General features: G+C 75.5%; 38 protein-coding genes (1 of these 38 running past the window's edge). 21 read left to right on the forward strand and 17 right to left on the reverse strand.

From position 1 onward, the window contains the following. The 5 genes in view from PHY01_RS02375 to PHY01_RS02395 are tightly spaced (at most 2 nt apart) and all read right to left on the reverse strand, a layout consistent with a single transcriptional unit that may run on beyond the window. Positions 1–957: the 5' portion of a 2Fe-2S iron-sulfur cluster-binding protein gene (locus PHY01_RS02375; RefSeq protein ID WP_141276517.1), read on the reverse strand. It extends 297 nt beyond the left edge of the window; the window shows 957 of its 1,254 coding nt (coding positions 1–957); the start codon lies at positions 955–957; the stop codon falls past the left edge of the window. Continuing rightward, positions 954–1,799: an FAD binding domain-containing protein gene (locus tag PHY01_RS02380; RefSeq protein WP_141276518.1), complete on the reverse strand. Its 846-nt coding sequence runs from the start codon at positions 1,797–1,799 to the stop codon at positions 954–956. The genes PHY01_RS02375 and PHY01_RS02380 overlap by 4 nt, the downstream gene beginning before the upstream one ends. After that, complete coding sequence (locus PHY01_RS02385; RefSeq protein WP_141276519.1) at positions 1,796–2,569, reverse strand: enoyl-CoA hydratase/isomerase family protein; 774 nt, start codon at positions 2,567–2,569, stop codon at positions 1,796–1,798. The genes PHY01_RS02380 and PHY01_RS02385 overlap by 4 nt, the downstream gene beginning before the upstream one ends. A 2-nt stretch (positions 2,570–2,571) precedes the next feature. Then, the gene (locus tag PHY01_RS02390; RefSeq protein ID WP_141276520.1) at positions 2,572–4,983 is read right to left on the reverse strand and encodes a xanthine dehydrogenase family protein molybdopterin-binding subunit; all 2,412 of its coding nucleotides are present in this window, start codon (positions 4,981–4,983) and stop codon (positions 2,572–2,574) included. Further along, positions 4,976–6,460, reverse strand: coding sequence for a class I adenylate-forming enzyme family protein (locus tag PHY01_RS02395; RefSeq protein WP_141276521.1), 1,485 nt, complete (start codon positions 6,458–6,460; stop codon positions 4,976–4,978). Before PHY01_RS02395 ends, PHY01_RS02390 begins: the two co-directional genes overlap by 8 nt. Positions 6,461–6,552: 92 nt before the next feature. Between PHY01_RS02395 and PHY01_RS02400 the strand changes: the two genes are divergently transcribed. Genes PHY01_RS02400 through PHY01_RS02410 form a run of 3 tightly spaced genes read left to right on the forward strand, consistent with a single transcriptional unit; the run spans position 6,553 to position 8,498 of the window. Next, entirely contained in the window at positions 6,553–7,140 is a 588-nt protein-coding gene (locus PHY01_RS02400) for a PadR family transcriptional regulator (RefSeq protein WP_246085639.1), read from the forward strand. 42 nt (positions 7,141–7,182) lie between these two features. Then, positions 7,183–7,791 carry a sulfite oxidase-like oxidoreductase gene (locus PHY01_RS02405; RefSeq protein ID WP_141276523.1) on the forward strand — a complete coding sequence of 203 codons (609 nt, stop codon included), beginning with the start codon at positions 7,183–7,185 and terminating at the stop codon, positions 7,789–7,791. After that, positions 7,791–8,498: a ferredoxin reductase gene (locus PHY01_RS02410; protein ID WP_141276524.1), complete on the forward strand. Its 708-nt coding sequence runs from the start codon at positions 7,791–7,793 to the stop codon at positions 8,496–8,498. Before PHY01_RS02405 ends, PHY01_RS02410 begins: the two co-directional genes overlap by 1 nt. Positions 8,499–8,618: 120 nt before the next feature. Here PHY01_RS02410 and PHY01_RS02415 read toward each other — a convergent pair whose 3' ends face one another. Next, a complete protein-coding gene (locus tag PHY01_RS02415; RefSeq protein ID WP_246085640.1) occupies positions 8,619–9,029 on the reverse strand; it encodes a MarR family winged helix-turn-helix transcriptional regulator in 411 nt (136 codons plus the stop codon). Positions 9,030–9,107: 78 nt separating this feature from the next. On the opposite strand from PHY01_RS02415, the gene PHY01_RS02420 reads away from it, so the two are divergent. The 3 genes from PHY01_RS02420 to PHY01_RS26140 all read left to right on the forward strand — a co-directional run bounded on the left by PHY01_RS02420 (position 9,108) and on the right by PHY01_RS26140 (position 11,985). Further along, positions 9,108–10,943, forward strand: a complete 1,836-nt coding sequence (locus PHY01_RS02420; protein ID WP_281283581.1) for an ABC transporter ATP-binding protein — start codon at positions 9,108–9,110, stop codon at positions 10,941–10,943. Continuing rightward, positions 10,940–11,725, forward strand: a complete 786-nt coding sequence (locus PHY01_RS02425) for an SDR family oxidoreductase (protein WP_141276525.1) — start codon at positions 10,940–10,942, stop codon at positions 11,723–11,725. Before PHY01_RS02420 ends, PHY01_RS02425 begins: the two co-directional genes overlap by 4 nt. Positions 11,726–11,820: 95 nt before the next feature. Then, positions 11,821–11,985 (forward strand): hypothetical protein, encoded by a 165-nt coding sequence (locus PHY01_RS26140; RefSeq protein WP_170183603.1) that lies wholly within the window; start codon positions 11,821–11,823, stop codon positions 11,983–11,985. Positions 11,986–11,988: 3 nt separating this feature from the next. On the opposite strand, the gene PHY01_RS02430 is transcribed toward PHY01_RS26140, so the two are convergent. From PHY01_RS02430 to PHY01_RS02450, 5 genes are all read right to left on the reverse strand, one after another. Continuing rightward, the gene (locus PHY01_RS02430; protein ID WP_141276526.1) at positions 11,989–12,792 is read right to left on the reverse strand and encodes a DUF1932 domain-containing protein; all 804 of its coding nucleotides are present in this window, start codon (positions 12,790–12,792) and stop codon (positions 11,989–11,991) included. Then, a complete protein-coding gene (locus PHY01_RS02435; RefSeq protein WP_141276528.1) occupies positions 12,789–13,607 on the reverse strand; it encodes a metal-dependent hydrolase in 819 nt (272 codons plus the stop codon). Before PHY01_RS02435 ends, PHY01_RS02430 begins: the two co-directional genes overlap by 4 nt. A gap of 65 nt (positions 13,608–13,672) precedes the next feature. Further along, the gene (meaB, locus tag PHY01_RS02440; protein WP_141276530.1) at positions 13,673–14,668 is read right to left on the reverse strand and encodes a methylmalonyl Co-A mutase-associated GTPase MeaB; all 996 of its coding nucleotides are present in this window, start codon (positions 14,666–14,668) and stop codon (positions 13,673–13,675) included. Positions 14,669–14,695: 27 nt separating this feature from the next. Then, positions 14,696–16,837: a methylmalonyl-CoA mutase gene (gene scpA / locus PHY01_RS02445; protein WP_141276531.1), complete on the reverse strand. Its 2,142-nt coding sequence runs from the start codon at positions 16,835–16,837 to the stop codon at positions 14,696–14,698. Then, complete coding sequence (locus PHY01_RS02450) at positions 16,834–18,690, reverse strand: methylmalonyl-CoA mutase family protein (RefSeq protein ID WP_141276533.1); 1,857 nt, start codon at positions 18,688–18,690, stop codon at positions 16,834–16,836. The genes scpA and PHY01_RS02450 overlap by 4 nt, the downstream gene beginning before the upstream one ends. A 379-nt stretch (positions 18,691–19,069) precedes the next feature. Between PHY01_RS02450 and PHY01_RS02455 the strand changes: the two genes are divergently transcribed. Next, on the forward strand, positions 19,070–19,591 hold the full coding sequence (locus PHY01_RS02455; protein ID WP_246085641.1) for a sigma-70 family RNA polymerase sigma factor: 522 nt from the start codon (positions 19,070–19,072) through the stop codon (positions 19,589–19,591). Continuing rightward, a complete protein-coding gene (locus PHY01_RS02460; protein WP_141276535.1) occupies positions 19,588–20,247 on the forward strand; it encodes an anti-sigma factor family protein in 660 nt (219 codons plus the stop codon). The genes PHY01_RS02455 and PHY01_RS02460 overlap by 4 nt, the downstream gene beginning before the upstream one ends. On the opposite strand, the gene PHY01_RS02465 is transcribed toward PHY01_RS02460, so the two are convergent. Continuing rightward, positions 20,231–21,220 (reverse strand): LLM class flavin-dependent oxidoreductase, encoded by a 990-nt coding sequence (locus PHY01_RS02465; RefSeq protein ID WP_141276536.1) that lies wholly within the window; start codon positions 21,218–21,220, stop codon positions 20,231–20,233. The genes PHY01_RS02460 and PHY01_RS02465 overlap by 17 nt on opposite strands. Positions 21,221–21,305: 85 nt before the next feature. Here PHY01_RS02465 and PHY01_RS02470 point away from each other — a divergent pair, with 85 nt between their 5' ends. Genes PHY01_RS02470 through cydC form a run of 4 tightly spaced genes read left to right on the forward strand, consistent with a single transcriptional unit; the run spans position 21,306 to position 26,969 of the window. After that, entirely contained in the window at positions 21,306–22,700 is a 1,395-nt protein-coding gene (locus tag PHY01_RS02470; RefSeq protein WP_141276538.1) for a cytochrome ubiquinol oxidase subunit I, read from the forward strand. Between the two features lie 9 nt (positions 22,701–22,709). Further along, complete coding sequence (cydB, locus tag PHY01_RS02475; RefSeq protein ID WP_141276540.1) at positions 22,710–23,687, forward strand: cytochrome d ubiquinol oxidase subunit II; 978 nt, start codon at positions 22,710–22,712, stop codon at positions 23,685–23,687. After that, positions 23,674–25,293 (forward strand): thiol reductant ABC exporter subunit CydD, encoded by a 1,620-nt coding sequence (gene cydD / locus PHY01_RS02480; protein ID WP_141276541.1) that lies wholly within the window; start codon positions 23,674–23,676, stop codon positions 25,291–25,293. The genes cydB and cydD overlap by 14 nt, the downstream gene beginning before the upstream one ends. After that, on the forward strand, positions 25,290–26,969 hold the full coding sequence (cydC, locus tag PHY01_RS02485) for a thiol reductant ABC exporter subunit CydC (RefSeq protein ID WP_246085642.1): 1,680 nt from the start codon (positions 25,290–25,292) through the stop codon (positions 26,967–26,969). The genes cydD and cydC overlap by 4 nt, the downstream gene beginning before the upstream one ends. On the opposite strand, the gene PHY01_RS02490 is transcribed toward cydC, so the two are convergent. Both PHY01_RS02490 and fabG read right to left on the reverse strand, forming a co-directional pair. Continuing rightward, positions 26,935–28,164 (reverse strand): DUF4032 domain-containing protein, encoded by a 1,230-nt coding sequence (locus PHY01_RS02490; RefSeq protein WP_141276543.1) that lies wholly within the window; start codon positions 28,162–28,164, stop codon positions 26,935–26,937. The two genes, cydC and PHY01_RS02490, sit on opposite strands and share 35 nt — an antisense overlap. Before the next feature lie 5 nt (positions 28,165–28,169). Continuing rightward, positions 28,170–28,928 (reverse strand): 3-oxoacyl-ACP reductase FabG, encoded by a 759-nt coding sequence (fabG, locus tag PHY01_RS02495; RefSeq protein ID WP_141276545.1) that lies wholly within the window; start codon positions 28,926–28,928, stop codon positions 28,170–28,172. Positions 28,929–29,177: 249 nt separating this feature from the next. Here fabG and arfA point away from each other — a divergent pair, with 249 nt between their 5' ends. The 5 genes from arfA to PHY01_RS02510 are packed head-to-tail and all read left to right on the forward strand — an operon-like array spanning position 29,178 to position 36,566. Next, entirely contained in the window at positions 29,178–30,314 is a 1,137-nt protein-coding gene (arfA, locus tag PHY01_RS02500) for a channel-forming protein ArfA/OmpATb (protein ID WP_141276547.1), read from the forward strand. 58 nt (positions 30,315–30,372) lie between these two features. After that, positions 30,373–30,534, forward strand: coding sequence for a hypothetical protein (locus tag PHY01_RS26145; RefSeq protein WP_170183604.1), 162 nt, complete (start codon positions 30,373–30,375; stop codon positions 30,532–30,534). A gap of 36 nt (positions 30,535–30,570) precedes the next feature. Then, positions 30,571–32,067: a sunset domain-containing protein gene (locus PHY01_RS26150; RefSeq protein ID WP_170183605.1), complete on the forward strand. Its 1,497-nt coding sequence runs from the start codon at positions 30,571–30,573 to the stop codon at positions 32,065–32,067. A gap of 32 nt (positions 32,068–32,099) precedes the next feature. Continuing rightward, the gene (locus PHY01_RS28345) at positions 32,100–32,282 is read left to right on the forward strand and encodes a sunset domain-containing protein (protein WP_502266621.1); all 183 of its coding nucleotides are present in this window, start codon (positions 32,100–32,102) and stop codon (positions 32,280–32,282) included. 39 nt (positions 32,283–32,321) lie between these two features. Further along, a complete protein-coding gene (locus PHY01_RS02510) occupies positions 32,322–36,566 on the forward strand; it encodes a PAS domain-containing protein (RefSeq protein WP_141276550.1) in 4,245 nt (1,414 codons plus the stop codon). Here the strand turns inward: PHY01_RS02510 and PHY01_RS02515 are convergent. Beyond that, positions 36,535–37,359, reverse strand: coding sequence for a class II aldolase/adducin family protein (locus tag PHY01_RS02515; protein ID WP_141276552.1), 825 nt, complete (start codon positions 37,357–37,359; stop codon positions 36,535–36,537). The genes PHY01_RS02510 and PHY01_RS02515 overlap by 32 nt on opposite strands. A gap of 47 nt (positions 37,360–37,406) precedes the next feature. Between PHY01_RS02515 and PHY01_RS02520 the strand changes: the two genes are divergently transcribed. The 4 genes from PHY01_RS02520 to PHY01_RS02535 all read left to right on the forward strand — a co-directional run bounded on the left by PHY01_RS02520 (position 37,407) and on the right by PHY01_RS02535 (position 39,805). Then, entirely contained in the window at positions 37,407–38,462 is a 1,056-nt protein-coding gene (locus PHY01_RS02520; RefSeq protein ID WP_141276554.1) for an AbrB family transcriptional regulator, read from the forward strand. A gap of 58 nt (positions 38,463–38,520) precedes the next feature. Next, positions 38,521–38,694: a CsbD family protein gene (locus tag PHY01_RS02525; RefSeq protein ID WP_141276556.1), complete on the forward strand. Its 174-nt coding sequence runs from the start codon at positions 38,521–38,523 to the stop codon at positions 38,692–38,694. Between the two features lie 89 nt (positions 38,695–38,783). After that, on the forward strand, positions 38,784–39,179 hold the full coding sequence (locus PHY01_RS02530) for a VOC family protein (RefSeq protein WP_141276557.1): 396 nt from the start codon (positions 38,784–38,786) through the stop codon (positions 39,177–39,179). Continuing rightward, positions 39,176–39,805, forward strand: coding sequence for an MSMEG_1061 family FMN-dependent PPOX-type flavoprotein (locus PHY01_RS02535; protein WP_141276559.1), 630 nt, complete (start codon positions 39,176–39,178; stop codon positions 39,803–39,805). The genes PHY01_RS02530 and PHY01_RS02535 overlap by 4 nt, the downstream gene beginning before the upstream one ends. Before the next feature lie 48 nt (positions 39,806–39,853). Here PHY01_RS02535 and PHY01_RS02540 read toward each other — a convergent pair whose 3' ends face one another. Continuing rightward, positions 39,854–40,387 carry a response regulator gene (locus PHY01_RS02540; protein ID WP_141276561.1) on the reverse strand — a complete coding sequence of 178 codons (534 nt, stop codon included), beginning with the start codon at positions 40,385–40,387 and terminating at the stop codon, positions 39,854–39,856. Positions 40,388–40,459: 72 nt separating this feature from the next. Continuing rightward, on the reverse strand, positions 40,460–42,241 hold a 1,782-nt coding region (locus PHY01_RS02545; protein WP_141276563.1), incomplete at its 5' end, for an ATP-binding protein.

The raw sequence follows: 42,241 nt of genomic DNA on the forward strand, positions 1-42,241 counted from the left end.
GTCGCGGCCCTGGCCCACCAGGCGCAGACCGCGGCCCTGCGGGTCCCGCTCGACGACACGCGCGAGCCCCTCGAACGACAGCTTCACCGGCCCCAGCGCGGCGCCCGCACGGCCGCGGTAGCGGTCGCCGGGCAGCGTCTCGGTGAGCTCGGCGCCGGGCAGGCAGGCCACCAGGCGCTCGACGTCGGAGACGACGGCGGCGACGGCGTCGACCGGTGCCGCCAGCGCGCTGGCCAGCGTCACGGTGACCGTCGGTGCGCCCGTCGGGATCGTGACGTCCTCGGCGACCGGTGCTGCGGTGGAGTCGGGTTGGGCGGTCGGCGGCCCGGCCGGAGCGGACCCGCTGCCCCGGCCCACCAGGGTGCGCGCGGCGCAGTTGCGCGGTCCGGGGACCCCGTCGGGATGGGTCGCGTGGACGTCGGACACCGCGGCCAGGATGCCGCGGTAGCCGGTGCAGCGGCACAGCACGCCCGACATCTGCTCGGGCAGCTCGTCGTCGCCGGCCCGGTCGGGTGAGTTGGCGAGCAGGTCGTAGCTGCTCATCAGCATCCCGGGGGTGCAGAACCCGCACTGCAGCCCGTGGTGGTGGGAGAACGCCTCCTGCAGCGGGTGCTGCTCCTCGGCCGAGCCCAGCCCTTCCACGGTGACGACCTCGGCACCCTCGCACTGCACGGCGAGCAGCAGGCACGCCCGTGCGGCCTCGCCGTCGACGAGGACCGTGCACATCCCGCAGACGCCGTGCTCGCAGCCCAGGTGGGTGCCGGTGAGGCCCGACTGCTCGCGCAGGGCGTCGGCGAGGTGCATCCGCGGCGGCACCCGGAAGGTGACCGCCGAGCCGTTGACGGTCATCTCCACCTCGACGACGTCGTGCGCACCGACCCGCCCCCTCGCCGGGGCGCAGGTCGGCGCCGCGGCGCCCTCGGCGGGTGCCGGCTCCGCGGTGCGGTGGGTGGTCATGTGCGCTCCTTCCGCGCGGCGCGCAGTGCGCGCGCCAGCTCTCGGGCGGCCAGCACCCGGAACAGGCGGCGGCGGTACCCGGTGGAACCGTGCGAGTCACCGCCGGTGTCGACGACCTCGCGCGCCAGGTCGGCCAGCGCGTCACCGTCGTCGACGATGGACGTGACGTCGCGGGTCACGGGCGTGTCGGAGACGCCGAACCCGGTGAGGCGGGCGTCGAGCACCGCGCCGTCGTCGCCGACCCGGACCCGGGTGACGACGCCGGCGAGCGCGAAGTCGCCGTGCCGGCGGGCGATCTCGCCGAAGCCGTGGCCCTCCCCCGGCCGCGCGACCGGGAACTCGACGGCGGTGACGACCTCCTGTGCCGACGCCCCGGTCGTCATCGCGCCGACGAAGAACGCCCCGGCGGGCACGCGGCGGCGACCGTCGGGACCGGCGACCTCGATCGTCGCCTCCAGGCAGGCCGCCACGGCCGGCAGCTCCGCGGCCGGGTCGGCGTGGGCGAGGCTGCCGCAGACGGTGCCGCGGCTGCGCAGCTCCCGGTGCCCGACGAAGGGCATCGCCATCCCGATCAGCGGGACGGCGGCGGCCTCGGCGGAGCGTTCCAGGCGGCGCTGACGGACGGTGGCGCCGACTCGCAGCACCTCGTCGGTCACCGCCAGGTCACCGAGGGACGCGACCGACCCGATGTCGACGAGCGTCGCGGGCCGGCCCAGCCGCATGGCCAGCACCGGGACCAGCGACTGGCCGCCGGCGAGCACCTTCCCGTCGCCCCCGGCGAGCTCGGCGAGGACGTCGTCCAGCGAACCGGGCCGGACGTAGGCGAACGGGGCGGCCTTCATCGGCCCGTGAACTCCGGCTTCCGCTTCTCGCCGAACGCCGCGACGCCCTCGGCGAAGTCGTGGGTGGAGCGCAGCATGGCGTAGGCCTTCCGCTCCAGGTCGATGCCGGTGTAGAGCGGACCGTCGATCCCCTTGTCCAGCACCTCCTTGGCGGTGCGCTGGGCGATCGGCGAGAAGGCGGCCATCTTCTCGGCGAGGGCGTCGGCCGCGGCGTTCAGGGCGTCGCGGTCGTCGTGCAGCTCGGCGAGGATGCCCCAGTCCAGCGCCTGCCGGGCCTGGATGCGGGTGGCGGTCATGATGTGGAACTTCGCCCGCGAGAGCCCGATCAGCCGGGCCAGGCGCTGGGTGCCGCCGGAGCCGGGGATCATGCCGAGGTTCATCTCCGGCAGCGCGAACTGCGTGCGCGGGGTGCCGAGCCGGATGTCGCAGGCCAGCGCCATCTCACAGCCGACGCCGAAGCAGTAGCCGTCGATCGCGGCGATCACCGGCTTGGCGCTGCGGGCCGGGGCGGTGACGTTGTGGCCGAGGTCGGTGAAGTCCATGGGGTCGACCTCCATGAACCCGGCGATGTCGCCACCGCTGGTGAAGTGCTCCCCGTCGGACCGCACGACGACCACGCGGATGCCCGGGTCGGCGTCGATCTCGGCGAACCGGTCGGCCACGAGCTGGCGCATCTCCCAGGTCACCACGGTGTACTTCCCGTGCGAGAGCGTGAGGTACGCGACCGGGCCCTTCTTCTCCAGCAGGACGTCGCCACCGGTGAGTGCCATTGCTAGTTCTCCTCCATCAACTGGTGCAGCACCTCGCCGTGCAGCGGGAGCTTGGTGATCGCGATGCCGGGCAGCGCGTCCGCCACGGCGTTGGCGAAGGCCACGGGGAAGCTCATCGACGAGCCCTCCCCGCAGCCCTTGGCCCCGAGCGGGGTGAGCGGCGACGGCGTGACGACGTGGTCGCTGCGCAGCTCGAAGCCGGTCTCGGCGCTGGTGGGGCACAGGTAGTCCAGGAACGTGGCCGACGTCGGCTGCCCGGAGGCGGCGTGGGTGAACTCCTCGTACATCGCGCCGCCGAGGGCGTGGGCGAGCGCGCCGTGCACCTGGCCGTCGAGGAGCCGCTGGTCGAGCACGGTGCCGGCGTCGTGCACCGAGGACACCCGGTCGATCGTGATCTGCAGGGTCTCCGGGTCGATGCGCACCGCGACGATCTCGGCGACGAACCCGTAGCAGAGCGAGGAGTTGATCCGGTCGTCGCGGGTGGCGGCGCCGGTCTCGCGCGGGCTGAACTCGGCCTCGGCGTAGAGCCGGGCGGGCACGTCCGCGGGCAGCGACGTGGGGTCCCAGTGCACGACCCCGGCGGCGTGCCGGAACAGCATCGACACCCCGGACGGGTGCACGACCGCCCCGTCCCGCAGCGTGAGCTCGTCGGCGGGGACCTCCAGCGCGACGGCCGCGGCGGCCCGGACGGTGGCCGCGATCGTGTCGGCGGCCGCCACCACCGCGCTCGTGCCCAGCGGGGCGAAGCGCGAGGAGTAGCTGCCGGAGGTGACCGTCCACGGCGTGGTCGAGGTGTCCATGTCGACGACGACGCGCACCTGCTCCACCGGCAGGCCGAGGCGGTCCGCCGCGACCTTGCGGGCGACGGTGGCGTGCCCCTGCCCCTGCGGCACCGTCCCGAGCAGGACCGTGACGACGCCCTGCACGTCGACCGAGATCCGCACGTGCTCGGTGGACCCGGACTTGTCGCGGCCCGGTTTGCGCTGCTCGGACGGGGTGGCCAGGCCGACGTAGCCGATGTTGGTGCCCGACGGGTCGACCACCAGCGCGACGCCGATGCCGTAGTGGGCACCCTCCGCGCGGGCGGCGGCCTGACGCGCGCGCAGCTCGTCGAGGTCGGCGTTCTTCACCGCCAGCGCGACGGCGGCGGCGTAGTCCCCCGAGTCGTAGACGCCGCCGGTGGGCGTCTCGTACGGGAAGGCGTCGACGAGGTTGCGCCTGCGGACCTCGATCGGGTCGAGCCCGGTGGCCGCGGCGACGGCGTCCATCAGCCGCTCCAGCCCGAAGTAGAGCTGCTGGCCGCCGAAGCCCCGGTTGAGCCCGGTGGGCATGGAGTTGGTGACGACGGCGCGCGCCCGGATCTCGACCGCGCCGATCCGGTACGGGCCGGTGATGTTGCCGAAGCAGCGGTAGAGCGTGGACGGCTCGGGCGGGCGCAGGTAGGCGCCGACGTTGTCGACCAGGTCGGTGCGCAGCGCGGTGATCTCGCCCGCGGCGCTCACCGCGGCGGCGAACCGCATCACCCGGTCGGCCCCCGAGGAGGACGCCAGCAGGTGCTCGACGCGGTCCTCGGTCCAGCGCACCGGCGTGCCGGAGTGCTTGCTGGCCAGGGCCATCAACACCACGTAGGGGTAGATGCCGGCCTTGATGCCGAAGCTGCCGCCGATGTCGGCGGGCACGTGCAGCCGCACCGCCGAGGTGGGCAGGCCCAGCGCGCCCGCCATCACCGGCACCATGGTGAACGGGCCGTGGAAGTTGGCCCAGGCTTCGACACCGGGCCCGCCGGCCCCGGAGGCATCGACACTGCCCTCGCGGTAATCGGCGATGACCGAGTAGCACTCCATCGGCACCGAGGAGTAGCGCGGGAAGTCGTACTCGCCCTCGACGACGTGGTCGGCCTCGGCGAAGGCCTGCTCGACGGGCCCGAAGGAGAACGAGCGGTCGGTGGCGACGTTCGTGCCGGCCGCCTCGTGCAGCAGCGGCGCGTCCTCGGCCAGCGCCGCCCGGGCCCCGACCACCACGCCGCGCGGCTCGTAGTCGACCTCGACGAGCTCGGCGGCGTCCTCGGCGACGTAGCGGTCCGAGGCCACGACCACGGCGATCGGCTCGCCGACGAACCGCACCACGTCGACGGCCGTCGGGTAGTAGTGCATCGGCGCACCGGTGGACAGCGGGAAGGGCTTGAGCCCGGCGCGCACCTCGTCGGGGCCGATCACCGCGGCGACGCCGGGGTGCGCGCGGGCACGGGACAGGTCGACCGACCGGATCCGGGCGTGCGGCTGCGTCGAGCGCACGACGGCCGCGTGCAGGGTGCCCGGCAGCGGGTCCTGGTCGTCGAGGAACCGCCCCTGCCCCGTGACGAGCGCGAGGTCCTCGATGCGGCTGGGGGTCCACCTCTGCTGTGTCTCAGACACGCGCCTGCTCCTCGAAGTCGCCGGCCACCAGGGTGCGACGCAGCGTCTTGCCGACGCCGCTGCGCGGGATCGCGGCCACCGCGATCACCCGCTTCGGGCGCTTGAGCGAGGGCAGCACGTCCCGGGCGTAGGCCATCGCCCGCTCGGCGGCCTCCTGCGGGGCGGTGCCCGGCCGGGGCACGACGAACGCCGTGACGGCCTGGCCCCACCGCTCGTCGGGCAGGCCGACCACGCACACGTCGTCGATCTCCGGGCAGCGGATGAGCGCGGCCTCGATCTCGTCGGGGTAGAGGTTCTCCCCACCGGAGTTGATCATGTCGTCGACCCGGCCGGAGACCCACAGGTCACCGTCGGGGTCGGCCGTGGCGAGGTCGCCGGTGCGGTACCAGCCGTCGCCGATCGACCGCTCGTCGGCGTCCGGGCGGTTCCAGTAGCCCGCGAAGGCCTCGGGGCTGTCCATCGAGACCAGCACCTGGCCCTGCTCCCCCGGCGCCACGACCGCGTCGACCGGCGCACCGACCTCGGGCGCCACCAGCCGCACCCGGGAGAACATCCCGGCCCGGCCCGCCGAACCCGGCTTCGCCGCCACGTCGGGCCCGATGGTGAACGTGTAGATCTCGGTGCTCCCGAAGTGGTTGACGAACGACACCGGCGCGAGCGCGTCCACGAGCTCCTCGGCCAGCGCGGGCGTCATCGCCGCACCGGCGTAGGCCAGCCGGTCCGGGCCGTGGGACAGCCCCTCCCGCAGCAGCGACCAGTAGATCGTCGGCACGAGGTAGAGCGAGCTGACGCCCTCCCGCGCGATCAGGTCCAGGGACTCCGCGGCGTCGAAGGCGGGCTGGCCGACCCACGTCCCGCCGACGACGATGCTGGTCAGCAGCGTGCGCAGGCCCATCGTGTGGAACATCGGCATCACGCCGAGCACCACCTCGCCGTTGCGCTGCTGGGTCTGGACCGCGTGGGCGACCGCGGCGGCGTGCTCGGCGCGGTGGGTGCGCGGCACGCCCTTGGGCCGACCGGTGGTGCCGGAGGTGTAGAGCAGGACGCTCAGCGCGTCCTCGCCGGGGGCCCGGGGCAGCGGGGAGTCGGACTCGGCCTCCGCCCGGGCGTCGAGGTCGGCCACGGGGAGCGGCGTGCCGGCGAACCGGCCCGCGTTGGCCTCGTCGGCCACGACCAGCGCCGCGCCGGCGTCCTCGACGCAGTAGCGCAGCTCGTCGGGCGAGAACCGGGTGGACAGCGGCACGGAGACGGCCCCGAGCTTCTGCGCGGCGAGGTGCAGGCTGGCCAGCGGCTCGCCGCCGGTCAGGCCCAGGGCGACGCGGTCACCCGGCCGCACCCCGGCACCGGCCAGCGCACGGGCGAGGCGGGTCGTGCGGGCGTCCCACTCGGCGAACGTGAGCTGCCGTCCGGACCCGCCGACCGCCCGCCGGTGCGGGTAGCGCTCGGCGGCCCAACGCAGCGTCGTCGCCAGATCCATCGCCACCTCCATAGTCTGGACCGGACGGTACTGGGCGGATGAACAGATACGCAACCCCGGACCGTCCCACCCGGACGGTTACGATCGTCACCGTGTCCGACGTCCGGCTGTCCACCACCTCCTACGTGGTGCTGGGCATGATCGCGCTGCGCGGGCCGTCCACGCCGTACGACCTCAAGCGCGCCGTCGGGCACTCCGTCGGCTACTTCTGGCACTTCCCGCACGCGCAGCTCTACTCCGAACCCGACCGGCTCGCCGAGCTCGGCCTGCTCGCGCTGTCGGTGGAGGACTCGGGGCGGCGCCGCAAGACCTACTCGCTCACCGGGCCGGGCCACGACGCCCTGCGGGACTGGCTCGCCGCCCCCACCCACGAGCACTTCCAGATGCGCGACGTCGCCGAGCTCAAGCTGTTCTTCAACGAGGTCGGCGAGCCGGGCAACGTCACCGCGCTGGCCGCCGAGCAGTGCGCCCAGCACGAGAAGCGGATCGCGGTGTACGAGGACATGGTCGCCCGCTTCGGGGCCGAACCCACGGCGCGGCCCCGCATGATCACCCTCGAGCTGGGCCTGGAGATGGAGCACGCCGCCCTGCGCTTCTGGCGCGCGCTCGCCGCGGGCGACCTCGACGCGCTGCGCCGCGAGCGGCAGGATCGGGCGGGCGGCCGCACCCGGCCGGCATGAGACCGACGCGGACCTGGGCCCGCTGCAGGATGGGGGAGCGACATGGCCGGTGCGACGCGGGGCTTCTTCGGACGGCGGCGCGAGCGCGATCCGCGGCTGCCGCCGGGACAGTACGACGCGCGTGACGAGTGGCCGGTGCTCAACGCCGAGGCCACGCCGCGCCTGGACACCGCCCGCTGGACCTTCACCGTCGAGGGCCTCGTCGAGCGCGAGACGACCTGGACCTGGGACGAGATCCACGCCCTGCCCCCGGCGCGGTACGAGGGCGACATCCACTGCGTGACGACCTGGTCGAAGTTCGGCATGCGCTTCGACGGCGTCTCGGTCGACACGCTGCTCGACGCCGCCGGGGTGCTCCCGACCGCCACCCACGTGATCGGCGTCGCGCACACCGGCTACACCACCAACCTGCCGCTCGCCGACGTCACCGGCGGGAAGGCGTGGGTGGTGTGGGACGTCGACGGCCGGCCGCTGACCCGCGAGCACGGCGGCCCCGCCCGGCTGCTCGTGCCGCACCTGTACTTCTGGAAGAGCGCGAAGTGGGTCTCCGGGCTGCGCCTGCTCGACCACGACGAGCCGGGCTTCTGGGAGCGCAACGGCTACCACGACCGCGGCGACCCGTGGACCGAGCAGCGCTACCAGGGCGACTGATGACGCCGACCCCCGGCGGCACCACCCACCGCCGCACCCTGCGCTGGCAGCCCGCCCGCGTGCTCGCCCTGCGCGACGAGACGCCGCGCGCCCGGACGCTGCGCCTGGCCCTGCCCGAGCCGCGCCGGCACCTCGCCGGACAGCACTACGTCGTGCGGCTCACCGCCCCCGACGGCTACACCGCGCAGCGCTCCTACTCGGTGGCCTCCGCCCCGGACGACACCGGGGAGATCGAGCTGACCGTCGAGGAGCTCGAGGACGGCGAGGTGTCGGGCTACCTGCACGGCGTCGTCGAGCCGGGCGACGAGCTGGAGGTGCGCGGCCCGATCGGCGGGTACTTCGTGTGGCCCGGCGACACCCCGGCGCTGCTGGTGGGCGGGGGGTCGGGGGTGGTGCCGCTGATGTCGATGCTGCGCCAGGCCCGGTCGACGGGCACCGCCGACCTGCTGCGCGTCGTCGTCTCCGCCCGCACCGCCGCGGACCTGTACTACGCCGACGAGCTGCCCGGCCCGCAGACGACCGTCGTCCTGACCAGGACCGGGCGCGGCCGGCTCACCGTCGACGACCTCACCCCCCTGGTCCGCGGCGGGGAGGACGTCTTCGTGTGCGGCTCCCCCGGCTTCTGCGACGCGGCCACCGACCTGCTGGTCGAGGCCGGCGTCCCGGTGGGGTCGATCCGCACGGAACGCTTCGGCCCCAGCGGCTGACCCGCCCCCGGCGCCCTCCCAGCCCCGCCCCCGCCCCGCCGTTGCAGTGGGGTGGCTTCACTCCGACCTGGTTGCAGTGAAGCCACCCCACTGCAACGGGGGCGGGGGCGGGTGGGGCGGTCAGGGTGGCGCCAGGGTGCGCAGGATCCGGGCCAGGTGGGCGCGGTCGGTCTCGGACAGGTCGCGGAACATGCCCTCGGCCTCCGCCGCCCGGGCGGCGCGGATCGCCGTGCCCACCTCCGCACCGCGTGGCGTCGGCGCGACGAGCGTGGCGCGGCGGTCGGCCGGGTCCGGGGCGCGCTCCACGAGGCCGCGGCCCTCCAGCGCGTCGACGACCTCGGTGGCCGACCGGGGGGCGATCCGCAGGGCCTCGGCCAGATCGCCCAGGCGCAGCGGCCCGGCCCGCAGCAGGGTGCCCAGCGCCCGGGCCTGCGCGGGCGTGACGTCCCAGGGGGCCAGCGCCTGGCGGGCCGCCTCGCGCATCCGGCGCGCCACGGCCCGGAAGCCGTCGGCGAGGGAGTAGTCGTCCACGGGGAACAGACTAGACAGCCGGTGCGTTGCAGCCTCACAGTGAGGTTACCTCAGTAATCCGAGGAGAGGGGCACCTGCGTGGAAGCCGACATCGAGAAGGTCTCCCGTCGCGCCGGGCGCGACACCGTCACCGCCACCGACCGCGCCCAGGCCCGTGAGGTCTCGCTGCGCCGCATCGGCCGCCTGTTCGCGCCGCACCGCCGGGCGCTCACGATCGTCACCCTGATCATCGTAGCGTCGTCGGTGGTCGCCCTGGCCTCGCCGTTCCTGCTCCGCGCGGTCATCGACACCGCCCTCCCGCAGCGCGACATCCCGCTGCTGGCCTGGCTCGCGGGCGGGATGGTCGCCGTCGCCGCGGTCACCGCCGCGCTGGGCGTCGTCCAGACCTGGATCGCCACCTCGGTCGGCCAGCAGGTCATGCACCGGCTGCGCACCGACGTGTTCGCGCACCTGCAGCGCCAGTCGATCGCGTTCTTCACCCGGACCCGCACCGGCGAGGTGCAGTCGCGCATCACCCACGACATCGGCGGCATGCAGACCGTCGTCACCTCCACGGCCACCTCCGTCGCCTCCAACCTGACCACCGCGGTCGCCACGGCCGTCGCGATGGCCGTGCTGTCCTGGCAGCTGTCGCTGGTCTCGCTGGTCGTGCTGCCGCCCGCGGTCTACCTGACCCGCCGGGTCGCGCAGATGCGCCGCGCGATCACCGCGCGCCAGCAGCGCGAGCTCGCCGACCTCAACGTCACCGTCGAGGAGGGCCTGTCGATCAGCGGCATCCAGCTCTCGCGGACGATGGGCGCGGGCCCGGCGCTGGTCGGGCGCTTCACCGCCTCCTCGGAGCGCCTGGTCGACCTCGAGCTGCGCAGCCAGCTCGCCGGGCGCTGGCGGATGGCGTCCACCGGCGTCGTGTTCGCCGCCGTGCCGGCCCTGATCTACCTCGGCGCCGGGTTCACGAACAGCCTGACGATCGGCACGCTCGTCGCGTTCACCGCCCTGCAGGCGGGGCTGTTCCGGCCGCTGCTGGGCCTGATGAGCGTCGGGGTCTCGCTGGTCAGCTCGCTCGCCCTGTTCGCCCGGATCTTCGAGTACCTGGACCTGCCCGTCGAGGTCGACGACCCGGCCGACCCGGTGGCGGTCGACCCGGCGCGGGTCCGCGGGCACGTCCGCCTCGAGGACGTCACGTTCGCCTACCCCGGCGCCGACACCGCCGCCGTCGCCGGCGTCACCCTCGACGTCCCGGCCGGTTCCACGCTGGCACTGGTCGGCGCCACCGGCTCGGGCAAGTCCACCCTGGCCGCGCTCGTCGCCCGCCTCTACGACCCCGACGCCGGCCGCGTCACCATCGACGGGATCGACGTGCGCGACCTGCGGCTCACCGACCTCGCCGCCGTAGTCGGCGTGGTGAGCCAGGAGACCTACCTGCTGCACACCACCGTCCGGGAGAACCTGCGCTACGCCCGGCCCGACGCCACCGACGCCGAGATCGAGGCCGCGGCCCGCGCCGCGCAGGTGCACGACCTGATCGCCGCCCTGCCCGAGGGCTACGACACGGTGGTCGGCTCCCGCGGCCACCGGTTCTCCGGCGGGGAGAAGCAGCGCCTGGCCATCGCCCGCACCCTGCTGCGCGACCCGCGCGTGCTGGTGCTCGACGAGGCCACCTCCGCGCTCGACACGACCACGGAGCGGGCGGTGCAGGACGCGTTCGACGCGCTGTCGCACGGGCGCACCGTGATCACCATCGCGCACCGGCTGTCGACGGTGCGCGACGCCGACCGGATCGCCGTGGTCGACCACGGGCGGGTCGTCGAGTCCGGCACCCACGACGAGCTCCTCGCGCGCGGCGGGCGGTACGCCGTGCTGGCGGGCGAAGTCGCTCGCGGTCGCGGGGCCGACTCCGATAGAACGGCGGCATGACCCAGCGCACGGTCCTCGTGACGGGCGTGAGCCGCCGTCGCGGCATCGGCTTCGCCATCGCCCGGCGGCTGCTCGCCGACGGGCACCGCGTGTTCGCGCAGTCCTGGAGCGCCTACGACGCGAGCGAGCCGTGGGGCGCCGACCCGGGCGGCGACGAGGGCGTGCTGGACGCGCTCGGCGGCGAGGGCGACCGGCTGGCCCACCTCGCGGCCGACTTCACCGACCCGGCGGCACCCGCGGCGCTCGTCGACGCGGCGGTGGCCCGGTTCGGCCCGCTCGACGCGCTGGTCGTCAACCACGCCCGTTCCCAGGACGCCACGCTCGACGAGCTCGACGCGACCATGCTGGACGCGGTGTGGGCGGTGAACGTGCGGGCGTCGCTGCTGCTCGTGCAGGCGTTCGCCGCGCAGTTCCGGGGCACGCCCGGACACCCCGGAGACGGCCGTGTCGTGCTGTTCACCTCCGGCGCGCACCGCGGCCCGATGTCGCGCGAGATCCCCTACGCCGCCACCAAGGCCACGCTGGCCGCGGTCACCGAGACGCTGTCCGACGCGCTGGTCGCCCGCGGGATCACCGTCAACTGCGTGAACCCCGGCCCCACCGACACCGGCTGGGCCACCCCCGAGCTCACCGAGCAGGTCCGCCACCACCTGCCCCGCGGGCGCTGGAACCGGCCCGACGAGGCCGCGGCCGTCGTCGCGCTGCTGCTCTCCCCGGACGCGGGGTCGATCACCGGGCAGGTCGTCGACGCCGAGGGCGGGTTCCGTCGCTTCACCGCGTGACCGCCGTCCCGACCGGGTGACGCCGACATCACACCTTCGGGGGTGATCCTCGCCCCCTACCTGACGCCGGGCCGCACCCTGAGGAAGCTGGGGCCATGCCGCTCACCCGATACGTCCTGGCCGGTGCCCTCGCCGCGGTCCTCGCCGTCGGCGGTGCGCTCGGGGGTGCCGCGGTCGCCCTCGCCGACGACGCACCGGCCAACCGCGGGTGGACGGCCCCGGTCGGCGCGGCCGACGAGTACGCCGACCGCTCCGAGTAGGCCCTACCGCGGCCCGCCCGCCGCCCGGTACACCTGCGCGGCGGCGCGGCTGAACCCGTCGGGCAGCCCGACCGCGGCGATGGCGTCGCCCGCCTGCTCCATCTCCCCCGCCCAGCGCCAGGCCTTCGCGGCCGAGCGGGCGGTCGCCTCACCGAGCCGTGCGCCGTAGTCGATCCCGTCGCGGGCCAGCTCGTCGCGCAGCGCGTCCTCGACGCCGTGCGCCCGCGCCGCCTGCGCCATGGTGAGCCACAGCGCGGGGATCACCTTGCTCTGCAGCCCGAAACAGGCCTTGAGCGCGCTCGCCGCACCCAGGTCGGCGCCGAGCACGCGGGCGTCGAACGGGGAGTGCGCGAACAGGCCGGCCACCTCCGCCGCGCGCTCCCCGGCCAGCCACAGCACGGTGCTCCCCCGCTCCCACGCCGGCGGCCCGATGATCGCCCCGTCGACGACGTGCTCCGCGCCGAGGCGGCCCGCGATCTGCGCGACTGTGCCCGGCGACACCGCGTTCGCATCGACGTAGAGCGGGCGGTCGGCGCGGTCGTCGAGGGCGTCGGCGACCTGGCCCGCGACGTCGAGCGCGGCGTGCGGCGGGCAGATCGAGACGATGACGTGCGAGCGGCGGGCCAGCTCGGCGACGTCGGGGACACCGACCAGGTCGGCGGTCTCCGCGCGTTTCGACGTCGGGACGCTCCGCCCGGCCGCGGCCCAGATCACGGCCCCGGCCACGGGCTTGAGCGCCGAGCCGAGGGCGGCACCCATCACGCCGGGGTGCAGGATCCCGATCACCGGGCGGGGCGGCAGCGTCATGGCCCCATCATCGCCGCACCCGCGACGAGCTGCTCCACCCGGTCGCGCAGCTCCAGCAGCACCGGCGCCACCCCGGGCACGACGAGCGCGGCCAGCACGAACACCGCGACCGTCAGCCCGGGCGCCACCAGCCAGGCCTCCACCCTCCCGCCGGTGCGGAAGCGCAGCGGGCGGGGGCTGCCGACGGGGTACCAGCGCCGGTGCCGGATCCGCAGCGGCCACAGCAGCGGCGCCCCGGACTCGGTCACCGCGTCGCCGACGGAGTGCACGACCATCCCCAGCGTCACCGCGGTGCCCAGCCATCCGGCCGTGCCCGCGGTCCCGCCGGGCACGTACTGCTCCACCGCGAACGTCAGCGCCGCCGCGACGACCAGCGACGGCGGCCCGGGCACGATCGCGTCGAGCCCCTTGATGGCCAGCGCGAGGCAGACGAACAGCGTCCCCAGCAGCACCGGGGTGCCCCACGTGGCCGAGGCGAGGTTGATCCCCAGGCCGAGCAGGACGGCCCCGGCGACGGTGTGGGTGAGCCCGCGGTGCGTGCCCTTCCCGGTGTCGCGCCGCGCGCGGGTGAGGCGGTACACCAGCCCCGACAGCGGCCGCACGACCCGCGAGGCGAGGAAGGACGCCGCCGTGAAGTGCCGGGTGGCCGTGGACGACGGGTGGTCGAGGTCGGGCAGCAGCGCCGCCCCCGCGCAGACCGCGGCGAAGGTGAGGATGCTGCCCGCCGACGGCTCCACACCCACCAGCAGCGGGCCGTACCCGGCGACCGCCAGTCCCAGGACGGCACCGGACGTGGCATGACTGACCCCGAGCACGCGACGACGCTACGCACCGGACGGGGCCGCCCCGCGCAGGCGCGCCGCGCACCGGCGAGCGGGGGTCAGGGGTTCGGGGGCAGGCCCAGGGTGTCCAGGAGGCGGGCGGCGGCCAGGGTCGGGGTCAGGTCGCCACCGCGGACGTCGGACTCCAGCTCGCCGATCGTGTCCTTCGCGGCGGCCTGGAGCCGGTCCATGAGCTGGTCGCGGACCATCGCCCACATCCACTCGACCTGCTGGTCGGCGCGGCGACGCCCGAGCGCGCCGTCGGCGTCGAGGGTCGCGCGGTGCTCCTGGACCGCCGCCCACACCTCGTCCATGCCGGCGCCGGTCCGCCCGCTGCAGGCCAGCACGGGCGGCCGCCAGGTCTCGTGGGTGGGCGTCATCATCCGCAGCGCCCCCGCCAGCTCGCGGGCGGCCACCTTCGCGTCGCGCTCGTGGGAGCCGTCGGCCTTGTTCACCGCGACGACGTCGGCGAGCTCGAGGATGCCCTTCTTGATGCCCTGCAGCTGGTCGCCGGTGCGCGCGATGGTGAGCAGCAGGAACGTGTCGACCATCCCCGCGACGGTGACCTCGGACTGGCCCACCCCGACGGTCTCGACGAGCACCGCGTCGTAGCCCGCGGCCTCCATCAGCACGATGGTCTCCCGCGTGGCCCGGGCGACGCCGCCGAGCGTGCCCGCGCTCGGCGAGGGCCGGACGAAGGCGTTCTCGTCGACGGCGAGCTTCGCCATCCGCGTCTTGTCGCCCAGGATCGAGCCCCGCGTGCGCGTGGACGACGGGTCGACGGCGAGCACGGCGACCCGGTGCCCGGCCCCGGTGAGCCGGGTGCCGAGGGACTCGATGAACGTCGACTTGCCCACGCCGGGGACGCCGCTGATCCCGACCCGGGCCGCTCCCCCGCTGTGCGGCAGCAGCGCCAGCAGCAGCTCCTGGGCGGCGGCGCGGTGGTCGGGCCGGTTCGACTCGACCAGCGTGATGGCCCGGGCGAGCAGGGACCGGGAGCCCTCGCGCACCCCGGTCGCGAGCGCGTCGACGTCGACCGGCGGCCGCTCAGCCACGGGGCCCCCGCACCCCGTCCGGGCGGATCAGCGTCCCGCCAGCTTCGTCAGCAGGTCGACGGCCGCCTCGGCGATCACCGTGCCCGGCCCGAACACCGCCGCGGCGCCCATCTCCAGCAGCGTGGGCACGTCGGCGGGCGGAATGACCCCGCCGACGACGACCATGATGTCGGCCCGGTCGAGCTTCGCCAGCTCCTCGCGCAGCTCCGGCACCAGCGTGAGGTGCCCGGCGGCGAGGGAGTTGACGCCCACGACGTGCACGTCGGCCTCGACGGCCTGCCGCGCCACCTCGCCGGGGGTCTGGAACAGCGGGCCCACGTCGACGTCGAAGCCGAGGTCGGCGAACGCGGTGGCGATCACCTTCTGGCCGCGGTCGTGGCCGTCCTGGCCCATCTTCGCGACCAGGATGCGCGGCTGGCGCCCCTCGTCGGCGGCGAAGGCGTCCACCAGCTCACGGGCGTGGTCCATCGTCGCGTTCGATCCCGCTTCCTCGGAGTACACCCCGGAGATGATCCGGATCTGGCCGGCGTGGCGCGAGTAGACCTTCTCCAGCGCGTCGGAGATCTCGCCGACGGTGGCTTTCGCCCGCGCCGCGACGACCGCGAGGTGCAGCAGGTTCTCGTCCTCGGTGCGGGTGGTCCGGCCCGCGGCGTTCGTCAGGGCCTCCAGCGCGGCGTCGACCTCGCGGGAGTCGCGCTCCTCGCGCAGGCGCCGCAGCTTGTCGAGCTGTTCGGCGCGGACGCCGGCGTTGTCGACCTTGCGGACGTCGAGCTGCTCGTCCTGCGCGACGACGTACTTGTTGATCCCGATGACGGGCTGGCGGCCGGAGTCGATGCGGGCCTGGGTGCGGGCCGCGGCCTCCTCGACACGCAGCTTCGGGATGCCGGCGTCGATCGCCTGCGCCATGCCGCCCGCCTTCTCGACCTCCTCGATGTGCCCCCAGGCGCGGCGGGCGAGGTCGTGGGTCAGCTTCTCGACGTAGTACGAGCCGCCCCACGGGTCGATGACGTCGGTGGTGCCCGACTCCTGCTGCAGCAGCAGCTGGGTGTTGCGCGCGATGCGGGCGGAGAAGTCGGTGGGCAGCGCGAGCGCCTCGTCGAGGGCGTTGGTGTGCAGGCTCTGCGTGTGGCCCTGGGTGGCGGCCATCGCCTCGATGCAGGTGCGGATGACGTTGTTGTAGACGTCCTGCGCGGTGAGCGACCAGCCCGAGGTCTGCGAGTGCGTGCGCAGCGACAGCGACTTGGGGTTCTTCGGCTCGAACTGGTCGACCAGCTTCGACCAGAGCAGCCGCGCCGCCCGGAGCTTCGCGACCTCCATGAAGAAGTTCATGCCGATCGCCCAGAAGAAGCTCAGCCGCGGCGCGAACCGGTCGATGTCGAGCCCGGCGTCGATCCCGGCCCGCAGGTACTCCACGCCGTCGGCGAGGGTGTAGGCCAGCTCGAGGTCGTTGGTCGCCCCGGCCTCCTGGATGTGGTAGCCCGAGATCGAGATCGAGTTGAACTTCGGCATCTCCCGCGAGGTGTAGGAGAAGATGTCGGAGATGATCTGCATCGACGGCGCGGGCGGGTAGATGTAGGTGTTGCGGACCATGAACTCCTTGAGGATGTCGTTCTGGATGGTCCCGGTGAGCGCGTCGTGGCTCACCCCCTGCTCCTCCGCGGCCACGATGTAGAGCGCCAGCACCGGCAGGACGGCGCCGTTCATCGTCATCGACACCGACATCTCGTCGAGCGGGATGCCGTCGAAGAGCTGGCGCATGTCGTAGATCGAGTCGATCGCGACGCCCGCCATGCCCACGTCCCCGCCGACGCGCGGGTGGTCGGAGTCGTACCCGCGGTGGGTGGCCAGGTCGAAGGCGATCGACAGGCCCTTCTGCCCGGCGGCGAGGTTGCGCCGGTAGAACGCGTTGGACTCCGTCGCGGTGGAGAAGCCCGCGTACTGGCGGATCGTCCACGGCTGCGTCGTGTACATCGCCGGGTACGGGCCGCGCAGGTAGGGCGCGATGCCGGGGTAGGTGTGCAGGAAGTCCAGACCGTCCAGGTCGGCCGCGGTGTAGAGCGGGTCGACCGCGATGCCCTCGGGGGCCTCCCACGGGCTCCCGGCCCCCGCCCACCGGCTCGCGGGCGCCGCGTCGGAGCGCAGCGGGACCTGGGTGAAGTCGGGGATCATCGGCCGGCCTCCTGGTGGCTGGTGCTCTGGTACACGGCGTCGATCACGGCGAGGGCGTCGCAGCCCGCGTGCAGCGTGCCGTCGAGCCCGTCGAGGTCGGACCTCCCGGCGAGCAGGACGTGGGTGGCGCCCGCCTCGCGCAGCGCGGCGACGGTCTCCGCGGCCCGTTCGGCGTAGAGCGTGTCGGTGGAGCACAGCACCGCGACGGTCGTGCCGGCGTCGGCGTAGGCCGCGGTCACGTCGGAGACGGTCTCGGTCGGGCCCGCCTCCACCGGCTCGATCCCGCCGGCCTGCAGCAGGTTGCGGGCGAACCCGGCACGGGCGGTGTAGGCCGCGAGCGGGCCGAGGGTGGCGAGGAACGCGCGGGGGCGGGAGCCGGTGTCGGCGAGCCGGGCGTCGGAGCGGTCGCGGAACGCCTCGTAGGCGTCGGCGGGGCGGTAGACCGGGAGTCCCCCGCCCGGTGTGTCGGGCAGCGGGCGCCGGTCGACGGGCTTCTCGTCGAGGTCGGGGAACTCGCTGACGCCGGTGAGCGGGCGCCTGCGCGTGGCGACGTCGCGCTCGCGGCGGGCCCGGACCTCCCCGGTGCGTTCGGCGAGCCATCCCGAGTCGAGCACGGCGACCGCGCCGCCCGCGGCCTCGATCTCCTGGAAGAACGCCCAGGAGGCCTGCGCGAGCGCGTCGGTGAGGGACTCGACGTAGTACGAGCCGCCCGCCGGGTCGATCACCCGGGCCAGGTGCGACTCCTCGACCAGGAGCGCCTGGGTGTTGCGGGCGATGCGCCGCGAGAACGGCTCCGAGGCGCCGAGCGCGGCGTCGAACGGGGCGACGGTGACGGCGTCGGCCCCCCCGACGCCCGCGGCGAAGCCGGCGAGCGTGCCACGCAGCAGGTTCACGTACGGGTCGCGGCGGGTGTACATCGTGGGCGAGGACACGGCGTGTTGGGCCATCGGCTGCGCCTCGCCGCACGCCTCGGTCACCCGGGACCACAGTCGGCGGGCGGCCCGCAGCTTCGCGATCGTGGGGAACTGCTCGGCGGTGGCCGCGAGCCGGAACTCCAGCAGGCGCGCCGCCCCGGGGACGCCGTCGAGCGCCCGCAGGTAGGCCACGCCCGCGGCCATGGCGAAACCGAGCTCCTGGGCGTCGGAGCCGCCCGCGGTGTGCACCGGCAGCGCGTCGACGACGACGGCACGGACCAGCGGGTGGTCCGCCGCGACGCGGGTGGCCACGGCGACGACCGAGTCGACCGGGGGGCCGTCGCCGGTGCGGGCGCGCTGCCCGATCGGGTCGAGCCCGAGCGTGCCCCGCAGCGCCTCCCCCGTGCCGCGCTCGGCGGCCAGTGCCAGGAACGCCTCCGCGAGCGCGGGCGGGTCGTCCCCGTCGAGCACGACGGGGGCGAGGTCGAGCAGGACGTCGCCGAGGACGTGCGGGAGGTCGGCGGGCGCGGTGGCGGCGAGCCAGATCGAGGTGACGCCGTTCTCCAGGTCGGCCAGCACGGCGGCGCGGGCGGTGTCGGCGTCGGGTTCGGCGTGGCGCTGGCGCACGTCCCAGCCGTCGGGGACCGGGCCGTCGACGGTGCCGCCGCGGACGAACGGCGCCGCGCCGGGCACGCCGACCGGGGCGTCGGGGGCCGCGGTGAACAGCGGGGGCACCGCGATCCCCTCGGGGCTGCGGCGCACCAGCTTCTCCACGCCCGCACCGGCCGGCGCGTCGTCGCCGATCCGGCGGGCCTTGCGCAGCACCCCGTCGACCAGCGCGGTCCACTCGTCCTGCGTGGCGGCCGGGAACCCGGCCGCCAGCGAGAGCGTGGACGGCGCGGACGACGGGGCCGGCTCGGACGACTCTGCCTCGGGCATCCCCGGATCGTAGTGAGTGGGCGGGGACGGGGCCGGACCCGGCGCGGGTGGTCCCGCTCACGTCACGCCACCGGATCGTGACAGGGGGTGGCACGGCACCCCCTGGCGGGAACGACGGACCGCAGCAGAGCCCGCCGGGGCCCCGCCGACGTTGCAGTGGGGTGGCTCCACTCCGGTCTCGTTGCAGTGAAGCCACCCCACTGCAACGCGGGGGTGGGGGTGGGGGTGGGGGGGGGGTGGGAGGGGGCCGCGGTCTCCCGGCTCGGTGAGCCGTCACGGCGGTCACCCGGTCGGGCGACGACCGCGGTCCGGTTGAACCGCGCGTGGCCGGGGTCCGTGTGGGGATCAGGCGGATGGACCGTGAGTAGGGTCCCCGCCCGTGGACCACACGGACAGTGACCGCCGTGCCGGGGCGGACGAGGCGTTGGTCCACGCCGTCTACTCCGAACACGGACGGGCGATGCTGGTGTACGCGACACGACTGCTCGACGACCGCGCCGCGGCCGAGGACGTGGTGCAGGAGGCCCTGATCCGGGCGTGGCGTCATCCCGAGGTGCTCACCAACGGGCGCGGCTCGGTGCGCGGGTGGCTGCTGACGGTGGTGCGCCACATCGTGATCGACCGGGTCCGGGCCCGCGACGCCCGCCCGCGCGAGGTGGCCGAGGAGCCGGGGCGCCCGCCGGTGGCGCGCGACCACGCCGACGCCGTGAGCGCCTCGGTCACCGTGCACGCGGCGCTCGGCGCCCTGTCGCCCGAGCACCGCGCCGTGCTGGAGCAGGTGTACCTGCACGGCCGCAACCTCGAGGAGGCCGCCGCCGCGCTGGGGGTGCCGAAGGGCACGGTCAAGTCGCGCTCGTTCTACGCCCTGCGCGCGCTGCGCACCGCGATGGAGGCCCGATGATGCTGCACGACCGCGGCGACCTCGGTGCCCACGCGCTCGGCCTGCTCGACGCCGACGAGGCCCGGGCCCTGGACGCGCACCTGCGGACGTGCTCGGACTGCCGCCACGAGTGGGAGTCGTTGCGCCGCACCGCCGACGCGCTGCGCGCGCTGCCCCCGGAGGTGTTCCTCGACGGCCCGCCCGACTCCGAGCTGCTGCTGCGCCGCACCGTGCGCGCCGTCCGCGCCGAAGGCGGCGGCGCGCGGCGGCGCACCCGCCTGGCCCTGGCCGCGGCCGCGGCGGCGGTCGCGGTGGCGCTCGTCGGCGGGGGCGCGGTGCTGGGGCGGGCCCTGGACCCGTCGACGACGGTGTCGGCGGGCTCCCGCACCGTCGAGGGCACGGCCGGGCCGATCGTCATGTCCGCCACGGTCACCCCGGCCGCGGGCTGGGTGCGGGTCGCGACGACGGTGCGCGGCATCGCGGCCGGCAAGCGCTGCACGATCGTCGTGGTCGGGCGCGACGGGACCGAGAACGTGGCCGGGAGCTGGCTGGTCTCCCCCGCCTGGGAGGTCGACGGCGGCACGGTGCAGGGCTCGACGATCATCGACCCCGACGACGTGGTGGCGGTGGCGATCCGTGACGAGTCCGGGACGGACCTGATCACGCTGCCCGTGTAGCCCGGAGCCGGGGCAGCACCTCCGCCCCGAGCCGCCGGACGTTGTCCAGCACGCGGGCGCGGTCGCCGCTGCCCTCCACCATCAGCAGGACGTGGTCGACGCCGGTGCGTGCGGCCCCCTCGGCGAGCCGGGCGACGGCGTCGTCGGGGGTGCCGACGGCGTGCAGGCGGCACAGCAGGTCGGTGTACTCGACGGGGTCGCGGGGGCGGCGCGGCACGTCGTCGACGCGGCGGTAGCCGGCGAGGCCGGGGCCGAGCCAGCGTGGCAGCGACGCGCGTAGCAGCGCCTGCGCGCCCGCCCGGGTGTCCTCGACGTGCGCCACGGCCACCGACACGTGCCCCGCACCGCCGTGCGCGCGCACGAACTCGGCCTTCTCCGCGTCGCCGGCGTGCATGCCCAGCAGCATCGGCAGGCCGCGGGCGGCGGCCAGCGCCCGGCCCTGCGGCGAGGTCACCGCCAGCACCACGGGCGGGTGCGGCGCGGTGCGCGGCACCGGCCCGACGTCGACCTCCCGGAAGGCGAACCGCTCCCCCGACGCCGCGACCGGGCCGCCGCGCAGGGCCCGCAGCAGCAGGTCGAGCGACTCCGCGAACCCGTCGCCGACCCGGTCGGCCCCGGTGCCGAACGCCTCCAGGTCGACCCACGGCCCGCCGCGCCCGACGCCGAGCCGGAACCGCCCGCCCGAGACCTGGTCGAGCAGCAGTGCCTGCTCGGCCAGCGCCACCGGGTGGACGGTCGACAGCACGCTCACTGCGGTGCCCACCGCGACGCGGCTCGTGGCGCCGAGCAGGTACCCGGCCATCGTCACGGCCGAGGGCACCCGCCCGTAGCTCATGAAGTGGTGCTCGGCGACCCACACGTCGTCGAAGCCGGCCTCCTCGGCCGCGACGGCGGTGGCGACGCAGGAGTCGAGCACGTCGGCGTCGGAACGCCCGGGGAACCCGGCGGCCAGCAGGAACGCCCCGATGCGCATGGTCTCGGACACTATCCGCCGCGATCGACTTCTACAGGGTGTAGAACTACTACAGGACGTAGAAGTTCGAGCCTGGAGGCCGCCCGTGGAAGCCCTGGACCTCGCCCGGTGGCAGTTCGGGATCACGACGATCTACCACTTCCTGTTCGTGCCGCTGACGATCGGGCTCTCGGTCGTCGTCGCCGCGCTGCAGACGGCCTGGCACCGCACCGGGCGCGTCGAGTACCTGCGCGCCACCCGGTTCTTCGGGAAGCTGTTCCTGATCAACTTCGCGATGGGTGTGGTGACCGGGATCGTCCAGGAGTTCCAGTTCGGGATGAACTGGAGCACGTACTCGACGTTCGTCGGCGACGTCTTCGGCGCTCCGCTGGCCCTGGAGGCGCTGCTCGCGTTCTTCCTGGAGTCGACGTTCATCGGGCTGTGGATCTTCGGCTGGGACAAGCTGCCCAAGCGCGTGCACCTGGCGACGATCTGGGTCGCCGCCATCGGCTCGAACCTCTCGGCCTACTTCATCCTCGCCGCCAACGCCTGGATGCGGCACCCCGTCGGGTTCGAGGTGAACGCCGACACCGGCCGCGCGCAGCTCACCGACATCGGCGCGGTGCTCACCAACCCGCAGGCGTGGTCGACCTACCTGCACGTGCTGGGCGCCTCGTTCGTCGTCGCCGGGCTGTTCGTCGTCGCCGTGAGCGCGTACCGGCTCTGGAGGCATCGCGACCCGGACTCCGAGATGTTCCGGAAGACGCTGCGCGCCGGGCTGCTCACCACGGTCGTCGCCGGGGCGGTGGTGCTCGCCTCGGGCGACCTCCAGGCCAAGCTCATGGCGCAGGACGAGCCGATGAAGCTCGCCGCGGCGGAGGCTTTGTGGCGCACCGAGGCGCCCACCGGCTTCTCGCTGTTCGCCGTCGGTGACGTCGAGGGCTCGCGCAACGTCGTGAACGTGCAGGTCCCCTACGTCCTGTCGTTCCTGGCCACCGGCGACCCCGGCGGCGAGGTCGAGGGGATCGTCGACCTGCAGGAGCGCTTCGAGGAGCAGTTCGGTCCCGGCGACTACGTGCCGAACGTGCCGGTCCTGTACTGGGCGTTCCGGCTGATGATGGGCCTGGGCGGGGCGGCGATCGGCGTCGGGGTGGTCGGGCTGTGGCTGACCCGCCGCGGCCGGCTGCCGCGCCACGGCTGGATGTACGGCGTGGCGATGCTCGGCCTGCCCGCCGCGCTCGCGGCGAACATCGCGGGCTGGATCCTCACCGAGATCGGCCGCCAGCCCTGGACGGTGGTCGGGCAGCTGCTGACGGCGGCGAGCGTCTCCCCCGGGGTCTCCCTCGGACAGGTGGCGTTCTCGCTGACGGTCTTCACGCTGCTCTACGGCGCGCTCGCCGTCGTCGAGGTGCGGCTGCTGTGGCGCTACGTGCAGGCCGGGCCCGCGCACGTCACCCCCGACGTCGAGCCGGGCGCGCGCGTGCCGGCCTTCACCTACTAGGAGCGGGTCATGGACCTTCCGACGATCTGGTTCCTCGCCATCGCCCTGCTGTGGACCGGCTACCTCGTGCTGGAGGGGTTCGACTTCGGCGTCGGGATGCTGCTGCCCTCGGTGGGGCGCGACGAGCCGGGGCGGCGCACGATGATCAACGCGATCGGCCCGGTGTGGGACGGCAACGAGGTGTGGCTGATCACCGCGGTCGGCGCGATGTTCGCCGCCTTCCCCGCCTGGTACGCCGCCACGCTGAGCGGCTTCTACCTGCCGGTGCTGCTCATCGTGGTGGCGCTGGTGTTCCGCGGCGTCGCGTTCGAGTACCGCGGGAAGATCGACTCGCCCGTGTGGCGGCGGCGCTGGGACGCCGCGATCGTCGGGGGCAGCCTGGTGCCCGCGTTCGGGTGGGGGCTGGTGTTCGCGAACATGCTGCGCGGGGTCCCCCTCGGCGCCGACGGGGTGGTGCGGTCGGCGGAGCTGTACTCCCCCTACGCCCTGCTCGGCGGGCTCGCGACGACCGCGCTGTTCGTCCTGCACGGCGCGCTGTTCCTGGGCCTCAAGGCCGACGGGCCGGTGCGGCACCGGGCGCGGGCGGCCGCGCGGTCGGCCGCGCTCGTCGCGGTGCCGGTCGTCGGCGGGTTCCTGGCGTGGACGGTGCACGATCGGGGCACGGGCGTCGGGGCCGCGGTCGCCGCGGTGGTCCTGCTGCTCGCGGCCGTCGGCTGCGCGGCGCGGCGCCGCGAGGGGTGGGCGTTCACGGCCACCGCGGCGTCGGTCGTCGCTGTGGCGGTGGTGGTGTTCGGCGGTCTGTACCCGGTGCTGCTGCCCTCCCTCGTGGACCCCGCCTACGACATGACCGTCGCGAACGCGGCGTCGGCGCCGTACACCCTGGGCGTGCTCAGCGTGATCGGCGCGGTGTTCCTGCCGCTGGTCGTGGCCTACCAGGCGTGGAGCTACTGGGTGTTCCGCAGGCGGGTGCACGTTGCGGCCGCTTGACCCGCGCCTGGTCCGCGGGGTCGCCGCGGTGCGGGTGCACCTGGCCGTCGTCGTCGTGCTCGGGATGGCGACGACGGGGCTGATCCTCGCGCAGGCCTGGCTGCTGGCGCGCACGATCGCCACCGCCGAGCTCGCCGTCTCCGTCGCCGCGCTGGCGGCGTTCGCCGTGGCCCGGGCCGCGCTCGCGTACGGCGGGGAGACGCTCGCGCTGCGCAGCGCGGCGACGGTGAAGTCGGCGCTGCGGCGGCGGCTGGTCCGCCACGTCGTCGACGACCCCCACTGCGCGGGCGAGGTCGTCACACTCGCGACCCGCGGCCTGGACGCCCTCGACGACTACGTCGCCCGGTTCCTGCCCCAGCTCGTGCTGGCCGTGCTGGTGCCCGCCGCCGTGCTGGTGGTAGTGGCGCGGGCCGACTGGATCTCCGCGCTGGTCATCGGGCTGACGCTGCCGCTGATCCCGCTGTTCATGGCGCTGGTCGGGTGGCACACCGAGGCCCGGACGCAGCGGCAGTGGCGGCTGCTCGAACGCCTGGCCGGGCACTTCCTCGACGTCGTCGAGGGGCTGCCGACGCTGGCGTTGTTCCGCCGCTCGCGGGCCGCGGCCGCGCAGATCCGCGCGGCCACCGACGCCCACCGCGACGCGACGCTGGGCACGCTGCGGATCGCGTTCCTGTCGGCGTTCGTGCTGGAGCTGCTGGCGACGCTCGCCGTCGCACTGGTGGCCGTCGAGGTCGGGCTGCGGCTGCTCTACGGGCACCTGGACCTGGAGACCGCGCTGCTGGTGCTGATCCTCGCGCCCGAGGCGTACCTGCCGCTGCGGGAGGTCGGCGCCCGGTTCCACGCGTCGACCGAGGGGGTGGCGGCCGCGGCGCGGGTGTTCGAGGTGCTGGAGCGCCCGGTGCCCGCCGAGGTGACCGGGCCCCCCGTGCCCGCGCCGCGGGTCGTCCGGTTCGAGGGCGTGTCGCTGTCCCACGGCGCAGTACCCGTCCTGCTCGGGCTGGACCTCACCCTCGCCGCGGGCACCACCACGCTGGTGACCGGGCGCAGCGGGGCCGGCAAGTCGAGCCTGCTCGCGCTGCTGCTGCGGTTCACCCCGCCGGACGCCGGGCGCGTCACCGTCGACGGCCGCGACCTCGCCGAGCTGTCGACGCGGGAGTGGCGGCGGCTGGTCGCCTGGGTGCCGCAGCGGCCGCACCTGTTCGACGCCTCGCTCGCCGACAACATCCGCCTCGGCTCCCCGGACGCGTCCCGCGCCGAGGTCGCGCGCACGGCCGAGCGGGCCGGGCTCGCCGACGTCGTCGCCGGCCTGCCCGCGGGTTACGACACCCGACTCGGCGAGCGCGGCACGCGGCTGTCGTCGGGGCAGCGGCAGCGGGTCGCGCTGGCGCGGGCGTTCCTGCGCCGGGCCCGGGGCGCCCCGATCGTGCTGCTCGACGAACCGACCGCGCACCTGGACCCGGCCACCGCCGACGGCGTACGGGCCGCGGTGGCCGACCTGGTGCGCGGTGCGACGGCGGTCGTCGTCGCCCACGACGCCGGCTGGGCCGATCTCGCCGACCGGGTGCTGGACCTGGACGCCACCGCGACCGTCGGGGCGGCCCGGTGACCGGGCGGGACCCGCTGCTGCGGATGATCGCGCTGGCCCGCCCGCGCGGGGCCCGGTTCGCCCTCGGCGTGCTCGCCGCCGCCGTCGCGACCGCCTCGGCCGTGGCGCTGCTGGCCACCGCGGCCTGGCTGATCGCCACCGCCGCCGCGCAGCCGCCGATCACCGCGCTGAGCGTGGCCGTCGTCGCGACGCGCGCGCTGGGCGTCACGCGCGGGGTGGCGCGCTACCTCGAACGCCTCGTCACCCACGACGCGGCCCTGCGCACCCTGTCCGACGTGCGGGTCCGCGTCTTCCGTCGGCTCGCCCGCACCGAGCCCGTGCGCCGGTTCCGCTCCGGGGACCTCGTGACGCGCCTGGTCGGCGACACCGACGCCACCCAGGACCTGCTGATCCGCGGGCTCACCCCGCCCGCCGCCGCGCTCGTCACCGGGGTGGGGGTGGTCGCGCTGTCGACGGCGGTGCTGCTGCCCGGTGGCGTCCTGCTCGCCGCCGGCCTGCTCCTCGGTGGGGTCGCGGTGCCGCTGCTGGCCGCCGCGGCCGGACGCGGCCCGGGGCGCCGGGCCGCCGCGGCCCGGGCCAAGCTGTCGACCGCGCTCGTCGACGCCCTGCACGGCGCCCCCGACCTGCACGTCCACGGGGCCATGGACGCCGCCGTGGCCCGGGTGGAGGCCGCCGACGCCGCGCTCACCCGCGTCGCCCGCCGCGACGCCACCCTGCTCGGCCTCGGCTCCGGTGCGTCCGCGCTGGTCGCGGGCCTGACGGTGTGGGGCACGCTGGTGCTCGGCGTCGCCGCCGTGGACGGGCTGGGCACCGTCGGGCTCGCCGTCCTGGTGCTGACGGCGCTGGCCGCGTTCGAGATCGTCGCCCCGCTGCCCGCGGTGGCGGCCCGCCTCGGCGGGCTGCGCGCGGCGGGCACGCGCCTGTTCGACGTCCTCGACACCCCGCCCGCGGTGACCCGCCGCCCCGCCGCCCCGGTGCGCGACGAGCCCGGCCTGCGCATCCGCGGCCTGCGCGTGCGGTACGGCCCGGGCGAGCCGTGGGTGCTCGACGGGCTCGAGCTGGACCTGCCGCCCGGACGCCGGATCGCCGTCGTCGGGCCCAGCGGGGTGGGCAAGTCGACGCTGGCCGCGGTGCTGTTCCGGTTCCGCGACCCCGACGGCGGCACCGTGCACCTCGACGGCGTCGACGTCACCACGCAGGACCCCGACGAGGTGCGGCGCGCGATCGGGGGCGTGCCCGCCGACCCCCACGTGTTCGACGCGACCGTCCGCGCCAACCTGCTGCTCGCCCGCCCCGGCGCGACCGACGCCGAGCTGACCGCGGTGCTCGACCGCGTCCGGCTGACCGCCGCGCTGGCCCCCGCCGGCGGGCTCGACGCGGAGACCGGCCCGCACGGCGACCGGCTCTCCGGCGGCATGCGCACCCGCCTCGCACTGGCCCGCGCGCTGCTGGCCGACCCCCGCGTCCTGGTCCTGGACGAGCCGACGGCCCACCTCGATCCGGAGACCCGCGACGCCGTCCTCGCCGACGTCCTGCACGCCACCCGGGGCCGCACGCTGGTCCTGATCACCCACGACCGCGCCGGTCTGGACCGGCTCGACGCGGTCGTCGAACTCAGGCCCCCGGGTCCGGTGCCCGCGGCTATCCGGGCGGCCCCGCGTCCGGCAGCACGGTGAGGGTCTTCGGCGTTCCCGGCAGGATCCGCTGCACGTAGGACCGGGCCGCCGCGGTGGTGCCGACGTCCTTGCCCTCCTGCTCGGACAGGAACCAGCGGTGCTCCAGGATCTCGTGGAACACCTCGGCCGGGGCGAGCCGGTCGGAGAGGTCGGGCGGCACCATCGCCATGACCCGGTCGTAGATCTCGGAACGCCAGCGGTGCCCGGCCACCGTCTCGGGCACCGGTCGCCCCTCCTTCTGCTCCAGGTGCGCGCGGTAGCTGACGACGTCGTTGAGCAGCCGCCGCGCCTGGTTCTCGGTGGTCTGCAGGCCGGTCAGCACGAACAGCCGGTGCCGGTGACGGCCGGACTCCGCGACCCGGGTGTGCACCTTGAGCCGCGTGCCCTCCGCGGTGGTGACCAGCTCGATCTCGTCGACGTCGAAACCCAGCTCGTTGAGCCGGTCGATGCGCTCGGCCACCCGGTAGCGCTGCTCGTCGGGGCGCAGCAGCTCCTCGCGCGTCAGCTCGTCCCACAGCGCGTGGTAGCGCGCCGGGAGCTGCGCGGCGATCTCGATCGGGTCGACGTCGTCGGGCAGCAGCCCTCCCGCCTGCAGGTCCAGCAGCTCCCCGCCGACGCGCTCCACGGCGTAGTCGATGTCGAACCCGCGCTGCCCCGGGGTCAGCGTCGGGTGCAGCTCGGCGGTCTCGGCGTCGACCAGATAGGCCGCGACGCTGCCCGCGTCGGGGCGGAACAGCGTGTTCGACAACGAGCAGTCGCCCCAGAACAGCCCGGCCAGGTGCAGACGGGCCAGCAGCTCCACCATCGCGTCGATCAGCTGGTCGGTGGGCTGCTGGGTGTGCCCGTGGGAGAAGACGTAGCGGTAGGACATCGAGTAGTCCAGGAACCGGGTCACCAGGATCGCGTCCTGGTCCTCGCCGCGCTCCACGCAGATGCCGAGCACCGACACCGCCGGCATCCCCATCGACTCCAGCTCGCCGAGCAGCCGGTACTCCCGGCGCGCCAGCCGCTCGTCGATCTCCTTGAGCGCGTAGACGTGCCCGTCGACCTCGACGAACCGCACGACGTGCCGCGAGATCCCGCGGTGCGCCACCTCGAGCAGGTGGTCGTCGACCCACTCCTCCAGCGGGGTGGCCCACGGCAGCGACAACAGCCCGGCCGCGTGGGCGGCGGGGGGCCGGAAGATGAAGCGCATCGCGCCTAGGCCTTGGGTCCGCCGGCCACGTAGATCACCTGGCCGGAGACGAACCCCGCCCCCTCGCTGACCAGGAACGACACCGTGTGCGCGATGTCCTCGGGCACACCCGCGCGGGCCACCGGGATCTGCGCGGCACGCGCGGACACGTAGGTCTCCCAGTCCTCGCCGATCCGCTGCGCCGTCGCCCGCGTCATGTCGCTGACGATGAACCCGGGGGCGATGCAGTTGGCGGTGACGCCGAACTTGCCCAGCTCGATCGCCAGGGTCTTGGTGAAGCCCTGCAGACCGGCCTTCGCGGTGGCGTAGTTGGCCTGGCCGCGGTTGCCCAGCGCGGAGGTGCTCGACAGGTTGACGATCCGGCCCCACGACGCGGCCACCATGTGCCGCTGCACGGCCCGGGTCATCAGGAACGCGCCGCGCAGGTGCACGCCCATGACGGAGTCCCAGTCGAGCTCGGTCATCTTGAACAGCAGGTTGTCGCGGGTGATCCCGGCGTTGTTCACCAGCACGATCGGCGCGCCCAGCTCGGCCTCGACCCGCGCGACGGCCGCGGTCACGGCGTCGGCGTCGGCGACGTCGGCGCCCACGGCGAGCGCACGCCCGCCCTCGGCGACGATCGTGTCGACCACCGGCTTCGCCGCCGACTCCTCCAGGTCCAGCACGGCGACCGCCATCCCGTCGCGGGCCAGGCGCAGGGCGGTGGCGGCACCCAGGCCGCGCGCCCCGCCGGTCACGATGGCCACCCGCTGGTCGTTCGTCATCAGTGCACTCCTCGTCGTCGCCGGTCGGACCGATCCTCGCACCCACGGCGGGTGCGGGCGCCGGGACCCGCGCCCGCCGCGACCGCCGGACGCGTCCGGGCGACCACTGACCGCGCGGGGATCCCGGCGAGGCGACCCGTGTCCCGGCCGTCACCTTCTCGTGATCTTGATGGTCGAGCCTTCGCCCCGGTGTCGGGGGGCACGCCGCCCTCCCCCTGAGTCTCCGCCGCTATCGGAATGCGAGGGCCCGTGAGCTCTGCCGATCGTTCCCGTGACCCCCGGCGCCCGGCCTGGCTGCCCCTGGCCGTCGCCGCGCTGGTCGTGCCGACCGTGCTGGCCGGCCTCACGCTGCTGTGGCCGCGCCCGCAGATCGAGGCCGAGCTGACGCGCACGGCGACCGAGTCGCTGGCCGCCGCGGGCCTCACCGGCGCGGGCGTGACGTTCGACGGCCGCGACGCGGTCGTCACCGGGGTCGCCGGGGCCGACGCGCAGCGCGCCGCGGAGATCGTGGCGGGCCTGCCCGGGGTGCGGGTCGCGCAGCTCCCGGCGGGCGGGGGCGGCGACGGGACCGGCGGCGGGACCGGCGGCGGGACGGAGGGCCCCGACGGGGCGGGCGCCGACGCCGGTGCCGCCGCGGCCGGGCCGTTCGGCATCACCCGGCGCGGCGAGGACGTCGTGCTCACCGGCGTCGTCGGCTCCGAGGCCGAGCGCAGCGCGCTCGTCGCCGCCGCCACCGAGCAGGCCGGCGGGCGCTCCGTCGTCGACGAGCTGACCGTCACCGAGGGCGTGCTGCCCCAGCCGGGCGTCACGGCCGCGAGCGTCGGGTCGGTCACCGCACTGCTGGGCGCCACCGGCGACGGCATCGCCGCCTCGATCGACGGCGACACCCTCACCCTCACCGGGACCGCCCCCGACTCCGCGTCCGCGCAGGCCGCGGGCGAGGCGCTGGGCACGCTGCTGCCCGGCACGACCGTCGACAACCGGCTCACCGTCGCCGGCGGTGCGGCACCCGCGGGGGAGCTCGACGACGCCGGCCGCCAGGAGCTGCAGCGCGCCATCGACGCGCTCACCGACGGGGCGCCCGTCACCTTCGAGCCGGACAGCCCCGAGCTCACCGCGGCCGGCGCGGCCACCGTCGAGAGCATCGTGGAGCTGGTCGCGCTGGTGCCCGGCGCGCGCCTGCAGGTCGACGGCTACGTCGCCTCCGGGCCCGGCGCGGGGGTGCTGACCGCACAGGAGCTCTCCGACCTGCGGGCCGCCACCGTCCGCGACGCGCTGGTGGCCGGTGGGGTGCCCGGCGACAACATCGTCACCCGCGGTCTCGGCGAGGGCGACACCCCCGCGGCGCAGGCCGCCGGGCGTCGCGTCGAGATCACCGTCGTCTGAGGGACCCGTCGTCCGAGGGACCGCCGTCCGGTCCGTCCCGTACCGAGGAGGAGTCGTCGTGCTCTGGTTGTTCGCCCAGGTCTGGGTCTGGCTGATCGTCGCCCTGGCGCTCGGGGTGCTCGCGGGCGAGCTGTTCTGGGCCCGCCCGCTGCGGCGCCGGGTCGCCGAGCTCGAGGCCGCGCGCGGGCAGGCGCCGCCGCCGTCGCGTTCTGCCGCCTGATCCCACCGCTCCCGCACCGCTTCCTGGAGGATCTCCGTGTCTTGGCTCTACGGGCAGACCTGGCTCTGGTACCTGCTGGCGTTCCTGGTCGGCGTCCTGCTGGCCTGGCTGCTCCTGGTGCGACCGGCCGGGCGGCGGCTGCGCGGGACCGAGCAGGGCCGCCCGGCCGCGGCGAGCGGTGACCGGGAGACGGCGGCGCCCGCCGCCGCGCCCGCCGCGCCGCGCGGGGAACCGGCGGTCGACGACGCCGTGACCGAGCAGATCCCCGCCGTCGACCCGGCGCTGAGCACCCTCGACACCGCCCGCTCGCGCCCCGACCTCACCAAGGGCGCCACCGCGGCGGGCCTCGGGGCGGCCGGCCTCGGGGCAGCCGGGGCGGCGGTGGCCGGGGGCGCGGCGGACCGGGACGACGCGTCCGCCGCGGAGACCACCACCGAGATCCCCCGCGTGTCGGCCGACGACGACACCCGCGAGATCGACCTGTCCGGCACCGAGGCCACCGCCGTCATCCCGGTCGTCCCGGCCACCGATCCCGAGGCCACCACGGTGATCGGGCACCCGGCGGCCGCCCCGGACCCCGCTGTCCCGCACCCCGCCGCCCCGCACCCGGCCGACGACCCGACCGCGGTCCACCCGACGGCTCACGACGCCGCGGCCGACGGCACCCCCGACGACGGCGCCGGCACCCCTGCGGCCGACACCCCAGCGGCCGACACCCCAGCGGCCGGCCACACCGCCTCGCCGGACAGCGGCACGGACGGGACCGCCACCGGTGGGGCCGAGGGCCACGGCGCCGACAGGGCGGACGGTGGTGATGCCGCGCCGGAGCAGGGTGCTCCGACCGGGGAGGAGTCCTCGGTCGAGGAGGGCGCCACCTCCGGCGGCGGGGGCGGCGGGGCGGCCGTCGGTGCGGCCGCGGTCGGGGCCGCCGCGGTCGGCACGGCCGCCGCCACCGCCGGTTCCAGCACCGCCGGTTCCAGCGCCGACGACGCCGGATCGGCGCGCGCCGACACCGACGGCTCCGGGTCGCAGACCACCGGCCCCGCGGTCGCCGGGGGTGACCCGGCTGCCACGGAGTCGGCTGACACCGACACCGATACCGGCGCGGCCGATGCCGGCGCAGCCGACCCCGATGCCATTGCCACCCACGACTCCGCGAGCGACACCGCAGCCGCCGCCGACCCCGGTCCGGCCGACCCCGAACCCGCCGACCCCGCCGACCCGGACGACGCCCACCCCACCGACGCCCCCTTCGGCCCGGGGTCGGTGCGGGCGACCCCGGAGGGCACGTCCCCGGACCCGGCGTTCGGGATCAAGGGCAACGTCGACACGATGCGTTACCACGGCCGCACCTCGCCCTACTTCGACCGGACCCGCGCCGCGGTGTGGTTCCGCACCGCCCGCGACGCGGAGCAGGCCGGGTTCGTCGCCTGGAACACCCGCGGCCGGATCCCCCGCTCCCCCGCCGTCCCGGCCACGCCGCAGGGGTTGCTCGGCGCACCGGACGACGACGGCGGGGCCGGGGCCCGGTAGCGGTCACACCCGGCCGGTTCCCCGGGTCGGCGCTGCCGCTGGAGGGGGGCGCGGCCCCGCCCCCGGAGCACACGGTCAAGGGGAACGCCGACTCGATGCTCTACCACACCACCGACTCGCCCCACTACGGACGCACGACGGCCGAGGTGTGGTTCACCAGCACCGATGACGCCGAGGCAGCCGGTTTCACGCACTGGCGGCGACGCCCCCGGTAGCCCCGGCGGGCCGGGAGGAGCCCTCCTAGACTTCGTCGCGTGCCGGACGACGCGGGCGGAGACGTGATCACCTGGGTGAGCGACCCGGCCGGGGCCCGGACCGCGCTCGCCCCGGCCTGGCACAGTGCCACCGGCGCCGACCCCCGCGGCGACCTGGGCGACGGCTGGCAGCGCCGCCTGCACCCCGACGACCTGCCCGGCTACCTCGCCCGCACCGCGGCCGCCCGGGCCGCGGGCCGGGGCTGGACGGAGACCTTCCGGCTGCGGCACACCGGCGGCACCGAGCAGGCCGCCCGGGAGCACGCGGTCGCCGCGGGCGGCACGTGGACCGGGGTGGTGCTGCCCGACACCGACGGTCACCGTCCCGGCACGGCCGGCGCCGCGTTCCGGCTGCTGGCCGAGCACGCCGACGACGTGATCGCGCGCCACGCACCCGACGGCACCTGGTCGTGGGTCTCCCCGTCGGTGCGGCGGGTGGCCGGGTACCGGCCCGACGACATCGTCGGCCGGCACCCGCGCGACGTGGTGCACCCCGACGACGCCGCGGCGCTCGACCGTGCCCTGGCCAGGCTCACCGACGACGAACCGGCCGGGCTGACGCTGCGGCTGCGCCACGCCGACGGCACGCACCGCTGGTTCGCCCTGCACGCCCGACGGGTCCGCGATGCCCGCACGGGGGCCGTCGAGATCCACACCTCCACGCGGGACGTCACCGAGCAACTCCTCGCGCAGGAGGAGCTGGCGCGGTTCCGCGGCCTCGCCGACCGGGCCGCCGACCTGATCGTCATCGCCGACGCCGACGGTGCGGTGCGCTACCTCAACCCGGCGGGCCGGGAGATGCTCGGCCTGCCAGCCGACCGTCCGCCGGGCGGGTTGACGATGGCCGCCACGGTCGCCCCGGCGGACCGCAAGCGCTTCGACGGCGTGCTCGCCGAGGTCGACCGGTCCGGGGCCTGGTCCGGCTCGATGCGGCTGGTCGACACCGCCGGGATCGTCATCCCGGTCTGGCTCGCCGCCGCGGCCCACCCCGACCCGCGCGGGCGCACCGCGTTCTACTCCGCGGTCGCCCAGGACCTGCGCGAGCGTCGCGGGGGCGAGCCCGCGTTGCAGGCCGAGCGGGAGCGCTACCGGCTGCTGGTCGCGCAGGCCCCCGTGGGCATCTGGGTCGCCGACCGCACGGGCGCCACCACCTTCGCCAACGACCACATGACCGAGATCACCGGGCGGGAGGTCGACGGGCTGGCCGGCGTCGAGCACATCCACGCCGAGGACCGCGCCGCCGTCGCGGCGAGCTGGGGCGCGGCCGTCGACGGCGGGTACGCCTGGCGGCAGGAGTTCCGGGTGCTGACGCCCGGGGGCGAGGTGCGCACCGTCACCTCCACGGCCCGGCCCCTGCACGACGCCGTCGGGTCCGTCACCGGGTTCCTCGGCACCACCACCGACGTCAGCGAGCAGCGCGCGGCCGAGCGGGAGCGCCGCGAGGCGGCGGGGCAGCAGGCCGCCCGCCGCGCGTCCGACACGGCCGCGGCCCGGTTGCGGGCCATGGTCGGCGGCCTCACCGCGGTGGTGTGGGAGGCCGACTGGGACCCGGCGGTCGGGCTGCGCTTCACCTTCGTCTCCGACCGGGCCCACGAACTGCTGGGGTACCCCGTCCGGCGCTGGCTCGACGACCCGGGGCTGTGGCCCTCGCTGATCCATCCGGCCGACCGGGCAGCCGCGCTGGCGACCACCGCGGAACGCACCGGGGGCGGGCACGACCACGACCTCACCTACCGCGCCTGCACCGCCGACGGCCACACGGTGTGGCTCCACCAGGTCGTGCACGTCGCCCGCGACGACACCGGCGACGGCACGGCCCTGCGCGCGCAGGGGCTCACCGTCGACGTCACCGAGCAGCGGCGGGCCGAGCGCTCCTCGGAGATCCTCGCCGAGACCGGGCGGCTGATGGCCGAGGCAGGGGCCGCCGAGGAGAAGCTCGACGCGCTGGTCCGCCTCGTGGCCGACGACTTCGGCGACGTCGCGGTCGTGTCGCTGGCCGGGCCCGACGGGTTGCTCCGCCGCGTCGCCGTCTCCCGCCCCGCGGACCCGGCCGTCGAGCGCGACCTGCTGCTGTTCCCGCCGGCCGCGCCCCACCCCGACGTGCGGGCCGCCGACGGCCCGGTGTCGTCGACCGGCACCACGGCCGTCGACGACCACCCGGCCCTGACGGTGCCGCTGCGCATCGAGGGCCGCTTCGGCGGCGTCCTGTCCTTCCTCGCGCTCGGCCCGGCCCGCCTCCACGACCGCACCGATCTCGTGCTGGCCGAGGAGCTCGGGCGCCGCACGTCGCTGATGCTGGAGTCCGACCGCAGGCGGACCCGCGAGCGGCACCTGCAGCGGGTCACCGCCGACCTCGCCACCGCCGACACCGTCGACGAGGCCGGGCGCCGGCTCGTCGGACGGCTGCGCGACATCCTCGGCGCACGGGCCGTGAGCGTGTACGTGGCCGACGCGGAGCAGGGGCTGCTGCGGCGCGTGCACGCCGTCGGGCGCGCCGACGACCCGCTCGACCGCTACGACACGGTCCTGCGCCTCGACGGCGACACGCCGTTCTCCCGGTCCGCCCGCTCGGGCACCGCCATCTGGCTCGGCGACCGGCCGGGCGGGTCCGCGGCGGCGGTGCTGCCGCTGCGCTCCGGTTCGGTCGTCGTGGGGGTGGTCGGCCTGGCGTTCCCGACGCCGCGCACCTTCCCGCCCGACGAGCGCGCGTTCGCACTGGCCCTGGCCGCCCAGGCGGCCCCCGCGCTGGAGCGCGCCGCCGCGGCCGACGAGCGCCGCATGATCTCCGAGACCCTGCAGAACAGCCTGCTGCCGCCGACCCTGCCCGAGCTGGACCGCCTGTCGCTGGCCGCCCGCTACCTCCCCGGCGCGCAGGGCACCCGCGCCGGCGGCGACTGGTACGACGTGCTCCCGCTCCCCGGCGGCCGGGTCGCCATCGCCGTCGGCGACGTGGTCGGGCAGGGCAGCCGGGCCGCGGCCGTCATGGGGCAGCTGCGCAGCGCGCTGTCGGCGTACCTGCTGGAGGGCCACGCCCCGGAGGTGGCGGTGGGACACCTCGACCGGTTCGCCCACCGGGTCCCCGGCGCCGCCGGCAGCACCGTCACCTGCCTGGTCCTCGACCCGGCCGACGGCACGGTGGCCTGGGCCCGCGCCGGTCACCCGCCGCCGCTGGTGCTCGGGCCCGACGGCGCGCGGCTGCTGGAGGACGCCACCGGCACCGTGCTCGCCGTGCGCGGCAGGCCGCCCTACGTCGCCGGCTCCGCCCGGCTCGCCCCCGGCGACAGCATCGCGCTCTACACCGACGGGCTGGTGGAGCGCCGCGGCGAGGTCGTCGACGACGGGCTGGAGCGACTGTGCGCGGCCGGGGAGAAGGCCCACCCGCTGCCGCCCGCGGAGCTGGCCGAGGCGTTGCTCGCCGCGGGCCTCGACGACGGGCCCTCCGACGACGTCGCGCTGATCGTCGCCCGCCTGACGCCGCCGCCGCTGAGCCTGGACCTGCCCGCGGCCGGCGACGAGCTGCGCGGGCTGCGCCACACCGTCGCCCGCTGGGCCGCCGAGATCGGGCTCGACCCCGACGAGTCCTACGACCTGCAGCTCGCGCTCGGCGAGGCCGCGGCCAACGCCGCGGAGCACGCCTACCGCGGCGCCGCCGAGCCGGGCCGGATGCAGGTCCACCTGGCCCGCCGCGGCGCCACCCGGATCGCCGTGTCGGTCCGCGACGGCGGCCGGTGGCGCCCTCCGCCCGCCGACCGCGGGCACCGGGGGCGCGGGCTGCAGCTCATCCGGGAGATCGGCGACGACGTGCACCTGCACCACGACGCCGACGGCACCACGATCCGGTTCACCGTGCCCGCCGTGCCCCGGCGGCCCGACGCCCCGGCCGCCGCGACCGAGCCCGACGAGGCCCCGGCCGGCCCGACGAGCCTGCGGACGCGCCGCACCCCCGACGGCGAACGGCTCGCCGTGCTGGGCGACCTCGACCCCGCGGGCGCCGACGCGGTCGGGCCCGGGCTGCTGGCCGCGGCCCGCTCCGGCGGCATCGGGCCGGTGCTCGACCTGCGCGGCGTCGGCCACCTCTCCGGGGCCGGGATCGCGCTGCTCGCCGCGGTCGTCGACGCCGCGACGGAACGGGGACGGGCCCCGCACCTGGACGCCGGGCACTCCGGGGTGGTCCACCGCGCCCTGGAGCTGGCCGGGCTGCCGACCGGGCCGGTCAGTCGAACAGCTCCGGCTGCTCAGCGATGATCCGCTCGCGGATCGGCTGGAACTGGAACCACCCGGCGAACTCGTAGCCGACCTGCCCGCGGGTCAGCTCCGCCTCCTCGTGCGGGATCCGGCGGGGCGGCCTGCCCAGCCCGGCGGCCGCGGCGTAGGCGTCGAGCTGGCAGCGGGCCGTGCGCTCCAGGGTGAGGAACCACCAGGCGGCACTGTCGACGCTGGCACCGACGGTGAGCATCCCGTGGTTGCGCAGGATCACCGCCTTGTGCGGCCCGAGCGCGGCCCCGATGCGGCGCCCCTCCTCGGGGTCGAGGACGACGCCGGTGAAGTCGTCGAACACGCCCACGTCGTCGTAGAAGGCGCAGGCGTCCTGCGTGAGCGGCTCGATGCCGACCTCCAGGCTCGACAGCGTCTTGCCGGCCGGGCCGTGGGCGTGCGCGGCGGCCAGCACGTCGGGCCGGGCCGCGTGGACGGCGCAGTGGATGGCGACCGCGGCCCCGTTGACCGCCCGGTCGCCCTCCACGACCCGGCCGTCCTCGTCGACGCGCACCAGGTCGCTGCTGCGGATCATCGCGAAGTGCATCCCGAACGGGTTGACCCAGAACGTGTCGGGCTCGGCCGGGTCGCGGACCGTGATGTGCCCGGCGACGCCCTCGTCGAGGCCGGCCCGGCTGAACATGCGGAAGGCCACGGCCAGCGTGGCCTTGCGGTGCGCCCGCTCCTCCTCGACGGAGTCGAACCGCGGCGGGCTCGCCATGTACAGGCCCCGGCCGTCGGCCCCGGTCGTCGCGGCGGCCGCCGGTGGCGTGGTGGTCGTCATACGGCCCAGTGTGCACGCCCGCCCCGACATGATCGAGGATCGCCGGGATGAACCGGGACGGGTGGGCGCGCTGGGGCCTGCTCGTCGGGCTCACCGCGGCGCTCACCCTCGTGATCGCCGCGTTCGGGGTCCCGTCCCCCGCCCTGTTCGCCGGGCTGCTCGTCGCCGCGGGCCTGGCGCTGGCCGGGCGGGCACCCGGCGACGTCCCGGCCGGCGCAACGGGCGCCGCCCAGGCCGTCATCGGGGTGGTGATCGGCCTGCTCGCGCGCCCGGGGACCCTCGGCGCGGTCGCGCAGAGCTGGCTGCCGGTCCTGCTCATCGCCGTGGGCACGCTGGCGGTCAGCATGGGGGCGGGTCTGCTCATGGGGGTGCGCCGCGACGTCACCCTGCTGACCGGGATGCTCGCCCTCACCGCGGGCGGGGCCTCCGGGCTGGTCGCGGTGGCCCGCGAGCTGGGCGGCGACGAGCGGCTCGTCGCCGTCGTGCAGTACCTGCGGGTCGGGATCGTCACCGCGACGATGCCGGTCGTGGCCGCGCTGGCGTTCGAGGCGACGGTCACCGGCGGGGCCGGGCCCGGGGCGGGTCCGGGCGCGCCCTGGTACGTCGACCTGGGATTCCTCGCCGTCTGCGTCGCGGCCGGCCTCGGCATCGCCCGGGTGACGCGGGTGCCCGCGGGCGGGCTGCTCGGGCCGATGGCGGTGGCGCTCGCGCTCGGGCTCGCCGGCGCGACGTTCGGCGCGGCCCCGCCCGCGCTCGTCGTCGAGATCGCCTACGCGGTGATCGGCTGGCAGGCCGGCGTCCGCTTCACCCGGGCCGCGCTGCGCACGGTGCTCGGCGCGCTCCCCCTCGCCACCGCCCTGATCGCGGCCGTGATCGTCGCGTGCGCCGGGCTGGGTCTGCTGCTGTCCTCGCTCACCGGCGTCACGCCCCTGGAGGGTTACCTCGCGACCACCCCCGGCGGGGTCTACGCGGTGCTCGCCACCGCCATCTCCGCAGGTGGCGACGTCACCTTCGTGGTGGCCGTGCAGGTGATCCGGGTGGTCCTCATGCTGCTCGTCGCGCCGCTGCTGGCGCGGCTGGTCGGGCGCCGCGGCGACGTGTGAACGCCCGCCGGGCGGGGTATGCGGTGATCACGGTCCACGAACCCACGAGGAGGCCCACATGGGTACCGACGACAAGATGGACAACAAGGCCCAGGAGCTGACGGGCAAGGTCAAGGAGGGCGTCGGGCGCGCCACCGACGACGAGAACCTCGAGGCCCAGGGCCGCAACGACCAGGCCAAGAGCAACCTCAAGCAGGCCGGCGAGAAGGTCAAGGACGCGTTCAAGAGCTGAGCCGCGCGCACCCCACGGGCCCCGGTCGTCACGACCGGGGCCCGATTCGTGCGCGCGAACCGTCGGGGGTCCCGGCTAGCGTCGGGGCCATGACCGCGATCGCCACCTTCGCCCTCGTCGCGCTCGACTGCCCCGACCACTTCGGGCTCGCCCGCTTCTACTCCGCGATCACCGGGTGGGAGCTCGACCGGGAGCCGCCCGACGGGCCGTCGCCCGACGACCCCGACGCCGACTGGGTGCAGCTGCGCGCCCCCGGCGGCGGGGCCACCATCGCCTTCCAGCACGTGCCCGACCACCGGCCCCCGCAGTGGCCCGGCACCGAACACCCGCAGCAGGCCCACCTCGACTTCGACGTGCCCGACCTCGACGCCGCCGAGGAGCGCCTGCTCGCCATCGGCGCCCGCAAGCACGAGTTCCAGCCCGGCACCACGTTCCGGGTCTACCTCGACCCGGCAGGGCACCCGTTCTGCCTGGTGCAGACATGAGCGACGAGATCACCACCCTGGAGCAGCTCGACGAGCTGATCGGCGTCCCGCTGCCCTGGATCGCCGACAAGGCCCGCGACCGGCTCGACCCGATCGACGTGGAGTGGATCGGCAGCTCACCGTTCTGCCTCGTGTCCACGAGTGCCGCCGACGGCACCTGCGACGTCTCCCCCAAGGGCGACCCGGCCGGGTTCGTCCGCGTCCTCGACGACCGCACGATCGCGATCCCGGAGCGGCCGGGCAACCGCCGCATCGACGGCTACCGCAACATGGTCACCAACCCGCACGTCGGGCTGCTGTTCCTGGTGCCCGGCCGCACCGACACGCTGCGCGTCAACGGGCGGGTGCGGGTGGTCCGCGACGCGCCGTACTTCGACGACATGATCGTGAAGGGGCACCGCCCGATCCTGGCCGCCGAGGTCACGGTGCAGGAGATCTTCTACCACTGCGCGAAGTCGTTCCTGCGCTCCCGCCTGTGGCAGCCCGAGCACTGGCACCCCGAGCAGCTGCCCTCGCGCGCGGAGATCGTGCAGGCCCTCGAGCGGAGGTCCGACTCGCTCGAGGAGGTCCGCAGCTACTACGAGAGCCCGTCCTACGCCGACGGGCTCTACCGGCAGAACCTCTGAGGCGCGTCCCGCACCGGATCGATCAGGGCGCGTCCCGCACCGGATCGATCAGGGCGCGTCCCGCACCGCGTCCAGCCGGGCCCGCGCCGCCGCCGGGTCCGGCGTGCGGTCGCGGCCGGCGCCGTCGAGCAGCGCCACCGCGTCGTCGACGGCCCGGCGCAGGCGCCCCACCTCCGCCGCCCGCAGCGCCAGCTCGGTGTGCATCGACCACAGGTCGACGAACACCGCCACCTTCGACCGCAGCACCCACGGGTCGAACGGCTTGGTGATGTAGTCGACCGCGCCCGCCTGGTAGCCGCGGAAGGCCAGGTGCGGGTCGTAGTCGACGGCGGTGAGGAACAGGATCGGGATGTGCCGGGTCCGCTCGCGCTGCTTGACGTGCCCGGCGGTCTCGAAGCCGTCCATGCCCGGCATGTGGGCGTCGAGCAGGATCACCGCGTAGTCGCCGGTGAGCAGCCGCTTGAGCGCGTCCTCGCCGCTGGTGACCGACTCGATCTCGATCGGCAGCCCCTCCAGGATCGCCTGCAGCGCGAGCAGGTTCTCCCGCCGGTCGTCGACAGCCAGCACCCGCGCGATACTCATGTCGCCTCCGAGGGAGAGAGCACGTCGGCGGTGCTCATGTCACCTCCGAGGGAGAGAGCACGTCGGGGGTACTCACGACGCCACCCCTCTGCGCGCCTGCACCCACGAGCCCATCAGCACCAGCAGCTCGTCGAGGTCGACGGGTTTGGTCACGTAGTCGGTGGCGCCCGCAGCCAGGCTGGACTCGCGGTCGCCCGGCATCGCCTTCGCCGTGAGGAACACGACCGGGAGGCCGCGGCCCTGCGGCAGGGCGCGGATGCGTCGGGTGGTCTCGTTGCCGTCGATGTCGGGCATCATCGCGTCCATCAGCACGACGTCGACATCCGGGTGCTCGGTGAGCATCGCGATGCCGTCGTGGCCGTTCTCCGCGTACAGCACCGTGAGCCCGTGCAGCTCCAGCGCGCTGGTCAACGCGAACACGTTGCGGACGTCGTCGTCGACGATCAGCACCGTGACTCCGTCGAGGCCCGGGACCGGCCGGGTGGCCGCGCCGGAGGCCGCGCGCAGGATCGGCGAGCTGCGGGCCGGGCGCGCCCCCTCCCCCGACGCGGGCGGTTCCGGCGGCCCGCCGGTGCCCCGCGGCGCGATCCGCGCCGTCGAGGTGACGGCCGGCAGCTCGTCGGGCAGGAACAGCGTGAACTCCGACCCGACCCCGACCTCGGAGGACACGTCGATGCGCCCGCCCAGCAGGCGCGCCAGCTCCTTGCTGATCGACAGCCCCAGGCCCGTGCCGCCGTACTTGCGGCTCGTCGTGCCGTCGGCCTGCTGGAACGCCTCGAAGATCATCGAGAACTTGTCGTCCGGGATGCCGATGCCGGTGTCGCGCACCGAGAACGCGATGACGTGGCGGGCCCCGTCCAGCGGCGGCACGCCGTAGAGGGTGCCCGAGGGCGCCCGCGACATCGTCAGCGTCACCGAGCCCGCGTCGGTGAACTTCATCGCGTTCGACAGCAGGTTGCGCAGGATCTGCTGGAGCCGCTGCGCGTCGGTGGTGATGGTGGCGGGCAGGTCGGGCCCCGTCTGCACCCGCAGCTCCAGCCCCTTGTGGTCGGCCTGCGGCCCGAACGCGTGGGTCACGTGGTCGCGGACCTCGCCCAGGTCGACCACCGCGGAGTCGACGTCGACCCGCCCGGCCTCGATCTTGGACAGGTCGAGGATGTCGTCGATCAGCGCCAGCAGGTCCGAGCCGGCCCCGTGGATGGTGGAGGCGAACTCGATCTGGCGGGCGGTGAGGTTGTCGTCGGCGTTGTCGGCGAGTACCCGCGAGAGCAGCAGCAGCGAGTTCAGCGGCGTGCGCAGCTCGTGGCTCATGTTGGCCAGGAACTCCGACTTGAACTGGTTGGCCAGCGCGAGCTGCTGCGCCTTCTCCTCCACCCCGCGCCGGGCGGCGTCGATCTCCATGTTCTTGATCTCGACGTTGCGGTTCTGCTCGGAGAGCTGCTCGGCCTTCTCCTCCAGCTCGGCGTTGGCCCGCTGCAGCTCCGACGACTGGTCCTGCAGCTCGGTGGCCAGGCCCTGGCTCTGCGCGAGCAGCTCCTCGGTGCGCCGGTTGGCCTGGATCGTGGCCAGCGCGACCCCGACCGCGCCGACCAGGCGCTCCAGGAACGCCAGGTGTAGCGCCGAGAACGGGGTGACCGACCCGAACTCGATGACGCCGAGCGACTCGCCCTCGAACGGCACCGGCAGCACCACCACCGCGCGCGGGGCGGCCTCCCCCACGCCGGAGCGGATCGGCAGGTAGCCCTCGGGCACGTCGGTCATCAGCACGGTCTCACCGGTGGACGCCGCCTGCCCGACCAGCCCCTCGCCCGAGCGCACCGCCACCGGCGGGTCGCCGACGGCCATCCCGTACCC

This window comes from Pseudonocardia hydrocarbonoxydans (assembly GCF_006539565.1).
In the GTDB taxonomy this organism is placed as follows: Bacteria; Actinomycetota; Actinomycetes; order Mycobacteriales; family Pseudonocardiaceae; genus Pseudonocardia; species Pseudonocardia hydrocarbonoxydans.

Coding starts and splice junctions, on each gene's coding strand:
- PHY01_RS02380 (WP_141276518.1), bottom strand. CDS start 1,799: ATGAAGGCCGCCCCGTTCGCCTACGTCCGGCCCGGTTCGCTGGACGAC.
- PHY01_RS02385 (WP_141276519.1), bottom strand. CDS start 2,569: ATGGCACTCACCGGTGGCGACGTCCTGCTGGAGAAGAAGGGCCCGGTC.
- PHY01_RS02395 (WP_141276521.1), bottom strand. CDS start 6,460: ATGGATCTGGCGACGACGCTGCGTTGGGCCGCCGAGCGCTACCCGCAC.
- PHY01_RS02405 (WP_141276523.1), top strand. CDS start 7,183: ATGGCCGGTGCGACGCGGGGCTTCTTCGGACGGCGGCGCGAGCGCGAT.
- PHY01_RS02410 (WP_141276524.1), top strand. CDS start 7,791: ATGACGCCGACCCCCGGCGGCACCACCCACCGCCGCACCCTGCGCTGG.
- PHY01_RS02425 (WP_141276525.1), top strand. CDS start 10,940: ATGACCCAGCGCACGGTCCTCGTGACGGGCGTGAGCCGCCGTCGCGGC.
- PHY01_RS26140 (WP_170183603.1), top strand. CDS start 11,821: ATGCCGCTCACCCGATACGTCCTGGCCGGTGCCCTCGCCGCGGTCCTC.
- PHY01_RS02430 (WP_141276526.1), bottom strand. CDS start 12,792: ATGACGCTGCCGCCCCGCCCGGTGATCGGGATCCTGCACCCCGGCGTG.
- scpA (WP_141276531.1), bottom strand. CDS start 16,837: ATGATCCCCGACTTCACCCAGGTCCCGCTGCGCTCCGACGCGGCGCCC.
- PHY01_RS02450 (WP_141276533.1), bottom strand. CDS start 18,690: ATGCCCGAGGCAGAGTCGTCCGAGCCGGCCCCGTCGTCCGCGCCGTCC.
- PHY01_RS02460 (WP_141276535.1), top strand. CDS start 19,588: ATGATGCTGCACGACCGCGGCGACCTCGGTGCCCACGCGCTCGGCCTG.
- PHY01_RS02465 (WP_141276536.1), bottom strand. CDS start 21,220: ATGCGCATCGGGGCGTTCCTGCTGGCCGCCGGGTTCCCCGGGCGTTCC.
- cydB (WP_141276540.1), top strand. CDS start 22,710: ATGGACCTTCCGACGATCTGGTTCCTCGCCATCGCCCTGCTGTGGACC.
- PHY01_RS02490 (WP_141276543.1), bottom strand. CDS start 28,164: ATGCGCTTCATCTTCCGGCCCCCCGCCGCCCACGCGGCCGGGCTGTTG.
- fabG (WP_141276545.1), bottom strand. CDS start 28,928: ATGACGAACGACCAGCGGGTGGCCATCGTGACCGGCGGGGCGCGCGGC.
- PHY01_RS02515 (WP_141276552.1), bottom strand. CDS start 37,359: ATGACGACCACCACGCCACCGGCGGCCGCCGCGACGACCGGGGCCGAC.
- PHY01_RS02520 (WP_141276554.1), top strand. CDS start 37,407: ATGAACCGGGACGGGTGGGCGCGCTGGGGCCTGCTCGTCGGGCTCACC.
- PHY01_RS02525 (WP_141276556.1), top strand. CDS start 38,521: ATGGGTACCGACGACAAGATGGACAACAAGGCCCAGGAGCTGACGGGC.
- PHY01_RS02530 (WP_141276557.1), top strand. CDS start 38,784: ATGACCGCGATCGCCACCTTCGCCCTCGTCGCGCTCGACTGCCCCGAC.
- PHY01_RS02535 (WP_141276559.1), top strand. CDS start 39,176: ATGAGCGACGAGATCACCACCCTGGAGCAGCTCGACGAGCTGATCGGC.
- PHY01_RS02540 (WP_141276561.1), bottom strand. CDS start 40,387: ATGAGTATCGCGCGGGTGCTGGCTGTCGACGACCGGCGGGAGAACCTG.